The organism is Eubacterium ramulus ATCC 29099, from assembly GCF_000469345.1.
Classification (GTDB): domain Bacteria; phylum Bacillota; class Clostridia; order Lachnospirales; family Lachnospiraceae; genus Eubacterium_I; species Eubacterium_I ramulus.
In genome coordinates this window covers 1-57,671 of record NZ_KI271187.1, presented here as the reverse complement: position 1 = coordinate 57,671, position 57,671 = coordinate 1, and the positions used below count along the sequence as shown (strand labels likewise).

General features: G+C 37.2%; 54 protein-coding genes and 1 pseudogene (1 of these 55 running past the window's edge). All 55 read right to left on the bottom strand.

Translation table 11 applies throughout. The features are described from left to right. Positions 1-774: the 5' end (the start) of an SF1B family DNA helicase RecD2 gene (gene recD2, locus HMPREF0373_RS15005; protein WP_021740651.1), read on the bottom strand. It extends 1,431 nt beyond the left edge of the window; only the first 774 of its 2,205 coding nucleotides appear in the window; it begins with the start codon at positions 772-774; its stop codon lies off the left edge, out of view. Positions 775-827: 53 nt separating this feature from the next. Beyond that, entirely contained in the window at positions 828-1,823 is a 996-nt protein-coding gene (gene mreB / locus HMPREF0373_RS15000; RefSeq protein ID WP_021740650.1) for a rod shape-determining protein, read from the bottom strand. A 636-nt stretch (positions 1,824-2,459) separates the two neighbouring features. Next, positions 2,460-5,282, bottom strand: coding sequence for an excinuclease ABC subunit UvrA (uvrA, locus tag HMPREF0373_RS14995; protein ID WP_022035994.1), 2,823 nt, complete (start codon positions 5,280-5,282; stop codon positions 2,460-2,462). Positions 5,283-5,326: 44 nt separating this feature from the next. Next, on the bottom strand, positions 5,327-7,315 hold the full coding sequence (gene uvrB / locus HMPREF0373_RS14990) for an excinuclease ABC subunit UvrB (protein WP_044964844.1): 1,989 nt from the start codon (positions 7,313-7,315) through the stop codon (positions 5,327-5,329). A 457-nt stretch (positions 7,316-7,772) separates the two neighbouring features. Next, positions 7,773-9,068, bottom strand: a complete 1,296-nt coding sequence (locus HMPREF0373_RS14985; RefSeq protein ID WP_021740645.1) for a tyrosine-type recombinase/integrase — start codon at positions 9,066-9,068, stop codon at positions 7,773-7,775. Beyond that, positions 9,055-10,248 (bottom strand): site-specific integrase, encoded by a 1,194-nt coding sequence (locus HMPREF0373_RS14980; RefSeq protein ID WP_021740644.1) that lies wholly within the window; start codon positions 10,246-10,248, stop codon positions 9,055-9,057. Before HMPREF0373_RS14980 ends, HMPREF0373_RS14985 begins: the two co-directional genes overlap by 14 nt. A 15-nt stretch (positions 10,249-10,263) precedes the next feature. Further along, positions 10,264-10,464 carry a helix-turn-helix domain-containing protein gene (locus tag HMPREF0373_RS14975; protein WP_044964841.1) on the bottom strand — a complete coding sequence of 67 codons (201 nt, stop codon included), beginning with the start codon at positions 10,462-10,464 and terminating at the stop codon, positions 10,264-10,266. A 357-nt stretch (positions 10,465-10,821) separates the two neighbouring features. Continuing rightward, entirely contained in the window at positions 10,822-13,815 is a 2,994-nt protein-coding gene (locus HMPREF0373_RS14970; protein ID WP_021740642.1) for a DEAD/DEAH box helicase, read from the bottom strand. Further along, entirely contained in the window at positions 13,815-14,789 is a 975-nt protein-coding gene (locus tag HMPREF0373_RS16190) for a hypothetical protein (RefSeq protein WP_021740641.1), read from the bottom strand. Before HMPREF0373_RS16190 ends, HMPREF0373_RS14970 begins: the two co-directional genes overlap by 1 nt. Before the next feature lie 89 nt (positions 14,790-14,878). Next, positions 14,879-15,940: a PcfJ domain-containing protein gene (locus tag HMPREF0373_RS17100; RefSeq protein ID WP_207638152.1), complete on the bottom strand. Its 1,062-nt coding sequence runs from the start codon at positions 15,938-15,940 to the stop codon at positions 14,879-14,881. Positions 15,941-16,934: 994 nt separating this feature from the next. Further along, on the bottom strand, positions 16,935-17,183 hold the full coding sequence (locus HMPREF0373_RS14950) for a hypothetical protein (RefSeq protein ID WP_147344965.1): 249 nt from the start codon (positions 17,181-17,183) through the stop codon (positions 16,935-16,937). 89 nt (positions 17,184-17,272) lie between these two features. Next, entirely contained in the window at positions 17,273-17,596 is a 324-nt protein-coding gene (locus tag HMPREF0373_RS14945; RefSeq protein ID WP_021740638.1) for a hypothetical protein, read from the bottom strand. Positions 17,597-17,624: 28 nt separating this feature from the next. Beyond that, entirely contained in the window at positions 17,625-18,734 is a 1,110-nt protein-coding gene (gene dnaN, locus HMPREF0373_RS14940; RefSeq protein ID WP_021740637.1) for a DNA polymerase III subunit beta, read from the bottom strand. A 284-nt stretch (positions 18,735-19,018) separates the two neighbouring features. Further along, complete coding sequence (locus HMPREF0373_RS14935; protein ID WP_044964836.1) at positions 19,019-19,732, bottom strand: hypothetical protein; 714 nt, start codon at positions 19,730-19,732, stop codon at positions 19,019-19,021. A 151-nt stretch (positions 19,733-19,883) separates the two neighbouring features. Next, positions 19,884-20,387: a hypothetical protein gene (locus tag HMPREF0373_RS14930; RefSeq protein WP_021740634.1), complete on the bottom strand. Its 504-nt coding sequence runs from the start codon at positions 20,385-20,387 to the stop codon at positions 19,884-19,886. Positions 20,388-20,402: 15 nt separating this feature from the next. Beyond that, the gene (locus HMPREF0373_RS14925; RefSeq protein WP_021740633.1) at positions 20,403-22,559 is read right to left on the bottom strand and encodes a PcfJ domain-containing protein; all 2,157 of its coding nucleotides are present in this window, start codon (positions 22,557-22,559) and stop codon (positions 20,403-20,405) included. Next, positions 22,560-23,099: a DUF7666 domain-containing protein gene (locus HMPREF0373_RS14920; RefSeq protein WP_021740632.1), complete on the bottom strand. Its 540-nt coding sequence runs from the start codon at positions 23,097-23,099 to the stop codon at positions 22,560-22,562. Continuing rightward, positions 23,086-23,751, bottom strand: coding sequence for a Cas9 inhibitor AcrIIA9 family protein (locus HMPREF0373_RS14915; protein ID WP_021740631.1), 666 nt, complete (start codon positions 23,749-23,751; stop codon positions 23,086-23,088). The genes HMPREF0373_RS14920 and HMPREF0373_RS14915 overlap by 14 nt, the downstream gene beginning before the upstream one ends. A gap of 45 nt (positions 23,752-23,796) precedes the next feature. Continuing rightward, positions 23,797-24,183, bottom strand: a complete 387-nt coding sequence (locus tag HMPREF0373_RS14910) for a hypothetical protein (protein WP_044964833.1) — start codon at positions 24,181-24,183, stop codon at positions 23,797-23,799. Positions 24,184-24,201: 18 nt separating this feature from the next. Then, positions 24,202-25,683 carry a phosphoadenosine phosphosulfate reductase family protein gene (locus HMPREF0373_RS16590; RefSeq protein ID WP_021740629.1) on the bottom strand — a complete coding sequence of 494 codons (1,482 nt, stop codon included), beginning with the start codon at positions 25,681-25,683 and terminating at the stop codon, positions 24,202-24,204. 165 nt (positions 25,684-25,848) lie between these two features. Then, a complete protein-coding gene (locus HMPREF0373_RS14900; RefSeq protein ID WP_021740627.1) occupies positions 25,849-26,214 on the bottom strand; it encodes a hypothetical protein in 366 nt (121 codons plus the stop codon). Positions 26,215-26,218: 4 nt separating this feature from the next. After that, on the bottom strand, positions 26,219-26,461 hold the full coding sequence (locus HMPREF0373_RS14895; RefSeq protein WP_021740626.1) for a hypothetical protein: 243 nt from the start codon (positions 26,459-26,461) through the stop codon (positions 26,219-26,221). Between the two features lie 13 nt (positions 26,462-26,474). Beyond that, a complete protein-coding gene (locus HMPREF0373_RS14890; RefSeq protein ID WP_021740625.1) occupies positions 26,475-27,521 on the bottom strand; it encodes a DNA methyltransferase in 1,047 nt (348 codons plus the stop codon). A 341-nt stretch (positions 27,522-27,862) separates the two neighbouring features. After that, the gene (locus tag HMPREF0373_RS14885) at positions 27,863-28,177 is read right to left on the bottom strand and encodes an LPD28 domain-containing protein (RefSeq protein ID WP_021740624.1); all 315 of its coding nucleotides are present in this window, start codon (positions 28,175-28,177) and stop codon (positions 27,863-27,865) included. A gap of 27 nt (positions 28,178-28,204) precedes the next feature. Next, entirely contained in the window at positions 28,205-29,173 is a 969-nt protein-coding gene (locus HMPREF0373_RS14880; protein ID WP_021740623.1) for a hypothetical protein, read from the bottom strand. 33 nt (positions 29,174-29,206) lie between these two features. Then, positions 29,207-29,398, bottom strand: a complete 192-nt coding sequence (locus tag HMPREF0373_RS14875) for a hypothetical protein (protein WP_021740622.1) — start codon at positions 29,396-29,398, stop codon at positions 29,207-29,209. Beyond that, positions 29,395-29,565, bottom strand: coding sequence for a hypothetical protein (locus HMPREF0373_RS16860; RefSeq protein ID WP_021740621.1), 171 nt, complete (start codon positions 29,563-29,565; stop codon positions 29,395-29,397). Before HMPREF0373_RS16860 ends, HMPREF0373_RS14875 begins: the two co-directional genes overlap by 4 nt. A 97-nt stretch (positions 29,566-29,662) precedes the next feature. Further along, positions 29,663-30,583: an Rpn family recombination-promoting nuclease/putative transposase gene (locus tag HMPREF0373_RS17430; protein WP_021740620.1), complete on the bottom strand. Its 921-nt coding sequence runs from the start codon at positions 30,581-30,583 to the stop codon at positions 29,663-29,665. 85 nt (positions 30,584-30,668) lie between these two features. After that, a complete protein-coding gene (locus tag HMPREF0373_RS14865; protein WP_021740619.1) occupies positions 30,669-33,077 on the bottom strand; it encodes a hypothetical protein in 2,409 nt (802 codons plus the stop codon). After that, positions 33,064-35,229 carry a hypothetical protein gene (locus HMPREF0373_RS14860; protein ID WP_044964829.1) on the bottom strand — a complete coding sequence of 722 codons (2,166 nt, stop codon included), beginning with the start codon at positions 35,227-35,229 and terminating at the stop codon, positions 33,064-33,066. Before HMPREF0373_RS14860 ends, HMPREF0373_RS14865 begins: the two co-directional genes overlap by 14 nt. A gap of 58 nt (positions 35,230-35,287) precedes the next feature. Further along, the gene (locus HMPREF0373_RS17195) at positions 35,288-36,541 is read right to left on the bottom strand and encodes a hypothetical protein (protein ID WP_021740617.1); all 1,254 of its coding nucleotides are present in this window, start codon (positions 36,539-36,541) and stop codon (positions 35,288-35,290) included. A gap of 12 nt (positions 36,542-36,553) precedes the next feature. Next, positions 36,554-36,970 carry a hypothetical protein gene (locus HMPREF0373_RS14850; RefSeq protein WP_021740616.1) on the bottom strand — a complete coding sequence of 139 codons (417 nt, stop codon included), beginning with the start codon at positions 36,968-36,970 and terminating at the stop codon, positions 36,554-36,556. 50 nt (positions 36,971-37,020) lie between these two features. After that, complete coding sequence (locus HMPREF0373_RS14845) at positions 37,021-39,105, bottom strand: VWA domain-containing protein (protein ID WP_021740615.1); 2,085 nt, start codon at positions 39,103-39,105, stop codon at positions 37,021-37,023. Continuing rightward, positions 39,102-40,907: a hypothetical protein gene (locus HMPREF0373_RS14840; RefSeq protein WP_021740614.1), complete on the bottom strand. Its 1,806-nt coding sequence runs from the start codon at positions 40,905-40,907 to the stop codon at positions 39,102-39,104. Before HMPREF0373_RS14840 ends, HMPREF0373_RS14845 begins: the two co-directional genes overlap by 4 nt. Positions 40,908-41,326: 419 nt before the next feature. Continuing rightward, complete coding sequence (locus HMPREF0373_RS16855; RefSeq protein WP_154104341.1) at positions 41,327-41,497, bottom strand: hypothetical protein; 171 nt, start codon at positions 41,495-41,497, stop codon at positions 41,327-41,329. Between the two features lie 155 nt (positions 41,498-41,652). Next, positions 41,653-42,312: a hypothetical protein gene (locus HMPREF0373_RS14830; protein WP_021740611.1), complete on the bottom strand. Its 660-nt coding sequence runs from the start codon at positions 42,310-42,312 to the stop codon at positions 41,653-41,655. A gap of 6 nt (positions 42,313-42,318) precedes the next feature. Next, positions 42,319-43,257, bottom strand: coding sequence for an ImmA/IrrE family metallo-endopeptidase (locus tag HMPREF0373_RS14825; RefSeq protein WP_021740610.1), 939 nt, complete (start codon positions 43,255-43,257; stop codon positions 42,319-42,321). Then, a complete protein-coding gene (locus HMPREF0373_RS14820; protein WP_021740609.1) occupies positions 43,244-43,588 on the bottom strand; it encodes a helix-turn-helix transcriptional regulator in 345 nt (114 codons plus the stop codon). Before HMPREF0373_RS14820 ends, HMPREF0373_RS14825 begins: the two co-directional genes overlap by 14 nt. Positions 43,589-43,823: 235 nt before the next feature. Next, entirely contained in the window at positions 43,824-46,037 is a 2,214-nt protein-coding gene (gene recD2, locus HMPREF0373_RS14815) for an SF1B family DNA helicase RecD2 (protein WP_044964823.1), read from the bottom strand. 1 nt (position 46,038) lies between these two features. Beyond that, positions 46,039-46,680: a hypothetical protein gene (locus tag HMPREF0373_RS14810; protein WP_021740607.1), complete on the bottom strand. Its 642-nt coding sequence runs from the start codon at positions 46,678-46,680 to the stop codon at positions 46,039-46,041. 39 nt (positions 46,681-46,719) lie between these two features. Next, positions 46,720-47,475, bottom strand: a complete 756-nt coding sequence (locus tag HMPREF0373_RS14805; protein WP_021740606.1) for a single-stranded DNA-binding protein — start codon at positions 47,473-47,475, stop codon at positions 46,720-46,722. Between the two features lie 96 nt (positions 47,476-47,571). Then, on the bottom strand, positions 47,572-48,120 hold the full coding sequence (locus tag HMPREF0373_RS14800) for a hypothetical protein (RefSeq protein WP_021740605.1): 549 nt from the start codon (positions 48,118-48,120) through the stop codon (positions 47,572-47,574). 46 nt (positions 48,121-48,166) lie between these two features. Beyond that, a complete protein-coding gene (locus HMPREF0373_RS16185; RefSeq protein ID WP_021740604.1) occupies positions 48,167-48,922 on the bottom strand; it encodes a DUF4313 domain-containing protein in 756 nt (251 codons plus the stop codon). 318 nt (positions 48,923-49,240) lie between these two features. Then, positions 49,241-50,215: a DUF262 domain-containing protein gene (locus tag HMPREF0373_RS14790; RefSeq protein WP_021740603.1), complete on the bottom strand. Its 975-nt coding sequence runs from the start codon at positions 50,213-50,215 to the stop codon at positions 49,241-49,243. Between the two features lie 105 nt (positions 50,216-50,320). Continuing rightward, positions 50,321-51,310 carry an alpha/beta fold hydrolase gene (locus tag HMPREF0373_RS14785; protein ID WP_021740602.1) on the bottom strand — a complete coding sequence of 330 codons (990 nt, stop codon included), beginning with the start codon at positions 51,308-51,310 and terminating at the stop codon, positions 50,321-50,323. After that, positions 51,311-51,727, bottom strand: a complete 417-nt coding sequence (locus HMPREF0373_RS14780; protein WP_044964820.1) for a hypothetical protein — start codon at positions 51,725-51,727, stop codon at positions 51,311-51,313. After that, positions 51,669-52,436 carry a hypothetical protein gene (locus tag HMPREF0373_RS14775; protein WP_021740600.1) on the bottom strand — a complete coding sequence of 256 codons (768 nt, stop codon included), beginning with the start codon at positions 52,434-52,436 and terminating at the stop codon, positions 51,669-51,671. Before HMPREF0373_RS14775 ends, HMPREF0373_RS14780 begins: the two co-directional genes overlap by 59 nt. Further along, positions 52,420-53,046 carry an RNA polymerase sigma factor gene (locus HMPREF0373_RS14770; protein WP_242831222.1) on the bottom strand — a complete coding sequence of 209 codons (627 nt, stop codon included), beginning with the start codon at positions 53,044-53,046 and terminating at the stop codon, positions 52,420-52,422. The genes HMPREF0373_RS14775 and HMPREF0373_RS14770 overlap by 17 nt, the downstream gene beginning before the upstream one ends. A gap of 242 nt (positions 53,047-53,288) precedes the next feature. Continuing rightward, on the bottom strand, positions 53,289-53,480 hold the full coding sequence (locus HMPREF0373_RS14765) for a RumC family sactipeptide (RefSeq protein WP_021740598.1): 192 nt from the start codon (positions 53,478-53,480) through the stop codon (positions 53,289-53,291). A gap of 13 nt (positions 53,481-53,493) precedes the next feature. Next, positions 53,494-53,685 carry a RumC family sactipeptide gene (locus HMPREF0373_RS14760; RefSeq protein ID WP_021740597.1) on the bottom strand — a complete coding sequence of 64 codons (192 nt, stop codon included), beginning with the start codon at positions 53,683-53,685 and terminating at the stop codon, positions 53,494-53,496. A 143-nt stretch (positions 53,686-53,828) separates the two neighbouring features. Next, entirely contained in the window at positions 53,829-54,923 is a 1,095-nt protein-coding gene (locus tag HMPREF0373_RS14755) for an insulinase family protein (protein WP_021740596.1), read from the bottom strand. Positions 54,924-54,925: 2 nt separating this feature from the next. Then, positions 54,926-56,734 (bottom strand): ABC transporter ATP-binding protein, encoded by a 1,809-nt coding sequence (locus HMPREF0373_RS14750; RefSeq protein WP_021740595.1) that lies wholly within the window; start codon positions 56,732-56,734, stop codon positions 54,926-54,928. A 187-nt stretch (positions 56,735-56,921) separates the two neighbouring features. Next, a complete protein-coding gene (locus tag HMPREF0373_RS14745; RefSeq protein ID WP_021740594.1) occupies positions 56,922-57,113 on the bottom strand; it encodes a RumC family sactipeptide in 192 nt (63 codons plus the stop codon). Between the two features lie 16 nt (positions 57,114-57,129). After that, the gene (locus HMPREF0373_RS14740; protein WP_021740593.1) at positions 57,130-57,321 is read right to left on the bottom strand and encodes a RumC family sactipeptide; all 192 of its coding nucleotides are present in this window, start codon (positions 57,319-57,321) and stop codon (positions 57,130-57,132) included. A 67-nt stretch (positions 57,322-57,388) separates the two neighbouring features. Continuing rightward, positions 57,389-57,671, bottom strand: a pseudogene (locus tag HMPREF0373_RS17085) (RumMC family radical SAM sactipeptide maturase); the annotation flags it as partial.

Sequence of the window (57,671 nt, the reverse complement as noted above, 5' to 3'; positions counted from 1 at the left end):
GGCCATATCCATATAATGCTTTTCCACCCCGGAAGCATCCACTCCAAGGAGTTCACATGCCCTGCGGGTGAGCAATTCTTCCGGCAGATACGTGTGTCCTTCCAGCGAAGCCTGCTGAAGCACATACATGATCCCACTGCGAATACGGAAATCCGAGTCCAGATGGATCCCTACCCGATGGGCAATCTCATCCGCAATTTTAAAACCAACGCCAGTCACATCCTCCGCCATCCGGTAAGGATTTTCCTGAATGATCCGATACATATCCAACTGATATGTCTGGTATATTTTTACCGCCAGTGACAATGATATCCCGTAATTCTGTAAAAAGATCATTGCCTGACGTAATTCTCGCTTTTCTTCTGTCTGCTGTGCGATCTCCTGTGCTTTTCGTTCACTGATGCCCTTGATCTCTGCCAGACGCTCCGGCTCTTCCTCAATAATGCGGAACGTATCCTCTTTGAACTTCCGCACGATCCGTGCTGCCAGCGCTGCTCCGACACCTTTGATCGCTCCCGATCCCAGATATCGTTCAATCGAAGCAATATCCTCCGGTGCTTTGATACTGTATTGCTGCACTTTGAACTGCGGACCATAGGAAGGATGTACCGTATATTCCCCGGTCAACTCCAGACTTTCTCCTTCGCTGATCATCTGAAACACACCCACGCAGGTAACCTCATCCTCTTCATTGGATGCCAAATTTAAAACTGTATATCCATTCTCTTCATTCCGATATACGATATGTTCTACAAATCCGGTGATTGTTTCCATAATTCTCCCTGTTTAAGCAAAAGAGACAGCCTGATGACTGTCTCTCTCATTACTTACTGCTCATCTCTTTTTCCGGAAAGGAATTCTACATATTTTCCGGTTCCAATGGCAACACAGGTCATCGGATCCTCTGCTGTCATGGTATTGATTCCGGTATGTGACTCGATCAGTTCTTCCAGTCCACGAAGCAGTGCTCCGCCTCCGGTAAGAACGATTCCACGGTCTGCCACATCGGCTGCCAGCTCTGGCGGTGTCTTCTCCAGGACACTGTGTACGGCATCTACAATCTGCATGGTCGCCTCTCGCAGCGCTTCTTCTGTCTCCTCGGAAGAAACGGTCACGGTCTTCGGCAGTCCGGTTACCAGGTTTCGTCCTCTGACATCCAGTGTCATCGGCTCCGGCAACGGATAACATGTACCAATCTTAATCTTGATATCCTCTGCGGTACGCTCACCGATCAGAAGATTATGTTTCTTTCTCATGTAACGTACCAGTGCTTCATCAAAATCGTCTCCAGCAATTTTGATGGATGTACTTACTACGGTACCTCCCAGTGAAATAACAGCGATATCTGCCGTACCACCACCGATATCTACGATCATATTTCCACATGGTCTGGAAATATCAATACCAGCTCCGATTGCTGCTGCAATCGGCTCCTCGATGATTTTTACATCTCTGGCTCCAGCCTGGAATGTCGCATCTTCTACAGCTTTTTTTTCAACCTCTGTAACACCACTCGGCACACAGACACTGATCAGCGGTTTACGGAAGCTTTTTTTGCCAACGGCCTTCTGAATGAAATATTTCATCATTTTTTCAGTTACCGTATAATCAGAAATAACACCCTGACGCAGCGGTCGTACTGCCACGATATTTCCCGGTGTTCTTCCAAGCATCAGTCTTGCTTCCTCACCAATTGCTTTTATTTTATTTGTATCACGGTCAAATGCTACAACAGACGGCTCTTTTAATACAACGCCTTTGCCTTTGACATAAACAAGAATACTTGCTGTTCCTAAATCAATTCCAATATCAGTTGAAATCATCTCATTTTCTCCTTTCCTATCTTATGCTTCTATTTTTACTGCTCATGCTTCTAATACATGTAAAGCGGACACTCGCAATCCGATTTCGCTACTTGCTCATGAACGCAGTCGCTTTGCGACCTGCGTTCATATTGTACATTTATCAATCTTACTTAAAATTCATTTTCGCCGAACTCTTTTCAGAAGATGAATCGGCATACGCGTTTTTATTATATACAAATAATTGCATTTTTCAAAGTGTTTTTTTTCTTTTCAGAGAAATCGACGATGATTTAACCATTTCTTAATATTTTTTTAGGAAAAGTAATTCTTTTTTTCCAAAATGTTCGCATTTTTATCACAGAATGGACACATTCTCTTTTTATACTAACACTCGTAATCGATTATAAAAGGCTTACGCTTTTTATAATAAATTTTTCATAACTCAAGCTTCCCGGATCCCCCAAGTCCGGGAAGTACTCCCCGAATATTCAGGCACCGCGGATGCGGTGCCTTTTGTTATTAATACTTCTTCAGAGCCATTCGAAAAACATCTTTTCCATGCTCTATTCTTCTCATGCCTGGCTTCCCGCCAAACAGATTGGTATCCAAAAGTGTTCATTCCTGCAAGCATGATTCACACTTTTCCCGGAAGAATTACAGATATTTCTTCACATATTTTCCGGTATAGGAAATCGGATTCTCCGCCACCTGTTCGGGTGTACCTTCTGCGATCACCGTTCCGCCGCCATCGCCACCTTCCGGCCCCATATCAATGATATAATCCGCAGTCTTGATAACATCCAGATTGTGTTCGATAACAACCACCGTATTTCCACCATCTGCCAGTCGGTGCAGAATTTCGATCAGTTTATGCACATCCGCAAAATGCAGTCCCGTCGTAGGCTCATCCAGAATATAGATAGTTTTTCCGGTGCTCCGTTTACTCAGCTCGGTTGCCAGTTTGATACGCTGTGCTTCTCCGCCGGACAGTGTTGTGGAAGGCTGACCGAGCCGTACATAAGACAGTCCCACATCGTACAGTGTCTGAATCTTCCGTTGAACAGACGGCACATTTTCAAAAAAGGTCAATGCCTCCTCAACAGTCATGTCCAGCACATCATATATGCTTTTTCCTTTATATTTGATCTCCAGTGTTTCACGGTTATACCGTTTTCCCTGACATACTTCACAAGGTACATACACATCCGGCAGAAAATGCATTTCAATCTTCAGGATGCCATCACCGGAACATGCCTCGCAGCGTCCCCCTTTGACATTGAAGCTGAAACGCCCTTTTTTGTAGCCCCGTGCTTTCGCATCCGGCGTTGCTGCAAACAGATCACGGATCTGATCAAACACACCGGTATAAGTCGCAGGATTGGAACGCGGTGTTCTTCCGATTGGCGACTGATCAATACAGATGACTTTATCCAACTGCTCCAGGCCATCAATACCTCTGTGTTTACCCGGAATACAACGTGCACGGTTCAGTGTCCGCGCCAGATGCTTGTACAAAATCTCATTGACCAGAGAACTTTTTCCGGAGCCTGACACTCCTGTCACACAGGTCATGACTCCCAATGGGATCTTCACATCCACATTTTTCAGATTGTTCTCCTTAGCACCGCGGACGGTAATAAACCCGGTCGGCTCTTTTCGCTGCTCCGGTACCGGAATGATCCGTCTGCCACTCAGATATGCACCTGTCAGTGATTTTTCACATGCCATGATATCCTCGACGGTGCCGGCCGCCACGACTTCTCCACCATGTTCTCCGGCTCCCGGTCCGATATCCACGATATAATCCGCTGCACGCATAGTATCTTCATCATGTTCCACAACGATCAGTGTATTGCCCAGATCTTTCAGATTCTTTAATGCCGCAAGAAGCTTATCATTATCACGCTGGTGCAGACCGATGCTTGGCTCATCCAGAATATAGGCAACGCCCACCAGACCGGAACCGATCTGTGTCGCCAGGCGGATACGCTGGGCTTCTCCTCCGGACAATGTTCCCGTTGACCGGGACAACGTCAGATATTCCAGACCCACTTCTTTTAGAAAGCCCACACGGGCACGGATCTCTTTTAAAATCTGATCACCGATCAGATGTTGTTGTGGTGTCAGTTCCAGATCTTCCAGAAAGACACACAGATCCTTTACTGACATGGATGTGATCTCATGAATATTTTTATCCGCAATGGTAACCGCAAGAGATTCTTTTTTCAGTCGCTGCCCATGGCAGGCTTTACACGGCGTGATCCGCATAAATGTCTCATATTCCTGCTTCGTCATATCCGACCCTGTCTCACGATAACGACGCTCCACATTGCGGATCAGCCCCTCAAATGCTACGTCGTAAACACCGACACCACGCTGACCACGATAATGTACCACCACTTTTCTGCCATCTGTTCCATGAAGGATCACATCCCTCACTGCTTCCGGCAGTTCCTCATATGGTGTATTCAAATCGAAATCATACTCCTCTGCCAAAGCCTTCAAAATCGCATAAGTGTAGCTGGATGGATCACGGGAAGACTGCCAGCCCATAACCTGGATTGCTCCCTCTGCCAGAGACAGACGCTTATCCGGGATCATCAGATCCTCATCAAATTCCATTTTGTAACCAAGGCCGAAACACTCCGGACAGGCACCAAAAGGATTATTAAACGAAAAGCTTCTTGGCTCAATCTCATCAATGCTGATACCGCAGTCCGGACAGGAAAAACTCTGGGAAAACTGTATCTGTTCCCCGCCAATGACATCCACCGTCATCAGACCGTCTGCCAGTTCCAGAACATTTTCAATGGAATCCACCAGACGTTTTTCAATGCCTTCCTTTACCACCAGACGATCAACCACCACTTCAATGTTGTGTTTTTTATTTTTATCCAGGCTGATCTCCTCGGTCAGTTCATACACACTTCCATCAATCTGTACACGGACATAACCGCTGCGCTTGATGCTGTCCAGCAGCTTTTGATGGGTCCCCTTTCTGCCCCGCACCACCGGTGCCAGCAGCTGGATCTTCGTCCGTTCCGGAAGCTGCATGATCTGATCTGCCATCTGATCTACTGTCTGTTTTTTGATCTCTTTCCCACATTTCGGGCAATGCGGGATACCGATCCGGGCATACAGCAGACGGAAATAATCATAAATTTCTGTCACGGTTCCCACGGTAGAACGTGGGTTGCGGTTTGTGGATTTCTGGTCAATAGAAATCGCCGGAGACAGTCCCTCAATCTTCTCCACATTCGGTTTTTCCATCTGTCCAAGAAACTGCCGGGCATAGGATGATAAAGATTCCATATAACGGCGCTGTCCTTCCGCATAAATGGTATCAAAGGCCAATGAGGACTTTCCGGAACCGGACAGGCCGGTCAGCACGATAAATTTATCCCTTGGAAGGGTCACATCGATATTTTTCAGATTGTGCTCACTGGCTCCTTTAATTTTAATATATTGTTGTGCCATATCTGTTACTCTCTCTTCTTTCACTGTGTTAGTTCTGTTGCAGTCTATGAATCAATTTTTTGCAGCATTTTCTTCAGTTCCACCATCTGGTCACGCAGCTGGGCTGCTGCCTCGAAATTCAGTTCCGCCGCAGCTTTCTTCATCTTTTTCTCCACATCCTGAATAAGCTTCTCCAGTTCTTTCTTACTCATGGATTCCGGATCTTTCTTCAGCTGCATCTCCTCCCTCGCAACTTTCTTGGAAATACTGATCAGATCCCGGACAGATTTCCGGATCGTCTTCGGTGTAATACCATGTTCCTCATTATATGCCATCTGAATTGCACGGCGGCGCTCCGTTTCATCCAATGCCAGACGCATGGAATCCGTAATCGTATCTGCATACATGATAACATGACCTTCACTGTTTCGTGCCGCACGTCCGATGGTCTGAATCAGAGAAGTTTCAGAACGAAGAAATCCTTCCTTGTCCGCATCCAGAATCGCCACCAGCGTAATCTCCGGAATATCCAACCCCTCTCGCAGAAGATTGATTCCAACCAGTACATCAAACACATCCAGACGCAGGTCCCGGATAATTTCTGCACGCTCCAGCGTATCAATATCAGAATGCAGATATTTGACCCGAATACCGATCTCACGCATATAATCGGTCAGATCTTCTGCCATTTTCTTTGTCAGTGTCGTAATCAGAACTTTATGACCGCCAGATGTTTCTTTATTAACTTCGCCGATCAGGTCATCAATCTGCCCTTCCACCGGACGCACTTCCACATACGGATCCAACAGGCCTGTCGGACGGATGATCTGCTCTGCACGCAGTAGTTCATGCTCCTGCTCATACACATTCGGTGTCGCAGACACAAACAGCATCTGATCGATCTTGCTTTCAAATTCTTCAAAATTTAACGGTCGGTTATCCTTTGCAGAAGGCAGGCGGAAGCCATAATCAACCAGTGTCGATTTTCTTGACTGATCTCCGGCATACATCCCCCGCACCTGCGGAATGGTGATATGAGACTCATCCACAATGATCAGGAACTCATCCGGAAAATAGTCCATCAGCGTGTAAGGCGGAACCCCGGGTTCCAGTCCTGCCAGATGTCTCGAATAATTTTCAATACCGCTGCAAAAACCGGTTTCACGCAACATCTCAATATCAAAATTCGTGCGCTCTGCAATACGCTGTGCTTCGATCAGTTTATCTTCACTTTTAAAATAACGCACACGCTCTTCCATCTCTTTTTCGATCTCTTTCGTGGCCTCATTGATTTTTTCCTGCGGAACAACATAATGAGAAGCCGGAAAGATCGCACAATGCTCCAGACGGCTCTTGATCTCACCTGTCAGCACGTCAATCTCCGTAATCCGGTCAATCTCATCACCGAAAAACTCCACACGCACTGCCGTATCTGTATTATTTGCCGGAAAAATTTCCAGTACATCACCGCGCACCCGGAAAGTACCTCGATGAAAATCCATATCGTTTCTCATGTACTGGATATCAATAAGTTGCCGGATCACATCATCCCGGTCACGTTCCATGCCCGGTCGCAGAGAAACCATCATATTCTGATAATCCACCGGACTTCCCAGACCATAGATACAGGAAACACTGGATACAATGATAACATCACTGCGTTCTGTCAGTGCCGCAGTTGCGGAAAGACGCAGTTTGTCAATCTCCTCGTTGATGGCGGAATCCTTCGCAATGTAGGTGTCTGTCGACGGTACGTATGCTTCCGGTTGATAATAATCGTAATAGGAGACAAAATACTCAACTGCATTATTCGGAAAGAATTCTTTGAATTCGCTATAAAGCTGTGCAGCCAGCGTTTTATTATGTGCAATAATGAGTGTTGGCCTATTTAATTCCTTGATAACATTTGCCATTGTAAAAGTCTTGCCAGACCCCGTAACCCCTAGTAAAGTCTGGCATTGGTTGCCTTTCTGGAAACCTTTCACAAGCTGTTCGATAGCCTGCGGTTGATCTCCTGTAGGAGCATATTCTGATACCAGTTCGAAGTGATCCATAGTCAAAAACCTCCTTACTATTTTCATTATTAACCCGAAAATTCGTACATGTCAGGTGAAAAATACGTTCCAATTTTGCTGAAAAATAGGTAAAAAAACGCCAATGTACGAATTTGGTCACCCAAGTGGATATTTTCCGGTTCGCAACACCTCGTACTATCCTCCATGATTTGATACTACAGTATACCACAATTTATCCCTTTTCAAAACTATAAAGACCTATTAGTCAATCATAATACCTAAGCACACAGAACAGCATTACTGATATTTTTCTGCATTTTTATTCCATATATTGTATTCTTATGCACGAACATACGTTCAATTTTAGTATATCTGTTCTTGTGTATTTCGTCAATAAAAGAATTTTTCTACTATCTACTTTTCTCTTTCCCGTAAAAAAAAGAGCATACAGCAAATAACCTGCAGTATACCCTTTTCTATTGATTTCCCATATAGATTAAGCCAATCTATGCAGAACTTTCTTTCCATATTTTTCTTTTAGTATTTGAATATCTTCACTATCATATGGATGCACTTCATCTATAAATGCATCAATCTCCTCTACCCCTCCTTCTATTAATGCCTGCTTGTCTGTATAGACATCAAATGTAATAATCGATTTGGAATGTCCTAACGACGCTGCTATTGCCTTTTGATTGATATCATTCTTCATTAATAATGTGGTATACGTATGACGTAAATCATGAAATCGTATATATGGCAATCCTGCTTCTTCTATTAGTTTTTTATAATGGGTATATATGTATGTGGTAGATCTTGGTCTTCCATAACTAGAACAACAAATGTAATCCATATCTTGAAATACCCATCTTCCATGCTGTCTCCTGCTTCGGTTTTTCTCATATTTTTTCCTTTCTTCTAGTATTTCGCTAAATAAAAAATTAGGAATTTTCTCCACACGATTACTTGCAGGTGTCTTCACATCAATTTCCTGCTTTGTTCGTGTCTTTGGTGCTATTTCATTTTCGTCTACCTCTAAACTTCTTCCTAATTGCCGTTCTATTTTTAATGTGCGATTTTCATAATCTATATCTGTGTACTTTATTCCACTGATTTCACTTTTCCTTAATCCCATTAAGAGTGCAAATAATATATACAGATAAATACGTGTATCTTTTGCTACTTTTATTAAATGCTTTACCTGCTCCAACGCGTACGTTTTTGATTCATCAATTACGATTTCATGGTATGGAACCTTTTTCGCACCTTTAGGAAGATTTAATCCCTCCGCCGGATTATATGTAATCAAATTTTTAGAAAGTGCAAATTCTAATGAGGTATTCAAAATCGGCTTAGCTATTCTTGGAATGGAACTATATTTTTCAACCAACTTTTTATACAATTTTGAAATGTGCCCCTGATTTAACTTTACTAAAGTTAATTTTCCCAATTCTGGAATAATGTGCTTTTCAATACAATTTTTATAAGTATTGTAAGTACAAGCACTTACACCTTCCTTGCTTCTTATAATATTTTCCAACCAATACGTCAGTAGCTCTTCCACTTTTATATTTTTATAAACAACATATTTCTTATCGTGTAATTGAGCAATTACATGATTTCTTTCTTTTTCTGCCTCTTCTTTCTTTGCAAAACCAGAATGTTGGGATTCCTTTTCTTCCATATCATCAAATATCACAGTTACACGAAATCCAAACTTTCCTTTAATTTTTATCACATTGCCAACACGATAATCTACATACGCTCTGAGTTTTATTTTATTTAGATCCATACGCTGCCTCCTCTGCTAGAAATTCCTTATTCAAAAAATCTGTAATCTGATTTCCACCCTCAATTACTTCCAGGTAAAATTCAAATGTTGTATGTACGGAATGATGCCCCAGCAATGCTGATATTTTCGTTAAAGGCACTCCTCTCTCAGCTAGAATTGTAGCATACATATGTCTTAATCCATGCACTGTAATATGTGGCAATCCATTTCTTTCACATAGTCTCCTGATTTCTGTATTTAAAGAACACAACCCTCTTGGATTTCCATTTTTCTGACAAGAAATAAAATTCTGATCTTGAAAGTCTTCTCCCATTCTTTCCTTCAGTAATTGAATTCTATCTTTTCTGCGTTCGACTTCCACCAATATAATTTCGGGCACTTTTAATCTGCGTTTTCCACTTTCGCTTTTTGGATCACGTAAAATACTCTGATACTTTATAATTTCATAAGTTCCCTCCTTGGTTTCTATATCAGCTACCAACTGTCTTTGAACTGTGACCGTTCTTTCTTCAAAATCAAAATCGTCAAATTTCAGTCCTAATATTTCCCCTTTTCTCAGGCCACAATATAACCCCAAAATAATCTCTAAAAACCAATTTCTTTCTTTTGCGGCTGTCAAAAAGCATCTTGTCTGACTTTTATTTAAAACGGTAATCTTTCTTTTGGGTCTTGGATATGTTTTCGTTGCTTTTACTGGATTATTATCTATTAAACGAAGAAACTGTGCATCTTTCATTGCAATATATAATGTTTCCCTGCTTTTGAATCCTGCCGATTTGCAGTATTTTGCCACTTTATCCAATAACTCATTCAAATAATCTGTGCTGACAAACTTCAATTTTATTTTTTCATCTATATTAGGTAATAGCATTCCATATAGCACATAGGATACTAAATATCGGGTAGTTGACTGTACTCTTTCGGAAAAGATACTCACATACCAATAAAGTAAGAAGTTTTTTAATGTTACCTCTTTATCCACTTCTAAAAAGGTCATATTCATCTTCCTATCAAATTCTTTTATATGTTCCTGATACGCTTTTTCTGCTTCTTCAGCTGTTTCAAATCCACCCTTTTTCCCATATTTGATTGTATAATCCGGCAATAATTTTTTTGTTCTATGATTCCAGGTATTTCTCTCAAAAAATGCATGTGGATATTTTTTTACTTTCTTAACCATTCTTTCACCTCTGCTCTATATAGTTTCTCCATTCATCCATCTATCAAAAGAATCCTTAGGCACCCGATATATTCTTCCTATTTTTATAACCCGAAACGGTTCCTGCTTTTTATTTACAGAATCCAGAAATTCATATACCTTACTCCTTCCAATTCCTAAAATCACTTGTATTTCATCCGCGCTATATACTTTTTTGGTAACCTCCATATCTGCCATATTCCACCTCCTTCCCAATTTAAATGACATCTATGTATCCTGTTTCTAGTTTCTTAAACTCACTTCACAAAAGAGCACACAAAAGTTCGAAGCTTTGTATGCCATTCTATGAACTATAATTTCAGCTATTTAGGATTTGTTCTTGCAACTGTTGGATTCATTTTGAGAAAAATTTAAGAAAAAGACACCAAAACTAAATCTGTTTGATGTCTTTCTAAAGAATTATAGGAATAACAATTCCAAAATTATGATACTCTGTCATTAGCAGAGCAAATCTGTAATATATTTGAATTTCTTCAAATAAAAATTCTATTATAAAACTACGATTATCTATATCTGTTGTCAAATAAGAAAATACTAACTAATCTTCTGTTCGCCCCATTGAATCTGAAGTTTTCCTTCCTGGTCCACACTGGTTGTCATCAAAAGGGAAAATATCTGGGGATTGATGCCGAATCTTTCATATAGTTCTCCGTTTTCTAGCAATTGATTTTTCATAAACAGGTTAATTTTCTCCTTCGCCAGTATCATCTTTAGCAGGTTCACTTCAATGGAATTTTCATAAATTAAAAATACCACCTGCTTAAAATTTCTGGACGTATACCGGATAAACCGAAAATAATACTGTTCCATAGCCGCATGATTGTAATGAAGCTCTGGTAGGATAATTTTATCCACATCATCTATATTCATAGATTCTGACAAGCTTTGCTGCGTAGAAAGTAATATCCCATTTTCTGTCTTTCTTAGTTTTTCTACAATCCTCTGCCGCTGCTTGCATGGAACTTTATCCCCTGTGATATAAAAGATCTGCCTTTCTGGAAATGCCTGCTTTAAATATCGGTAATAGGAATCTGCCACTTCTATTCTGCGTACTCCAATCGCAACCTTCTCATACTTCCACATCTGCAAAAGACGGATTGCTTTTTTTACCTTCGTAGGTACTTCATTGCTATCGTATTCGTATGCAAGAGAAGGATCTGCACATATCTTCAGAAGGAGCAGCAGTTGCTGCAAAATCCGAAACATGGAATCCTTTCGTGCATTGCCGTAAGCTGCAAAATACTTCCTGCGGATTTTATCAAACTCTTTTACTGCTATTCGATACACTTCTTTTTCCCTTTCGCTAAAAGAACAGGTTCCCTGGTAAATCTTATAAATTTTCCTTCCTACCACTTCTTCAAAATTTTTTGTTATGACTGTTTTTTCTAATAATTCATCTAAAAATGATGCATTATAAATATCCTGATTTGCCTTCTCCAGACCAAACACTGTAATCTTCTTTGGTAAATAGGAATAAGAAAACAGTTCATACCCTCTTTTATAAGCTGGAAATGGCTGATTCAAAAAGAAGTTCCTATTTTTTTCCATCTGTCCGTTTTTGAATCGGTAGATCCATTCATTCTTTGCCAGATAATGAATAGAGTTGTTATAAAGCAGTTCTAATTGAGGTGCTGCTTCTACCACGTTATTTCTTGTCAGTGTTCCTGTTGCCAGCACTTTATATCTGCATTTTCGAAAAACAGAAAGCATTGCTTTTGTACGTTTTGAACTTCCGTTGGTAATTGCATCACTTTCATCAAAAATCAACATGACTTTCTGACAGCGGATACGTAACAGTTTTTTCATCTCCCTTTTTAATTCCGTAAGCAGATTGATAGTCAAGAGCACAATCTGTCCTCTCTGTACCCTTTTTATGTCCTCCCTCTTCCGAATACGGTAAAAATCAATCTGATAGTCTTCCAATATTTCTTCCCATGTATTATTGATTGCCAGGGCTGTGCCGACAATGAATATATTCCGGACAGGATTATATTTCATTCTGTACTGCGCCATTGCCAGTGTACAAAGGCTTTTTCCAGTTCCCATAGAAAACTGTAGGGCAACGTATCGTTTCTGCAGCAGTTTATTCACTTCTTTTTTCTGTACAGCATTCAGATATTTGACCTCCCCTGTCATTTGACTTGTTACATGCCAATTTTCCAGATATTCTGCAATTTTGTCATCCTGCTTCATTTTCTCAAAAGATGTTTCCTGCAATGCAAATTCTCGCCGTTTCTTCTTTAAGAACTGCTCAAATCCAGGAACTTCTCTTTTGGATAATACAAAAGAATTGATAGAACCCAAATTCATATCGGTCCCATTTTCCCGATAATCCTTTTCTTTAAATCCATAAGTTGTCTTTACAATCCGGATTTCATTCCTGTATGTCTTATTCGCAGAAGATAAAATCCCCTTTAATTTCCGTAAAACATCTTCCGGCTGTATTTTAATTTTTTCCCACTCCTGCCAGGAGAGTTCCTCCGGTTTCGTCTGCTTCAGGTATTTCTGCAAAATCGCTTCTGCCAGTCCAGCTTTATGAGCGATATTTCGATTTCTTTTGATATCAAACAAAAGTTTCACCGTTTTTTCCTGAAATACCTGTTTCTGCTTTGCCTCTAAATCTGTATTCTGACATTCAAAATAAATATTTGCAGCATTTTTTCTTCGTTCCTGAAGAACCGGTAACACATAAGTTTGATAAATTTCCTGTGGCCGCTTCAGAACTTCCAACTCTGTAGTGTATGGTCTTTCTGTTACATACTGACTCTTTTTCTGCAAAATCATTGCTTTTGTCCGAAAAGATGTCACACCATACTCTTTGAATGCATCTGCCGGCAAAGAAAATTGTACAATCAAATTAAACATGTGATTGATTTCTTCAATATCCCCTTTATTTGAAAAATCATCTGAAAGGAAACTTTCCGAGACCAGCAAAACCAAAAGACCCCCGTTTTTCAGTACCTGATATGCTTTTTTGCAGTAATACATCTGGGAAGATACCGGTGCTTCTTTTGTTCCCCATTCCAGATGAAAGGGCGGATTTCCAAACACAATATCCCCGCTTAAAACAGGGGAATACTGCCGGATATCGCCATATTGCAGGTTTGCCTTCGGGTAGAGGTACTGGGCAATCTTCACCGCTTTCATATCAATTTCTGTTCCATAGATATTACTTTCTGTAGGAAGATAATTAAAAAAATCTCCTTTACCATAAGTCAAATCATAAATTATATCCTTCGGTTCCGGTTTGACGCAGGCAACAAGAAATTCACATATTTCCGCTGGTGTAAAAAACTGTCCCTGCTCTATTTCTTTTTTCGCTTCTGTATAAGCATGAAAATTTTGAAAGTCTTTCCTGTCCAGTCCATGCAGCCCACCATTTCCCATATATACATTAAAAATATCCTCTGGTGTGATCCCATATAGTTCTGCTTCATGGTTTTCCACTAGATACAGAATTTTCGCATTCAATTTTTGCCTTTGCTCCATTGGTATTTGAAGTCCCTTATCTCTTTTGTATTTTCCCATTAGGCCGCCTCCTTATAGCCGAGATACTCTTTGGCAAAAGACAATGCATGTACACCACTGACAAAAACAATATCCCATCTGCCATTTTTAAAATACTTAAATTTAACAACTTTCTTTCCAAGCGCAGGGTGTTCATCAAAAATCCCTTCTTTCTCTTTTTTCCCGCTATATGAAAAACTTACAAATCTTTCCAGCCAGCCATCATAAATAGAAACTTGTTCTTTACTGGAGTCAAAAAAAGTCAATGCCCGTAAAAGTGCTTTATATTTTTCACTATCCAGACAGATTTCGTATTCTCCCCAAAGATCTGTTTTGCTGCATAACAGGTTTTGAATGGACAGTTTTTTACTTTGCAATTTATATTTTGCATAGGTCACTCCTGCTTTTGCATCTGTTTTAATCTCCTGCTCCACTTTCTCCTGAAAACTAAAACCGCCCAGATAAGAAAAAATATCATCCAAAATCAACGGATACTCAATTCTGGCAAACAAAACTTCATGAAGATTTTCTTCTTTCTGTTTACAGCATTTCTTCCTTTCTTCCCGATAAATTTGCTTCTCTTCTTCTGTTAAAGAAGAAATCCGCTTATGTAATACGGGTTCTGCAGAATCCTGCAGGGAAATATAGCGTTCATACGAATGTTTCTGTATGGCAAGACCATATTTCCGGTTAAAGAAGGAAATAATGGTTCTGATAAAATGATTATGTACCTTTTCCATCAGTTCTATTTGTTTCTTTTTATCCATACAAATCAGGTTCTGTTTGTACACCCTATCTGCATATTTCTGTACCTTTCCATAAAAGGTCAGTTCCTGCTGGTGCAGTGTTTCCATATCTACAAACATACTTAAAAAATGATTTCTGGTACTGTCATATAATTTTTGCTGTATCTGACAAAATTGCTGGTCTTCTTTGGACAGCCTGGTCTTATTTTGGATTTTGACACGTTGTAATTTTTCCAATACATCATTCATATCTCTGTTCCTTTCTCTTCATAAGAAAAGGCAGAAGAATGTTCTAATCCTTCTGCCTGTGTTTCTATTCTCTTAAAATTTTTATATTCCTATGCAGCCTTTTTTTCTTCTTCTCCTTTTAGAAGCCTTAATTTTTCTTCTGCATAATGAACAAATTCTACCATTTCCTGCGGATAACGAATCCGCCCTTTCCCCTGACATTGCACAATCTTCCCTCTTCTCCAGTCAACCGTAAAAAAGGGCTTATCCGGATCGGTCTTTTTCCGGATAAAATACACATCACATTCCCGATTGGCAATATGAGGGATATAACTTCCTACACAATGTCCTAACGCCTGTCCTTCTTTTTGGATTTCCTGATAATTTCCAGGAACTTTTAAGATATAGTCCTGATTCTGAATTTGTTTCCCCAGTAGTTTTATATCTTTCTTCAAAAGTTGGTTCACAGTTCTTCTTTCTTTTGCCTGTTTTTTTCTTTCCATCTTATCTTGTTGTTTTTGATACTCCCGGAAAGTCTTGTCGTGAACATCTTTAAAATTTTTTGGAAACAGAACGTATCGGCTTTTCAGATCATATTCCAATTTTTCTGCCCACTCAATATAATCTTTCCAGCTTCTTATATACGTCTGATAACATTTCATTTCTGCATGACTGATACCAGATACATCACCGGACAACTTATATGCCTTTCCTTTTTCTTCTTTTTCAATCTGCTTTGCCAGATAACTCACAATTTTCCGAATAGATGCATACTGGTTTAATTCCAAGAAATCTCTATTACTCTCAAAAATTTTACAATATGCAAAAATTTCCTGTTCCGACAAATGGATTTTTAGTTTTTCCATTTTCTGTAAAACGCCCCATTCTCTTATCCCCATATTATACTTACTTAGGATAGAGCAATATCGTGAATTTATTCCTAAGAAATGTCTTGTATTCGTTTCCTTTGTTTCTTCCCATTCGTTTGGAAGCTGATATAGGCATTCCAAAGCGATATAAAACATATTCTGCTTCACGAACTGTTCAAGCAATGGGAATTTTAAATATGTCTTCAGATAATATACAACCGGCAGCTCTACAAAACGATTATTTTTGACAAAATAATCTAAGGAGCAATATTCAAATGGTGTTCCTTTAAAAACATTTTTCAAATTATATGGATACACCATTCCAGGCATTTGGGTTATCGTCTGATATGCTTTTATCGTATAATTCAAATGATATCTGTAGTGAAAATACGGATCTATATATTTCTCTTTCCATACATTCTTATGAGCCAAACAGCTATAAACCGGGTAATAAAAATGGAATTTTTCCTGAAATACAGCCCGATAGTCTTCATGATAAGATAATGTATATTCTCCCGTACCATGCGCAGCATAAGATTTTCTAACTTCAAAATGACGTAGTATGATTCTATCTGATGCTTTTTCAATTTTAACTGCTTCTGAATAATCAGAAAAATATCCTGATTTTCCTTTTGCTTTAAAAATTGATTTCCGCTTGCAAATGGGACACACATATTCTTTGTTATGCCTTGGTATAGATCTCTCCAATTGATATTCCGATTTACAATGACTACATGTGCAATCTATCATCTTTCTTCTGGAATACTGATAGAAAATATATTGACTTTCTTTTAACACCTCGTATTCCAGCCATTTTTCAAATCTCCCAGTCACTGGTTTCACACTGCGAAATAGAGACTCTATATCTTTTATACTTCTTTTTTTTCTTTTTAACGACTTTTCTGCTTTTCTTTTCTGCTGTTCTATTTGTATCAGTTGTATACTGTCTACGGCATCATCTGTACAATGAAAAAACTGTTGAATACTCCTTTTTTCCTTATATGTTCGTATCGCAATCTGAGATATAAATTTCCCCTTTTCAGCTTCCAAGATATCCAAAGTTTTTATAGACCAACGGTTTTCTTTTATAAAATATGTAATAAAGTCTCTATTAGAAAAAAAGATGCGACAGAACGGCTGATATTGCTCCTTTATAATGTTTTCCGCGTCATAAAGATTTAGGATTAAAGTCCGTTTATGTGCTACCGTAGCCTTTTGTACCTTCATCAGATAGTTTTGTCTGCAAAGTTCCATATATTGTTTATCCTTAATACCGGCTTCCACAACAGGTATCTTTTTAAGTAGTGCTTTCTTCATTTTCCTTCTCTCCATTATTATGAAATATATCATCTTCCAAATCTTTTTTTACAGGAATTGCTTCTAAAAAACAGGCTGGTATCTTGAAATATTCTGCAATTTTCTGAAGTTCCCTTTTTAATTCTTCTTCTGCACAAGCCATCTGACATAAGTAAGCAGAAACTTCTGCATTTTTCCAGTATCTTTCAAACTCACAGGACTGAAAAATATCGATATCATCTAAGTTCAAAATTTCCTGTTCCGTCATGCTTTCCGGGCAAAACATCTCCGCATTACGTATATAAATGCTTTTTACCGTAATAATATAATTTTCTCTTTTCATCCTTTACTGTTCCTTCCTTTTTCTTCTACAAGTTCTGCTTTTTCTGCATCAAGAAACTTTTTCGCAGAATCGCGGATTGCCTCTTTTAGTGCCACATCATATTCCATATGATAATCCTCATAATATTTTTGGAATAAAGTGATGCTTCTTTCCTTGTAATCTTCATTTGCTTTCAATTTGCTATACATCTCTTTTGGAAGACAGTCTTCCATATTTTCCAGAACGCTTTCTTTTAAGTACAAATACTTCTGTTCTTCATACGCCTGAAATAATTCCCACTCTGTCAACAGAATTTTCTGCCCATTTCGAACAATTTCCATACCTTCTTATTCACCCTCTTCTCTCATTTTACGCTGCGGCACTAAGGTTGACCGGAAGAACCAGATATACATAACTGTCTTTTTCATCTCTTACAGTACATGGCGTTTTTGCACTCGTAAAATACATGAAGACTTCCTCATCATCAATCACTCGCAGCATCTCTAATAAAAATTTTGGATTAAACCCAATTCGTAATTTCTCTCCCTCTTTTACAACGAACATACTTTCATTCATAGAGCCCATGTTTGATGCTGCTTCCAATGACAAAATATTTTCTTCAATATTTAGAATAATTGGCTTTTTTGCATCGTCCTTCAATAACAAACTTGCTCTGTCAATACATTCCTGTAATTCCTTTTTTTGAACTTTGATTTTTGTTCCATAATCTTTTGATAATAACTGCTCCACTTTTAAATATTCTCCCTCAATCAACCGGGAGATTGCCCTGGTATTTTCTATCTCAAACTGAATATGGTTCTCTGTAAAGTAAACTGCAATTTCCTTCTCCGGATCTCCGCCAATAATCTTGATGATTTCTGCCAGTGTTTTTCCTGGAACAATGACCTTTCGCGGTTCATATTCTTTTTTCAGTTTGATTTTTCTAAGTGAAATACGGTGTCCGTCCAGCGCTACAATTTTCAGTTCTTTTCCATTAATTTCCCACAGTTCTCCTGTCATTGCCTTCTTTGAGGAAGTATCTGCTACTGAAAAAATCGTTTGCCGGATTGCCTCTTTTAAGTCAAACTCTGAAATCGTGACATGATTCTTCCGTTCCATATCGGGAATACAGGTGTACTCTTCTGCTGACTTTACAGAAAGATTATACTTCGTCTTCTTACAGCGTACAGTCGCCTGATCTTTTTCCCCTGTTTCCAGTACGACATCTCCCTCTGGAAGTTTTCTTACAATCTCCCCAAATACTTTTGCCTGGATTGCAATACTGCCTTCCTCTTCAATGTTTCCCGGCATTACTGTTTCAATCCCCAATTCCAGGTTATTCCCGGTAAGGGTAATCTCCTCTTTTTCTGCCCGGAGCAAAAGACACTCCAAAATAGAGGTGGTTGCTTTTGCAGGAACTGCCTTTGCTACAGTCTGAACTGCCTTTGCTAAATCTGTCTTTTTACAAATAATTTTCATAAAATAGTTCTCCTTTCATACAACGATAATGTCTGCTTTTAAAAACTGAATTTGTCCTCCTTTCCATTTCTGCATACAAAAAAAGACACAAAAAACCATACGATTCTTCATGTCTTTCTTTCTATTTCTCAGGATATTCCTTAAAATACTGCTTTTGGCTTCTGCCAAAATGAAATACTAACTACAAATTTTTCCATTTGTAAAAATATATTCAACAATATAATAACACAATATATAGTTTTTTACAATCCATTTTTCCTATATATTGTATGTATAATATTCCCTTATAAAAACTCTTTTTGTCCCATGTTCCAAAGGAACTCTTTAATCGTATCCATCTCCTTTTCTTTACATAAAATGCTTTTATTCTGATATAGGTAAATCATCTGCCCAGTCACATCTATTATAAAATCCTGATTGACAAGATATTCTCCGGAAACGTTTAGAAAAGAGGTCTTTTTTCGTATTGTTTCCAATACTTTCTCTGTCAGTATATAACCCGATTTTTTCTCTCCTTTTTCTGTACAAATATCCCCGGTTTTTAAATCAATATAAACAACTTCGGATAAACACATAGCCCATGCAGAATCCATGCTTTGATCAAACAGGAAAATCGTTTTCCTTGGAAAATACTTTTTGAAAAAGTGCTGATAGATATTTAAACTTTCCACTTGTTCTTTTTCCGTCAAATAATATGCCGTTCTATATTCATAACCGTAAAAAGCCCGATTAGCAGATTTCCCGAAAAAGTAGAGAGAAGTTTTTTGTCCTGTTTCCCGGATATATTTGGCGGCTGTCAGTCCACAATTATCTATCGTATCTTCCAAAAACACGATATCCATAGGACTTTGTTCATTTGCTTTGCGCAAAGCCTTTATCGTAGAATATTCATAAATCGCATATACGTTATCTGGCTGACACGCTTCCTTTCGGATCTTCTTTCGTATATCACCCAGAAGCTTGCTTTCTTTCTGGTAAAATATCGCAATTTTCATCATTTGTATTCCCTCCCCTTTTTCTTTTAGAATAGCATGCTCCGGTAAAACCACAAGGTTCTTTGTTTAAATTGCCTTTTTTATTGCGTAATTGGCTGTTCATGGTATTTTTTAGGGGGCATGTCACCGACACACCCCCGCCATCATCAAATTTCTATGCTACAAATGTGAAAAATTTTTCTTCCACATTCACACGACAGACTCTGTCATTTTCCAGTTCACGATACAGTATGGAAAATACTTCCACTACTTCCTGAATGCTCAATCCTTGAATTTCTATGTTTCGAAAAAGCTCTCCCAAACATACATCGGAATCTCTATATGCTTGCCGTACAAGGTTACAGGCATCTTCTATCGTCTTCACCGTAATACAGATTTCTTCCACTATATGCTCACCCTTTCTTTTTACTGCCAGCTCTGTTTTAGGGCCTTTTAGTAAAATGCCCATTTTCAGCATATCCTGTTTCCAGTCCTGATAGAAAGGATATTCCTGTTTATTAACATATTTGCGAAACAGTCTGTATACCCCTCTTTCTGTATACATTCCTTCCAGGTTCTCCTCATAACAACCATACTGGTTTCTCTGCCGGATATGTTTTAATTTCTGCAAATTCTTATCCGGTATATTTTTTGTCACTATTTGATATTCTTTTTCCATATTTCTCCTTTTCTTCTAAGCAGCTGCTTCCTGTTCTGCTTTCAGCACATCTGACAGATACTGGCCCTGATATTTTCCACCTTTCATCACCACATGATCCTTATAAGCAGCAGAAAGCTCCGCAGTCCATAGTGTAACCTGCGTTTTTGTAGGATCTTTTTCCTGGTTCCTTATCTTTTTCAATACATTCTTTTTCCATTTCTTTAAAAATGGTTCTGCCTCTTCATACTCCTCTCCCGTTCTGTTATAGTCCTTACTTTTTTGTACAATGTTTCCATCTGGTTCAATTTCCATCGTATAAAATTCCTTTTCCAATTCTTCCTGTCTGCGTAAGAAAACAATATAAGAGGTTTTTCTGCTGATCCGGTCAAAATAGCATTCCTGAGTACCTACACAATGATGCAATGCTTTTCCTTCTTTTATAATATCTTCAATCTTTTGCGGAACCAGCACTGCATATTTTTCATCTTTCAGTGACTGATAGATGGGCGTGATTTCCCTACAAACCTTTTCCAGATTTGGAAATTTCTCCCGTAGTTCCTCTGCTCTCTGCTTTGTGTCTATTTCCTGCAGGGCTATTACCGCCTCATCATGCCTTCTTTCTAACTCCCGTGGTCTATAAACGATGGAGTCCTTTAGATTTTCTCCTATTTTTTTTGCCATGGACAGATAATCTCTCCATATCGTCAAAATCTTCTCTACGGGCAGCCCGCTTTCCTTTTCCATTCTTCTTAAATAATGGTAAATCTGCTGTGGCGACATTTGATTTTCAATAAAGGCAACATCTATTGTGGAAATATTATGTTTTTCAAAATAACGAAGTATATCCTCTGAAATCCACTTTTGTGTATTCTTCATCTTTTGCAACCAGGATAAACCAGCTATTCCGCCGTCCATTTTCACCAACTGCTTTAGCAGGCAACTATTGATTCCCAAAATTTCCATCAGTTTTCTGTGATTTGGAAGTCGGCTCTTTTTATGGATGCTTTGGATCACAAACTTTTTCAATCCCGCCTTTGCAGCTTTCTCAATAGCCGGACAATGATAACGGTATAATAAATACGTTTCCGGTTCTACCATTTTCATGTTCTTTTGAAGTTCGTATAACCCGGAAGTCTTCAAAATTCCCTGGTTCAAAGAAAATAAGGTTCTCTGATATAGCGTGCCTTTATTCCCTTCAAAATCATAATGGTACTCTGCATATAAAGACTCTCTCCACCGATAGGAGCCATCCTTATATTGTCCATAATAATATGCTGTCTGGGAAAAATCTTTTTCTACGATTACCCTTCTGGTTTCAAACCAGCTTATTTCCGGAACAAAGTCACGCTTTTGATGAAATTTTGCATAGACGTTAAACTTCCGAATCACCATTTGATTAGTTCCGAACTTCTGCAACAAATAGGTGCACTCTGCTTTGTGAATAATCCTTTTTTGCATTTTCTTGGATTTATATTGTATTCGCTGTCTACACTTCGGGCAGATACCATATTGATTATGTTTTGGTAAAATACCCTGCACTCTCGTGTTGCATCTGCTGCAATAGCCTTCTCCTTTTCTTTCCGGTTTGTAGAAAATATAGTGCTGCGTAATGGCCGATTTTCTACACCACCTTTCCCAATCCTTTGGAAGTACCGGAATTTGGGACATTACCTGATCCCATTCATTGGTTTCTTGTCTGCGCCTTTCCTCTATCCTATCCCATAAAATATCCGTTTGAAACTCTTCTATAATACTTCTGATAGAACTAACTTTTAAAGATGTCCATCTGCTACATTCTGTGTCAAAATATTTCCTGAATAATGCCCAATCTCTTTTGGTACAGTGATAAAAACTCCCATAAAAATAGCCCATAATCTTTATAATTGTGGCTGTTCTCCACTTTGCTTCTCTTGGAAGGTACGAAAGATAGGTACGCTCCTTTTTATTTAAGAATACAACTATCTCCGGCTGCACTTGTCCGGCAAGCATTTCTTTTATCCTGAAAAATGAAACTGCCAAAATCTCCCCTTTTTTACAAATCTTTACAGATACTTCATATTCAAACTTCCTCATTTTCTTTTTCTTTTGTAATCTCTGTTTTCTGGATTTTTTTTCTTCCTTTTTGGAAAACTTTAACATCTTTTTTGTTGCCTCTAAACAGCCGATTTCCAATAATTCCGTTTTTCTCATTTATTCTTCTGCCTTTCTTCCATCAAAATCATAATAAACATTTGGAACATATTCTTTTCCGTCAATTATGATGACTGAAAAATTAACGATATTTCCCTTAATATCTTCCCTGATGAGAAGAAGGATTGTATCTTTCCTCCCTTTTCCGATGGGATGTTTCCCACGCACCACTGTAAATCCACCCATGGGACTTCCTTTTTCTATCTGTATGATTTTACTCAGCCTTCTGTGTGGATACTGGAGCATATATGCAACCCCTTCTATTAAAAGTTCCAATAACGTCAGTCTTCTAACAATCCGAAGCTGTGTGCAGGCAATTTTGCTGTCATCGCCCTCTTCCTGGCGTTCTCCGGCAACTTCAACCACACAATACTGCGCTAAATCCGGATTGCTATAGTAAATCAGACAGTCCAGCGGGTTTTCTGCACAATGAAACCCCGTTTTCCTGCAGGCAGCCTTTTCTGTATAATTCCATTCTGTTTCTTTATATTGAAACCCCAAACAACTCAAATTCTTCTGAAACGCTTTATACGCAATCATTTTTTTCCTCCGTTTTTTCTCTATCTTCCAGCATATCAAAAAGAGAAATCTGACTGTCTTTTTTGGTCTTGCTTTCCTTTACAGAAGTCTTCACGCCTTTTACAACAGTTTTTTCTTGTGCTTTTCTTTTTCTTTCCCGTTCTTCCTCTTTCTTTTTTCTTTCTTCCTCAGCATCATCTAACGCATAGTATTCTTCCAGCCAATGGTACACTTTTTGGGAACTGACTGCGACTCCTGCACCATTTTGCCCATTTCGATTCTGTTGCAGGTAGTCTTTTGATTCTTCATATACTCTTTGCAGAATGAAATTAATTGCTTTTTCCAAAGATTTATGAGGTAGCAGAATCTGTTCCCCTAAGGTTTTCTCTTCACAGCGTTCCATAAGATACTGCCCTAAAGCCACTGCCAGCCCTGGTCCTTCAAACTGATACATTTCTTCCGCAATCTTTTCAGAAGCAGTAGAAAAAATTTTTTCTTCCAACGGCACTTCTGCCAGCCGCAGCCTTTTTCCCTGCAAAAAATCCTGCATATCCTTTTCCGGTATCAGCCATTCTTTACAAAGCTCCTGCAAACGTGAAATTTCGCCTCTTGCTCTTAAACGGTCTGCAACCATATTCAAATCTTTTGTATTTTCTATCATTTTTCCAAGCATTCCTATTTCCTCCTATAAAAGCAGGAAGGGGGATTCCCCTTCCCATCATGCCGCTTTTTCTAATTCTTCTCTTTTTGCTCTGATTTCCGTGTCTTCTTCCTCAATAATGCTGATCATTTGGATCAGGAATTGCTTGCACCACGCATTTCCTTCATATTTTTTGCCAATCTTACTGGCTTCTTCAATGATCTGTTCCCATTCGCTGTCCTCTCTCTGCCCTTTTCCTCTATGTTTCTTATAGAAATCATAAATCTCATGCATCGCCTTATGCATATCAATTTCTACCGTTGTTTCCAAATTAGAAATCAAGGTAATAATAAATTTATGGTTATGATATTTTTTTAGAAGTCCCTGGATTCCCAACATGGATTTTCCAAGATAAACCCCATAAAAATCGCCTACCATACTTGCAATCATTTTTTGATCTGTCACCCTGTTTCCTCCTTTCAATTAACGAATAAATTCTTCTAATATCATCTGATTTTTCCAACTGGATTTTTTCTTATTTCCGGCGCTTTCTACACCCTCATTTATTCTGGGAAGTTCTTTTATTTTTTGATAAACCTCCGCCAGCATTTTGTCCAGTTCGTCTTCCTTTGAAAAGATACGCATTCCAAGAATGTCTTTTCTCTTTACGCAAACCTCTAATTTCTGAATTTTTCCGACCAAAAGATCAACTTGAAGTTTTCTCCGGTCTGTTTCCCTGATTTGAGGGCGCTTCACAAGCACATATCGAAACTGCTGGCTCTGCTTATATTTCTTTACCAGCCTTTGCGCAGTTTCAAAAATTTCTACTTCTCCTGCCATATAATCATCTTTGACAGCTTGTGGAATTTTCTTTTTATACCTGTCACAAGCAGTTGTACCAGAAAAATAATTCTCATAGACTTGCACCAGTTCCCTTCTGATTTGGTTTAATACTTCTCCGTCTGTGGTTAGGTTTTCTTCTGTTCCAAACTGGTATATCTTTTTCCAGTCATACAGTTTCTTTTGAAAAACATCTTCCCACTTTTTTGAAGGCTCTGGTTTCTTTTTCTCTATTTCTTTCACAATGTTTCCCAACTCCCTTTCGATGGATAATTCTATTTGTCCAGTAACCTGTATTTCTTTTGGGGGATTTCCATATAGCCACCACCTGTAAACATCTTCGGCATCTTTCCATGTAGCACTTCCATGTGTTCCTTCCTTATGGTAAGAAAGCATTCGGTCAAACGCCTTTAAATAAGCCTTTTTAAACATAGGATAGCGCGCCAGTTCTTTCTCCCGCTGCTTGGTGGAAGCCAGTGGACACCCAATACAGCCAATCCTTGTAAAGCCCTCATCATAAAGGCTGCAATAAGTTCGGATATGTGTATGGATAAACTGCCACACCTCATCATCTGTCCAATCCAAGATTGGATTTAACACCCGTTTTCCTTTTATCTGGCAATTTTCTATCTGCCTTCTTTTTTCGTCATTGTCGCTGTTTAAAATAACCTTTGGTTCAGACGGTCCTTGTATTTCTGCAAATCCTCTTTTTCTTCGTTTCCTGCTTTCTGCCCAACGCACACCAGTGACTACAAACCGTCCTTTTCCTCCTCTTTCTTTCAATTCAGAGCAGCAATAACGCATTCTTCGTGTGGGCGGATAATGCTTTTGGCTAATCAGTTCCCACATGGTTGTATCAGGCTGATTGATAATAACCGCAGGATACATTTTTCGGATAAAATAGACCAATTCCGGGGGATCTACGGTTGTAACATTATAATAAGCCTGAAACTTTACTTTTGCCTGTTTTGCCAGTTCATAAATTACCTGACTGTCTTTCCCACCGCTAAAACATAAATAGTATCCTTCCGGATGCATCTCTATGGCTTTTGCTTCAAACATTTTTAACAGGGTTATGGCGTTTTGGATTTTCTTTTCAATGCTAAAAAAACTTAACTGTTCCATTTTTTCTCCGTTCTTTACAAAAAGTTTGCTCTAAACGGAAAAGCCATGCTTGTAGGTGTGTCTTTTTACACTGCCTGACCTTCACTTTCGAAAAACAAGCCCGCAATGGCCGGTTTTCCTAAGCAGCAACCTGAATTTCTCAGGATAAGAAAAAGTGGAACACTTTTACGACCGGATATCCAGTATCCCATACGCAATTTTTTGAATTTCCAGAATTTGTACATTGGAAATTTTGCGGTAAGGTTTTCTGGCATTCTGTTCCGCAATCCAGTCCTTTAATAAAAGTTCTGCCTCAAAATCTACTTCGCTGTACTCTGCCAGGAAAGCATATTTTTTCGCCTGCCTGTAATTTCCCCTTACTGTCATATAAGAAAAAGAAATTTCATATAGTGGCAGCAGTATGTTCGACGAAAGCATCTGCATAGGATGCAGTCTTTTCAGCTTTTCACGATAATACTCTGTCTGGGGAAGGGTTCCTCCAACTGCCACCTCATGAAATGACAAAAGATCTGTCAGTTTATGAAGGTGCATATTTTCACGCTCCTTTCTTTTCTCTGTAAAAACATCCATTCTTTTCCAACTGATCCAGCCTTTCTAAAATTTCTTCCTCTGAAAGACATTCTCCTTGTTTTTGATGCTTTAATTTTCTATACATCATTCTTCTGCAGACTGGGTGAGCCGGTCCATAATCATAAAGATATCTTGCTTCTCTTGCATTCAGATTACAAAAGATTGCAATCAGCAGCTGATAATATCCTGCCATTGTTTCATCTTTCATACACACCTCTTTCCTATCGGTATTTTAGCCGAAACGTTCCTCTTGCTAAAGGCAGAAAACAATCGGCATGTTCATATAAAGTTGCCCGAATTCTCGCCTCATAATTTTTATTCTTTTTGGCTTTCGGGTGCTCTCTTAATTCCTGATATAGCTGCTTTAACGTTGCATGTCCATTTAACTGTTCCAGTGTCATCCGCAATAAATGAAACCACGTCAGTGCAATGGAGTCCTGTTCTTGTATCTGGAATATTCCTTCCCTTCTAATTGAAAATGGTACAAGAAGAATTTCTTCTTTTTGAAAAAGCACCAGTGTTTCCGTCACAATAGGAATAAAGGGTTTTCCGGAATACTGTGTCTTACTGGAAGTGCAATGAAACTGCCCCTTAACAATCCAGGACTTCATATTTCCAATATGAAGCATATCTGCTGCAATAGAATGAAAGACGCCTTTCTGCCGGATATCTCCTACCAGAATTGCCAGATACCCATTCTGTCTTAGGCTGAAATACAGTTTTTTGATCACATAGTTCAGTTTTTCAATATAATCTTCATAATTTTCACATCTGCTCAAATCATCTTCATGCGGCCTGCCCCACATATTTCCGGAATACTGGATAATATCATGGTAAGGTGGGTGGAAAAAAATCAGGTCTGCACTATGCGCAACTTCATCCTTTAATGCATTCCAGTTTCCAATCCCCTTTGGCGGATGTGGGTTTAAATCGTATAAGACAGAGGGAATATGCAATTCCTCTGCCACATCTTGACTGGTCCCAGAACCACTCATGGGATCCAAAAATAAAAAATCCTTATTCTTTTCATATCGCCTGCATTTTTTTACAAACTGAATGAGTTTCGCTACAACCTGCGGGGAACAATTTCCTCTCCACTGATTGCTGCCTCCTTCTGCCCGTTCTGGAAATGCCATAAAAGAAGTCAGGTCTTGTCCTACGCAATGCGTAAGCTCTCTTGTTCCTAACGTCTGTACAATCTGTTTCCAGTCGGAACCAAATTCTGTGCGCAAAATTTTACTTGCACGCTGTAAATCACTTTCCTGCACATTGTCACACTCCTTTCTGCATATACAAAAAAACGATACAAAAATCCCTTCTGATTTTCATATCGTTCTCTCTGCTTTTTATTTTTCTTTCTTCTCCTTTCCAAAAGGCAATAAAAAAAGCACTCAAAGAATTTCTTCCTGAATGCTTTTGATATACGCGCTTTTTAATTAAGTATCAAAACTTCAAAACTTCATTCTAACCTTATGGTCAGAAAAAAATTACCATTCTTCTTTATGAAGAATAAAACTGAACTACAAGTTTATGGTAACACAATATAGTGGTCAAGTCAACAAAATAACACTATATCCTGTTAGCCTGACTGCTATTTTTATTTTATGTATTATGCCTCAATCCACGATTCCAGTTGTATTTCTGCATTTCCAGTATACCCCCAGTCTTCATCTTCTATATATCTCCTACATTCTTTCTCCTTTATAAGTGGAACTCTAGATATTACTGTCCTCCAAAAGTTTACCAAAATATGAGAACTTAATTCACACGGAATCCTTATACACTCATCATCATGACGAACTTCATAACAATAAAAACCTTCTGGGAGACTATCTTTTTGAATTCTTCCTGCTGAAAAAAGTGCCCGAGTATCAAAAATCTCTATTTCTTCATAAGTTTCTTTTCGTGCATCATATCTCACCATATTATTTCCCTCTTCTTTCTACTGTCTTTACCTATTACGTCTATATTGTTCATTTCGCAAATCCATTTTTAAGTAATTTATAATATTACTAATGGAAAGAGCACCTTTACAAAGATACCAAGGTGTTCTTTGCTGTTCTTCCTGTAAGTATTGTTGTACCTCCTCTAAATTAATTTTCTGACTGAACAATTCTTTTGCTATTTTACTAACATAAGCAGTTATCTTTGCATACTGTTCAAATTTAAGGCTTTCTTTTCTAAGTTCTAATCGTATCATGTCACACATTTTTTTCTCACTGGAACATTGTTGAAATACTGCAATCCGACTATACGGACCTTGTATGTATGCTCTCCAGATACGCTCCTGCTTTGTCACAATAAATAAGATTTCCCGGTTCCCTTTTTTCCATATTTTTTGATACGCAGGTCTATCATATCTATCCCATACATCCACCAGATGTTCATCTCTGAAAAAAGCAAGATTTTTCCCTTCTTTCCGCATATACTGCTGAAACTCTTGCTGGCAGAACCCTTCTTCTATTTTTTTCTGCAAAAATTGGAACATGGAAAAATATTTTTCCCACTGATACTCCAATCGTTCATCTGAATATAAAAAATAATCTACCAATTGCTGCATATTTTCTAATAAGTATAGCCATATTTCTGCATCTTCTCGTTTCAGACAAAAAAGCAATTTTCCATAGTGATACACACGCAATTTCTCTTTTCGAACTACATAAGCATATTCTGAAAAAATATCTCCTTTATTGGAATGAGTTGTTTTTCGATACCACTCTGGTTGTAATGATTGTATATTTCTTTTATCAGTCAGATCCAATTTTTGATATGTTTGCTCCAAAAATTCCAGCTCTCGCTTTTCTGCAAATGCCCGGATAATCTGTTCTCCATATCCATTGTCCAGATATGCATCTGACACTAAATAAGTAGCTTTTCTAATCTTTCCATTTCCCTCTATTACAAAATATCCTTTTGTCATACTTTCTCCTTTCTCCTAAATCGTATTATTTTTCTAATCTTGGTACAGATATGTATCCAAATATTGTTTCACCCTATTCAATCCAGCCTGGTTTTCAGACGGTATTTTGCTTTCCGTTTCCAACCATGCAAGAAACAGTCTTCTTTCTTCTTCATACTCCCGGACCACACTCCGAAGTCTTCGGATCTCACGCTGGCAGGATAATACTCTTTCTTCATCTGTCATATCAGTTCCTTCCTTTTCTGTGCTTTATTCTCTTCTACTCTCATACACTCAAATCTATATTTGTTCTCATCACAAAAACTGCAATAATATGGATATTCCTTTTTTAATGCTTTATCTTTTTCAGGTAAAACTTCGTTTCCACATTTTTTACATATCAGTTTCTTCAATTTTTTCTCCTTTCATTTTAGGGTACAAAAAAGACACCAAAAATTTTTTTGATGCCTTTCAGTAAATCTAATATTCCTTTTGTTCTGAAAAATGGTATTATTTTCTATCTTTTATTTTTAACACCTCTTCTTCGGGGATATTCAAAAGTTTACAAATCTCAGAAATCGGATAATTATTCTGCAGCATTGTAAGAATGACTGCTTCTCGCTCTTTTTCTCTACCCATTTGTTCGCCTTCTTCTTTCAACTTTTCTAATGCCTCACACATACTGTTTACCTCCATATTTCTACTCATACGAATCAGTTCCTTTGATCCTGTCATCTGACCGACAACTGTTAATAGATCTGAACCCATCTCCTTGTTTCCATACTTCTCCTGAATTTTTTCAAAATGGCCGGCAAAGATTTCCCTGGTAATTTCAAAAACACTTTGAACATCTGTATTATTGAACACATATCGGTCTGAATCCCGTACTTCCAAGAGGTTCATTTTGTAATCTGAGAAAATAGCGGCAATTTCTTCCGGCATTTCTACAATCATATCTTTCAGACAATACGGTCCGTCCCACTGTTTTTCTCCATAATACACTGTCAATGTGATAACCGGATGAAGCCGGTCATCTTTTTTCATCTTTGATAAAAATTCATCTTCTGTCTTTTTCCCGGTATCTTTTTTATATTTGCGTGTAATTTCCTGATATTCCTTCAGGTAACTCATTGCATCATACACCATATGACGTAGCGGCATGGCATAATGAATATGCTGCTGGCTTTCAATTCCAAGAACAACAAATTCTACTCCATAAGCGGTCTTTTTAATGACATCTCTTGTTCTGGATAACGTTTCCTTATAATCTTTTAATTGAATGACACCGGAAACATCCGTATCCATTTCATGCAATGCCTCTGGCTTAATAACCTCTTTTCCTCCAAACACAACTACATTGAAAAGATCGGCAAACCGTTCATTATTCCGCCAAAAATCTTTAAATATAATATCTGCTTTTGTATGTTCCACGTAAATTCCTCTCTTTTCTACAACCAGTCACTCTCTTGTTACGATTATTATATCAAACTTCATAGGACCTGACAAATTGAATTTTCTATGATATTTCAGAGAATTCCTCTCCCTCCATTCTTTCATAAGCACACTTTTCCGGGGATATTGGACGGAAGACCGATGCTTGCAGGTATTTTCCTTCAGAAGCAATTCCATGATTTCCACCTAGGGAGTCCAAATACTGCTCTTTTCCTTTGGTAGCCGAGATATAGATGTATCTACTCTCTTTTTGAAACCATCCACTTGGAATGTTCCCAAAGTAATCACGACTGATCAACAATGAGATGCTGAGTCTTCCTGCTTTTTCCTTTACCATACGAAAAAGAAGCTTAAACATCTCCTGTTCCAATCTGTCTGAAATCCCTTTTACATAGGCTTTTTCCAAAAACAGAACCAGTTGCTCTGGTTTCTCTTTCTTTCCCGTATCCTTTGTAAAATCTACAAATTGAAATTCTTTGTTCTCCCTTTCCATTTTTTCTTCAGATGCTTTTGTAAGCCGAAGGATTGCCCTAAGGACAATCTTACCTTGATAAGAAATATATATAATTTTCTTATTACTGTCAAAGCAGGATAGCAGACACTTTCGATACATTCCTGTCTTGTAACTCAAACAGGTTTTATCCGGCAGCTCCCCAATCTGCATCACCGGAAGAAAACGGTCTTCTTCCCAGATCTTCCATTCCTTTCTCTGAAGTTGCAGATTTTCTGCCCACAGTTTCATCTGTTTTTCTGAAATCGGAAAAGCAAGTTCCTTTTCCAGATCTGCATCATGGTATTTTAAGTCTTTAAATTTCCCCATAAGCTCTGCGACCAACAATCTACGCAACATTTCTGTCTGTCCGGTATCTCCTTTATAAAATTCATACAAAATTTCAGAACCGCCTTGTTCCAGAAATGTCTGGATATTTGCTTCATGTTCTCTGATAAACGAATCGGAGAAAGCAAAAGTGTTCTTCATCCATTCCCAGTGAGGATCATTTTTTACTAGTTCAGCATAGACAGACTGAAAATTTGGGTATCCACTTAATTTTTCTTTATTTGCTATCAAATACCGCAGTTGGAAACCATTTTTCACTTCTGGAAGAAAACGTACAACTTCTTCCCAGGAAAGAAACAAATCTAGTATATCCATCCCTACTAGGCCGGAAATATTTCCCAATTCTTCTTTCACCCACTTAGATAATGGTTTGTGGGATAAAAAAGCCGCAACTCTTTCCAGCGTTTCTTCGCTGGTTACCTTGTCCAAGAGTCTCTTTTTCACCACTTCCTGCATAACTCTCAACCGATCGTCTACCCTTCTATAATTTAGTTTGTGGTACAAACGGATATACGCTCTGTCAGGACAGACAGCAAATAATTTTATTTCCGCAAAAGTATACTCTTTTTGTAGCATATCTGTCTTTTCTATAGCAGAACATTCCTTTATTTTTCTGCATTCCTTTAAATTTTGAAAATTTAATGTATTTAGATTGACATACTCCTCATAAAATGCTTTTTGAAATAAAATAGAATTCCATGGAAGTTCAAGAAACAGTTCTGTATTTTCTTCATACAACTTCAAAAAGTGTTTTTTCTGATGTTTGACTGCATAAAGAAGTACTGACTCCTGATAATATTTCAATCGGTCCACCGCTTTTATGGCATACCGGTAAACCTCCTGTATATACCCTGCTCTTGTATAGAAATTCCCTTGCGAAATCCATCCTTGTCTTACAAATCTGTTTAAATCAAACAATAACTGTTCATTCTCCAGCCACCTTGTCAAAAAACAAGACAGCACGTCTTTATGCAAGCGGTCTGCGATTTTTCTTAATAACGGATAAAGTTCTTCTGCATTTTTTATAATCTGCCTATATGCCTCTTTACTTAACATTGGCAGTTGAAACTTTGACAAATACTTCAAAAGTTCCAATACATTCACTTTTCCTAAATCCTGAAAGAAGTGTTCTTCTCCAATCACTTCTCCTAAAAAGTCCCCTGTAAAAATCGGTTCTTTCAAAAACATTCGTTCTGAAAAGCTTAAATCTTGTAGCTTTTTATCACAATATGTTTCGAGAAACTCCAGATTTCCATTTAATGTACTGCACTCTTTTTCGGACAAATGGCTGGAAAAATAATATTGGAGATATACAGCTACGTATCTGTCCGAAATTGCTTCTGTTTTCAAAGCTGCTTCCAATTCCTCATAGGAACGGTCAAATAGTTTTTCATCGGCACTGCCGATAAACATTTCTATTCTATAGGCTGAAATTCCTGCTTCCAGTAGACTTATAATCTTTGAAAGAATTTTCGGATAGGCAACCAATTTCTTTCCATACTCGATTGGAAGCTGTTTTAATATTCTTCTCTTTTTCTCTGTATCAATTTCTTTTGTAAAAAGAAGGAGCTGCTGATTTGAAAATCCTAAAATCTCCTGCCAGCCAAGTCCTTCCAACCCCTTAATAATTTCCATGTGTTCCTTCACCGTCGTAAGCATCTTCTACCTCCGTTTTTATCAACCACTCTTTTATAGTTGCAATCTCTATCCCTTCTTTTTTCCCTAAGTTTAATAGCAGTTTTAAATATTCCCAAATTGCTGCTTTTGGTAATTTCCACCCCACTTTTTCTAAATATTTTTTTAGGAACTGAACCGTTGCTTTTATATAGGCTTCTTTTTGATAAGAATAGAAAAGTGAATCGATTTTCCAAAAAATCTCTTCTGCTGTTTTCTCCTGCTGCAGTTTCCAAAAATGCTGGTATGCTTCTTTTGTCTGCTTTTCCAGTTCAGCCACTTTTTTCTGTTTTGCGGCTTCTTCCTGTTCTTTATAAAACTTCTCCCGTTCCTCTTTCTCCATGTATAGCATTCTAAATTTCTTACTTCCAGCTTCTTCTATCCCAAGCTCCATTAGTTTTTTCCAAAATTCCTGTGCCTGTTCTTTCGGAAGCCAAATAAGATTTTCCTCTTTTTCCAAGACTTTTAAAAGAAAAGCAAAATATTTTTGTGGCTGAAACCGATAAACAGATTCTTCTATCCAGAAAAACAACTGCAGGACCTGGTTTGGTTGCAAATGAAGTTTCAAAAAATTCATCTTATCATATTCCCGTCTGTAATAAAATTCCTGAATTCCGACACTCTTCCATAAGAAATTCCGTTTTCCTTCTTTTCTGATTTCTTCCATGGATCGGTTATCCAAAAGAAGTTTTGCAGTCTGAAATTTTAAATCCGTATCCAAATCTTCGATATAGGAAAGAATATAGCCATACTTCTTTTTTTCCGGTTCTTCCCATTCAGAAATCGCTTTTCCTTCTCCCTTTGTAAGCAATTCTTTTATAATCTGTCGGGGATCTAAGAAATTCTTTTCTGCAAATGTTTCAAAAATTTTATGATTTTGATAATTCTCTTCTTGCAGCATCTGTTGAATATAATCTACATCTGTCAATTCCTGATAAATCTTCAGATACTCCTGAAGTTCCTGTTCCGTAAAAGACTGATTATATAAAGTCTCCCGTATTTTTTTATCAAAATCCTTTTTCCCCAACAGGGAAAAGATTTTCTTTGCCTGTGTTTTACATGATGGAATAAAAAACCAGCTAGGATTTGCCTGTCGCTCTCCTGCATAAGTATGAAGCAGTGCATATATCTTGGAATTTTTAACAGTTACCTGACATTTCATGGCGCCTAAAATCCCATCATATCCGCCGATTTTGATTTCATAAGAACGATGCTTTTGTATTAGTTCTCTGCAAAGCTGATAAAGCTCCTCCGAATATTCCTTTTCCTGGTTACATATAAAAATGCAAAAACTTTCTGAAGCACGCTCCCATGTTATCTGGCTTACTGTTTCTAACTTGTCTTCCTTTGCAGCCTGCAGCATCCGCAGGTTTAAATAAAAAATTTCTTCTTTTTGGTAACCTGCCTTTCGCATCTGCTGAAATAGATCTGAACGTTCTTTTACGTAGGTATGCTGCATCTTCACCAAAAGTTTTAATCTCGAAAATATCTGTTTTCTTTCTTTTTTAATTTCCTTTTCATAAGTTCTGAAAAACCAGATATACATTTCAGCATTTTGGAAGATATTTACTGCTCTTTCATTTTCAAAGAAAGAGCATACATTTTCTTTTAGCATTTCCCAGATTTCTTTTTTCCCTTTGAATAAAAACAGGATACACATACATTCTGCAAGTTCTTTGTATGAATAACTTTTAATCCGTTCATAATAAAACTTTTGTTTCTTTTCAGACGGAGTTAAAAAACACATAGCCCCTGCCAGATAAATATCGGTTTTCGCTTCTCGTTCTATCCGTTTCAGAAAGTTTTCATATTGTGTTCCCACATACATTTGTGCTTCATGAAAATCAGACATAGTTACAAGGGCAAATGCCAGTGCCCTGCGGATTTGAACAGTATCCCCTATCTTTTCTTCATACCTCTCCAGCATCTCACCCGGATACTGAAAGGTATAAGCGTCTTCCTCCTTTTGTTCTTTCCCTATTGGAAGAAAACGTTTATCTGCCTCTTCTTTTTCAAAATACCGTATCTTATCATTCTTTGTTGAGGTAAGGAAAATGATATGCTTCATAGTCTGAAAACTGTTTGCATCTATTTTTTCTTTTAATATATCCATTTGTTCTCCTTTCTGGAAAGGGCTGTCTTGCACAGCCCTTTATTTCTTTCTTTTGTGGTTAATCTGTTATGTAATTACAGTCCCGAACAATTGGGATTTTACCTTTACGAATTTCATCAAAGGCTGCTCGATACCCACTTTTTTCGGGTTCTGTAAAATTCACTTCCCATTCTTTAATCACCTCTTCTAATGCGAGTTTTTTCGGGTTTAAAATCACAAGACCATGCAAAATTCCAGATACAATCCTTTGATATTCTTCTGCATATTCCCTACGATCCAAATCGGTATCTGCATACCAGCAATCCAACTTTCGGATCATTTGCAGACTTTTCCATGGTGGCAGCTGCATCGGATAGTAAAATCTTGATGTTTTGGAATCGCTCTCATATTCTTCTGAAAGCCAGATAACCGTTCCCTTTGAAAAGATGGGAGGCAGATAACCATTCTTGGAATATTCCTCCATTATTCCAAGAATATCCTCCCAAGTAACTTGACGGAAGGAATAAGGTTCCTGGGTATCTGCTAAATAATAATCGTCATCTGATAAAGAAATTTCTCCTCTTTTTATCCCAGAAATTCTTCCATCTCCATCTTTTAAAATCTCCGTTACAACATCATTTGGATAGAAAAAGTCCATACCTCTGGCAATCTTTTCTGCATCTTCTGTCCTTCCCTGTTCTGCCAGTCTACTTTCATGTTCTTTTATTCCTTCAATGATCCTCCACCATTCCTCTTTGGAACTTTTCAAACCGTTTTCTTTGCTGCTGTCTTCTGGAATTTCTTCCGAATCGGCAGCTACCAGCTCACAATTCTCCTGATCGAGTACATCACTGTTTTCGATATAATTCATTTCTCCTAATGGAATTTCATCTAAATGGTCCTTCGCGTATTCCAGTGCCTCCGGGAAGGTTTTTATTGCTTCTGGCAGCAATAATTCCCCATGATAATAAGCATTACAGAGAATGGAGCAGGAAAGTTTTTGTGGGATATTCTTTTTATCCTTGCAAAATTCAATCGTCCAAATCAGGTTTTCAGGTATATGCTCCATTTCTGGCAAATACATACTGCATGTCTCCTCCTGAAATTCCCACTGAGTTGCTTTCCCAAAATCAATCCAGCTTCCTTTTCCATGATTTGCACAACTGACCTCATGCTCCGGCTGTCCGGATATGACAGAATAAAATCCATTACTTTGTACCACGTTAGGTATTCTCTTCTGTCCTAAAAATTTTTCCTGTCGGTGTACTCTGATAATAAATTCTCTTTTCTCTTGTATAACCCGTTTTAATTGTGCTAAATTTTTAATTTCCATCCTGTTTCCTCCTTACGCTGCATTTTTCATCTGTTTTTTCTCTACCGGCAATAATTCCGGATAAGTCTGTCTGGATAGTCCCAAACGTTTTACATAAGTCTGCATTTCCTGCGAACTGGAAAAAAGTTTTGCCTTCCCAAGTTCCGGGACAAACTGCTTTCCATTCCAAAACAACTCCTGTTCTTCTTCACTTTCAATAGATACCAGTACCCAAGCACGGTAGCAAATCTGCGGATCCATTCCCGTATACCAAAGATGTTTTTGAGCAAATATCTCAGCTTCTCTTAAGCTTTGAAAGAAAGCGGCTTTCCAAATTTTTGCGGTTACAATACGTTTGTTTCTGATTTCCTGAAAATACTGGTCTTTTCCCAGACGGATTGCATACCCTGTACGCCAGAAATCCTCAATCCATTCTTTTTTCTGCTCCATAATTCCTCCAATCAAAAAAGAGACCTGAAAAAGTCCCTTGTCCTGTTTCTCTATCCCATGTATTCTAAAAGTTTCTTTACAATCTGATGCGGAAGCTGTTCCAGATTCTCCGCATTGATACAGGCATTCCCGTAAATATTTTGAATATCCTCCTGATCCCTTCCAATCGCTGCCACAAACAAAGTAATCTGTTTCTGCTTCAGCTGCCTTTGTACCTTCTGTAAATCTTCCCTTGCTACTTTTCCGCCATAGCCTTGTGCATTTGGAAGTCCATCACAGAAAAAAATCAGGATTTTCATCTTTTCCTTTCTTTTTACCATTTTTTCTGCCATGTAAAGAAGAGCCGCCCCATCTCTGTTGGCTCCGCCTGTCTCCATATCCAAAATCCGGTACTTGCCTTCCTCTTTCTCACCAAACTCTAAATAGGAATGCAAACACACAATTTCCTCTCGTTTCCTGCCTATATGCTCTCTCCCTGTGCAGTGTCCGTTCACACATACCGGTATCCCAAATACCTGTGCAAATTCCACCACACAAAGGGCTGTCAGCACAGAGGTTTCCCACCGTTTCCTGTCAATGGAACCAGACTGATCCAATAAAAATCCAATCGCTGTATCCATGTTTTGAGAAGGAATTTTGGTCTGAAAAATTCTTTTTTCAGGATTCCAAAGATGTGCCATATCCAATCTTTTTCCTATATACTGGTAACGTAAAATATGGGTTTTCTTCCTTTTTAAAACCGGTAGTAAATCCTGCTTCATTTTCATTAAAGTATGTTTTATCTGCGGTTGAAAAATTCTATATTTTTGATATGCGGTTTGTGAAATGACTTCTTTTCGGAAAACACGCTTTTTAATTTCCCGGTTCACAGGTGTAAACTCCGTATTTTCTAAAATCTCTTTCAAACGCTCCCGCATCCATTCCTCATATCCCTTTTCCCTTGCTTCTCTTTTTAATTCCAGACAAATATTGTGCAGTTCTCTTCCAATATCAATTGTCTTTACAGTTTCTTGCTCCAATTCAGAAAGCAAAGGCTCTGTCTTTCCTTCTGTCAGCCTTTCCTTCTCTTTTACTACACTTTCTCTTTCCATTTGAATGGATTGCATTTCTTCTGAAAAAGTACGTTTCAGTTCTCCTCCATTCCAAAGAACATCCGAAGCTTCCTTTCGCTCCATGCGGATTTCCCTGCAGAAAGGTTCTTCCGAGTATTGTGGCAGATCTTTTTTCCACTCATCAAAAGCCTGTTTCAATACGCTCTCTTTGTTTTCTCCTGTCGATTTTATTTTTCTTTCCATACCTTCCGCTTCTTCTAAAAGCAAAGGCCACAACTTCAATAAAATCTGGTTTGTTGCAAGATACCTTGCGCTTTCCCCCATATCAACAGTCGTTTTCAAAAGAACCGGAATACAGTTTCTAAGCAGTTCCATATATTCTGCAACTTCTCCGTCCCATGTGTTGACCTTATGGGTAAACATATATTGCACCAACAGAAGTAACATAATCTTCAGCTTTGATTTCTTCTGTACAATCTGGCTTTTCAGACTAGAAATCTGCTCCATATTCCTTTTACGGTTCTGCAAAATCCCCTGCCGGATACTTCCTGGAAACCTTCTGCACATCTGTTCTTCGATAAAGGCATCTTCCAGATATCCATGCAGCCTTCCGGCTGTTTGCAGATAGAGTCCTAATAGAACCGCATCTTTCTTTTGAAAACCCTCTTTCATACTTTGTAAAAATCCAGTTTCTCGCTCCGTCTCCGGCAGCGGCCAGGCTGGATATAAAATCCCACTTGCAATTCCATCTATATATTTCCGTCTCAGATAGATACTGCTGTAATTCTGATGTCCGCATTCATGTCCTTCCACGCCTATCAGGCTTTTGCTTCTCAAATCCAAAGTCGGAAAACTTTGTGTAAGCATATTCATGGTATTGATATAAATATAGCGCCCCTCAAAATAACCGGCCCTGTGATCCGTTGCATCGGAATAAAACCGGATCTGTGCATCATGCTTATCTGTAATTTCTTTTCCAATCCGTTGCACTAACCTTAAAAACTGAGGAGAAGAAAATACTTCCATATCCCGCAGCAAGCGCTTCTCTGTCTGGCTGCTATTTCCTATTTCTTTACTTCTCATACAGATCCCTTCCCTTGCTCTACATAAATCTCCATACATACCTGCCGGAGCATATCCCTATCTTCTTCATCGGATGCAAGCTTGGATAATACCGTATCTTCTGCAGCCTTTACAAGATTTTGGGTGCGCATATATTCATATACCCAGTTTTCATATTCCCGGTAGCCGCAAAGTCCGGCTTTTCCAAATTCTTCTTTTACGACTGCATCCAGTCGTTTCATTACCTTTGCCATCTGTTTTAAAACTTCCATATCTTTGCAGCCTGTCCGAAACATTGCACGTTCTGCCAACTGCTGTTCTGTTAAATCTTTGCGATGCTGTACCTTATTCATTCTGGATACCACGGAAAAATCAAATTCCCTATTTGCAACATAATTCAGATTGGTAGTGATGATGATAATTGCATTTGGATGTCGTTCTACGACTTCCCCGTACAGAAGGTCCAGTTTCCTGGAGTCATCTAATAACCGGTTAAGTTTTCCAAGTGTCCCCGGCTCTACAATAAGGGAAGCCTCCATAATTTCAATCACTGAAGGCATTCGGCAGCCTTTTATGATTTCCGATTCCTGCATTACAAAATCCCCTTCATTTTTTGCTTTCTGGTAACCGGACTGATACACTGCATCTAACAGTTCCCGAAAGGCTTCGCTTTTGGTAATCCCTTCTTTTCTTGTATGGGCTACTTCTTCTAATACCTGCATCGGATCTGTAACAAATTCCTGTAAAGAAGGAAACTTCATGCTATCTTCGGTCTTTTTCCTGAAATTTGGATAAATCCCTGCCACCAGTGTACTTTCATCGGTTTCCGGTCCACAGTTCAAAGCAAAATAAGGCACTCCTAAAATCTGGGCAATCATCTGTGCGTCTGTTGTCTTTCCTGTTCCTGCATTTCCGGTGATCATAAATTTCCGGAAAGGAGACTCTACAATTGCAGAAAGGATATCCTGCGCATATTCCCCAACTTTCATATCCTCTGGAAGCCGTGGAATACGGTCTTGATAATCTTTAGAAACCTGCCAGTGCTGTCTGTAAATTTTCTGTAATTCTTTTAACGTCCATTCTCTTACTTTCTTCGTTTCTCCAAAAATCCGAAATGTACCTTTTATCGCATCGTTTGGTGCATACAGTTCACTTTCGATTGCAAGTGTGGAAAGTTGTTCCATACCATTCTTTCCAAGCTGGCTTTTCTCCAACGGAATTCCTTCATTGCTGAAATCCTGTACATTTTCGACTCTCCGGTACAGGTTATCACAACAAAGAAAAGCTGCTTTTAATGCAAGTTTTGCATTTTTCCATCCTTCTTTCATCTGCTGCATGAATAAAATAAAATTCTGAGCAAACTCCAGGTTATATAATGCTTCTTTCTTTTCCAGACTGACATAAATAAGCATTGCCAAAAGCTCCTCTCCATCACTGATGTTTCTTTCAACGGAATCCAGAGCTGCATATGTTTGCTTCTCTGTTTTACAGACACCACGTATCTTTGCACTGATCGGATTATAAACCAATGCGTAGCGTCGTTTTCCTTTTACATATTCCATGCAATAGAAATTTAACAAATCATAATTTCCTTTTTGAAACCCAAGAGCTCCTTCTATTTGTTTCAAATAAATCCCTGCAATATTGAGCATTGCCCTCAATGTAGGGGGATGCAGTGTTGCCTGTCTTCCCTGATTATACTGGGAAAGACATTCCACCATGGTAGTGGTTTTTCGTAATCCTTCTTTTTGTAAAAACCGGCTGAATGGTTCCGGCATTTCTTCCTGAAATGTCCATGTGTCAAATAATTTTATCTCTGCCATTTTCTCTCCTTTCTGTCTGCAATTTTTAGGTATGTTCCTCCTTCCTACACGCAAAAAAAGACAAGGTATTTGTCTTTCTATACCTTGTCTTAAACTTATTCCTATATTTTATTGCAGACTATGCCAAAGTAACTCTTCTGCTACCATGCAGAATAAAAATTCATTGCACAAATTGATTGTACATAAATGAATACAACCTTATCCTAACATTAGATAGAGAAACTGTCAACAATCGTTTTACAAGATCTCTCTCATATTATTTATCCGTATTCTGAATATATTGGATTTTGGGACGTTTTAAATGGATAAATCGGGTATTTGGTGTTTCTAATGGATTGCATTCTTTTCCATTTTTATCCACATAAGCCTGTGTTTTTATAATAACTGAAACACCATCTCCACGACCACTTTGCATTTTTTTAGGCTTTTTTTAATTCATCTAAATATTTCCTTTTTTCTTCTTCAGGAATTTTCAGTCCTTCCATTGCCTGTTCTGCCAGCCACCCCATTGTTTCCATAAGGTTTCTAATTGAAAGAAGAATTCCTTTTTGAATTCCTTTTTCTTCAACGCCTTTACTCAGATTACACATAATAGACACCTCACTTTCTAATGTCTTTGTCATTTCAATTGAAAAATCATTCTGTAATATCTCTTTCTTTTCCTTTACTTCACGATCCGAAGATAGCAAAACTTCTAGTAATTTTAAAATACCTGAAGCATATCATTCTTTTGTCAAAGTCTGCTTTATAAATACTCTAATGATGCCTTAATATATTCGTTTAATGTTTTCGGCAATCCGTGCCTTTTGATAACATCTGCACAATACCTTTTATAAATAGATTTTAATCCTTTAGTATTTGAAAAATCGTTTTTATGTACATAATAAATATACGCTGCTAAAACAATAATATCAAATGTAATAATATCAATATCCTGTAAATCCTTCAGTTCGTGTGCAATATTATCCACCATAATTTCCTTGGAACAAAAATAGTTCATCTTATGGTATGCAGCATAAGCTAAACTGTATACTTCCCCTCTGTCTTTTGAATTTCCCCGTTTATAATTCACAAGTTCATGCCCTGCAATATGGTTAAAAATCGTCGTATACAATGGATCTGTTCCATACACTCCATCTTCTTTTACGATTGTAACATTTTTCCCTATATATGTATCAACCATCTTTTTTGCATTCTCATCTAATTCTTTATATACTTCATTATGGATATAAATATCTGTGAAACTCTCAAAAAGTGGCTGTATATACAGTTGTTTCATATTTTCAAAAGAGCAATTCTTATTAGATATTCTATCTTCAATTCCCACCATGAAAATATTAGCATCGAATAAAACGGGTTTATTCAACAAATCATGCAAAGGAGTTTTTTTCAATGGTGTTATCATCTGTAGTTACCCCCTTTTTGCACGAATCAAGGCAAAGAGTTCCTCATCATCTGTTTCTTCGTCATCTTCTTCCGTATCTTGCGCAAGAATATCATCAATTAATTTCATATCCAATTCAAGTTTTTTAGCATCTTCCAGAATTTCTTCCCTTGATGCATTCCCTGTAGAAAAGGCCCTTTCCATATCTACATATGTGGAACTATACGGAAGAACATAATTATTTTCTTTTTTATAAAGTTCTTCAACACGTTTTTTAAATATCTCAATCTCCCTTAACACATTTTTTATGAATTCATAATTTTTAATATATTCTTCGATATTTTTAATGTATCCTTCCTCTGCCAATCTGTAAATCACAGCTTTCAATGGCATTTGATATTTTACTGTTAAAAAAATCATCAAAGTCGCATACTGATGAAAGGTCATTTTACTGGTATCTGGAATTTTCATATTCACCAAATAATCTTTGATTTCTCTTAGCAGTGCTTCTTCTGGCAATAATAGTTCTGCCGCAAACCGGCTTGCACACATCTCATTTATATCTTTCAGCTTATTAAAATCACAGATATACGGCGTTTCTCTAAATTTTTTATAATCTTTGATATAATGATAAAATTCATGAGCAGCCGTAAAAATCTGATTAATCAATGGCTTATTTACATTCAATATGATATATGCACAATCCTTTCCAGTTGTTGGCACATAAAGCATACCATCAATATTTTCAGAATCAAATGGCACCAATTCAAATCTTATGTTACTATTCTGGTTTAATATCCAGTTGAAGATACTAGTTCCCATTGGCGCTAATGCATAGTCCACCCTCATCTGCCGTGCTGTCTGCTTAATATCTTTAATTTGCTCCGCTGACAAAGAAGATGTATTGAAATCATAATCCTTCTGGTAATAGTGTTCAAATAATTCTTTATAATTAATATCCGACATAACTACTCCTTTTCGCTAACCTCTCATATTTCTCCTTAATGCGAATGCGTTCAGACATCTCTTCAATTTTCACCTTATCAGCCTCATCAAGACTTCCCATTAAATATACTAAGGAATCCTTTGTTGTTTCTTTAAAATATTCCTCCGTACTTTTTGACGCCAAAGTACACAATTTGTTAAAAAGTTCAAGTGTTGGAATCTGTTTCCCGTTTTCCAACAAAGACAATGTTGATCTATTAATCCCTAGTTTCTCTGCAAATGCTGATTGTGAATCTGTTCCTCTTAATTCAATAATATCCTTGCAAAACTTTTCTCCATTAAATTCTTTCATGCTTACCCTCCTAAATATCTGTTTATAATTTTAACAAACCAACCATTGCATGTCAACAATATTGTTGCTATTCTTAACACTATTATACATGAATATTTTCTTTTTATTCAAGAATTTTGACATTTTTCTCACTGTATCATTCTTCCATATAATCAGTATAATAAGGAAGGACTGTTTATTTTTCCTTCCCTATCATAACTATTCTTAATTTTACAAATAGTTTCCTGTTATTTTCTTACGCCGCTTCATTCTTATCCAAAAATTCCGCAAATGCTTTTTTTAACCGATAGGATAATAACGTATTTCTTTTTTTCGATCTTCCTGCCCGTATTGCCTGGGAAAATGCCTGTTTGCTTCCAACAAGAATGACTCTTCTTTTTGCCCTTGTAATCGCAGTATAATATAGATTTCTCTTCAAAGTATGCCGCCGAAAGCATGACAAAACTGGAATGATGACTACTGGATATTCTGATCCTTGTCCCTTATGGGCAGTAATTGCATACGCATGAACAAGGTTCCAAGATTCTCCTTCCTGGTATCGCATAACCCTTTCTTCTCCAAAATCCACTTCCATGTATTTCTTGCCATTCATCTTTCCTATTTTTCGTACAATCCCGATATCTCCATTGGAAATTTCATCTTCATTTTTCGTTTGCATCACTTTATCCTGTATCCGAAAAATTTTGTTTCCACTTTTGATTTCCTGCTGTCCTCTCTGGTATGGATTGATCCTGTCTTTGATTTTTATATTCAAGGCATTGGCACTTACCTTTGTATCCTCCCTTAAAGGTGTTAATACCTGAACTGCATTTACATTTTTCCCTTGTTGATTCCACTCCGTATCAAAAATTTTCACAATCTTTTTCGCAGCTTCTTCATCATCATGTGCTGTTACAAAAGAAAAACTGTCATCATATACCAGATTTTGTTTCCCACAGTTGATTTTTATCGCATTCTCCAAAATAGTAGGGTTTTCCTGCCGGAAACATTGCTCTAAAACAGTAACCGGAATGACTCCGGAATCAATGAGTTCTTTAAACACATTGCCAGGACCTACTGATTCCAGTTGATCTTTATCTCCTACAAAAACGATCCGGCTTCCAGCCTTTATTTTCATCATCAGGCTGGTAAACAGATGCATATCTACCATACTGCACTCGTCAATGATAATCAAATCATCACAAAGCATCTCTCCAGCATTCCATGCCTCTTCCCCTTCTGCTCCTGTAAACCCGATACTTTTATGTATCGTCAGTGCCGGATACCCCGTTGCCTCATACATTCTCTGTCTTGCCCTTCCGGTAGGGGCCGCCAGTAAAATCATACTATCCATATTCAATTTTTCCTGTATCATAACAATAAAACGCAGCAGGGTTGTTTTACCACTTCCAGGTCCTCCTGTTATAATGGAAACTGGATTTTGAAAAACCATTTCAATCCCTTTTCTTTGCTTTTCCGCTAATTGTATGTTTTCTTTCGATTCCAAACCGGAAATCCATTTTTCTACATCATATCTTTTTATCGGATATCGGCTGAGCGCCGCAAGTTGTATAACAGCTTTTTGTTCCGACTCATAATTTTTCTTAGAATAAATTTTCGTATAGCTGCAGACAAGTTCCTTGTCATCTTTAATAAGCGAATTCCCTGCATCACGTATTTTCCGTTCTGTGACATGACCTCTTTTATCTCCTCGAAACAATAATGATTTTGTTCTTGTCAAAATTTCAGGCACCTCTAAATAGAGATGCCCTTCCCCTTCTGCTTCTTTTAAAACATATAATATAGCTGCTTTTATCCGTAAAGGATTATCTGCCTGAAAATGTTTGACCTTCCTGGCTATCGGATCAACCGTTTTAAATCCAAAACCTTCCATTTCACACAAACGAAAGGGATCTTTTTTGATAATGCTGACTGCCTTGTGTCCAAAATGTTCCTGAATTTTTTCTATTTTCTTTGGTGTTACACCCGCAGAAGATAAAAAAAGAGAAAGCTGACGGATATTTTCGCTTTTATGGTACCCCTCTAAAATACTATCCAGCTTTCTTTGTGTAATTCCTGGAATTTCAAGCAAACGTTCTGGACATTGTTCAAAGACATAGAAGGTATTTTTCCCGAACCGGTCTACAATCCTTTCTGCGATAATAGGTCCAACCCCTTTGATCAATCCGGAAGAAAGGTACGCTTTCACCCCTTCTCCCGTTGTTGGCATCTGAATCTCAAAAGAAGCCACATGGTACTGTTTTCCATACCGTTCTGATTCTTTCCATTGTCCTTTTAAGGATATATCCAACCCTTCATTTCTTGGCAGTTCGCAGCCAACTGCTATAAACTGCTGTTTCCCAATCTCCTTCTTCCCTTCTGGAATTTCATCTTCTGTTTCATATACCGCCACAGTATATCCGTTTTCCTGATTATAATAGATGGAAGAAGCGTATCTACACTCTAACAAGCTATTCCCTCCTTGTAACCCACATATAGCGTCCAGAAAGTTTTACATAGTAAATCCCTTCTTTTTCCAGTTCTTTTTTGATGACCAACATTTTTTGAGCTGGAAAATCCCGAATTGCTGCAACTCTGCGAAACCCTTTTTCGGTTCGGATACTGCACAACCCGTCTTTTCCTATGGAAAAAGAATTGACTCCTTCTGATGCCAGCTTCATGGAAATATGATGAAATTTTTCTCTTCCTTCCATGATATACCAGTTTCTTGCTACTTTCTCTGCTTCATTCAATTCTTCGGAAACACTTGGGCTCCGTTCTTTTTCCATTTTCTTTTTCACCGTCTGTTCCTGTTTGGGCGCTTTCACAACCGGAGCCGCCCTTTTCAAAGACTGTTCTTCAGGTACCTCTGCTTTTTCTTTCCTATTTTCAGCTACCTCTTTAAATGTTTCTTTTTCTGCTCCTTCTGGCCTCTTTTTCAGCTGGCGAATCACCAAGTACACCAGCAGAACTGGTACTGTCAGGGACAAGGTATTCACCAGAATTGCGAGGAAAAACGGCCATAAAAATGGGGCTAACAGAAATCCTACAATCCCCGAAGCAATACAAAAATTTTGATACTTTTTGACAAAGTATTTCCATTTACTACTCATAACAGTACAAGTTCCTTTCTGTTAAAAATGCTTCTATTTTTAGTCAAATCCATAATTGTTATACTCTGATTCCTGTACACGCTCAAATTCTTCATCTACCAGGTTACGTTTTCTACTATCACCGCGTTTTCGCTCCGGTGCACTTCTCTTTCCTTGTCGCTTCCTTCTTTCTAAATTTTCTTTCGCTCTTTTTCTCTGCTCAGATCTTTTTTTAGGCGCTGTTTTCTTTTGCCTGCTGCTTCTCTTATACGAGGTTGTCGTATTTCTATTGGGTTTTCTTACACTTCTACGATATCCTTTTTCTTCCTCTTCGTACTCTTCTTCCTCCAATTCCTCTTCTTCATACTCATCATCTTCATAGTCATTCTCGTAGTCGTCTTCTTCATATTCTTCATCATCATAATCGTTGTCCTCTGACTCTTCCTCGTAATCATATCCTTCCTCTTCGTCATTTCGTTTTCTAAGCAGTTCAATCCGGAGCACTGTAATCTTATCCTTATACACCATATCTCCATCGTCATTTTCGTAATTGTCATTTAAAAGTGTTCCATGTATTCCAATATAATCGCCTTCTTCAATGTACTCTTCAATATATTCAGCGGATTTATCAAAAGCTGAACAGGAAAAATAGTCATATTTTTTCCCATCTTTTTTCTTAAAAGAACGCTTTACAGAAATACGAAAATTCGCAGCCAGACCATATTGAGGTGTTTTCTTATTCCTGCGCCGTTTTCTCTTAAATTCATTGATTTCAGGCTCTGTAGCAACATATCCTGTCATAATAAGTTCGTTCATAATTGGTCTCCTTCTTTAAATTCTGGCAGGAAAATTCTTTCCTGCCAAATAGGTACAAAAAAAGACACTTGGAATTTTCATTCTAAATGTCACATCCTAAATCCGCATTGTTTCCAAATCATACTGAAAATCAGAACCAATGCATTTCACAATTCTTTTTAAAATTTCATATAAGTTCAGGCTGTTCTCTTGTGCCGGTCTTTTGCCTCTTATGTAATTTGGCCAGAAACAATATTCATAAAACCGTTTCACCTGCATACGCGGTGAAATATAAAGCCCCTGAAACTCATCTTGCTGTACCTTTTCATTTCCTTCTTTTGAAAGCAGTTTTAAATGCAGTGCCTCGCTGTTACCTTTCTTGTCCATCTGAAGCCAGACAGTATGATCTGCCAGACGGATACTGCTGTGCAGCATATAAACATCTTCTCCACTTCGGCACCAGATAATCTCTCCGCAAAGCCCATTTTCAAATTGTGACGTAATACACACTCCATTTTCCGGAATATCTGCAAAGCAAATCTCATCATCAACTATTGGCATGGTTCTTCTCGCTTTTTTAGAATCGCCTACATCGTTTCGACACGCTTCAAACATTTGTTTTGTATTCTCATAATTTTTATTCTGTTCATCTTGATAGTTTCTCATCCTGATTCCTCCTGTTCTCTGATAACATCTCTACTATGCAGCCTTTTTATGTTTCTTCAAATTTTATTTTATATCTCTGGTAACCTTCGGGATCACAATCCTTTAATTTTTCCGGATAAAAACGTATTTTCTCATAAGTACAGTATCCACTCCTATTTCTTTGTCCTGTCAGTTCCCCTAATCCATTTTCTATAATCCATGACAATATTTTTCTTCCATGATGGTTTGTATCAACATAAGAACAATCTTTTTCACACACCTCATTCAAATCAACTGTCAAAGCAGCCCATGATGACGGATACCTGTGTTTCCAGTTCACCATCTCAATCGCCAGATTTCCAGTAATTGAATACTTATCCACCTTTAACTGTATTGGAAATTTCTCTCCGAAAGCCTCATACATAACTGTTTTTGGTTTCTGCTGCTTTCTGAAGTTCTCGTATTCTTCATCACTGCACCCTAGCCAGAAAAAATAGTTCCAATCCGGTATCGGCGGACGATATCCTTCTAATTGTTCTACCTTGATCTGTTTTAATGGAAGTAGCATTTTTCGCCCTTCCTTCACAGCTAAAATCAGCGGTTTTAACTTTTCTTCCAGATAAATTCTATCAGGACAGATATCGATCCATTTTCCTTTTATCGTCGTTAAAAACCGTTTTCCGTCCAGTGTCCTGATTTCAGAACGTTCTGCAAATAAACTGTTCTTCAGGAAACTGATAATGTTATTTTCCGTAGCCTGAAAAATAATTGCCTCTCTGCTGCACATCTCACTGTGGATTCCTTTTAAATACTCTTGGTTCATGATTTTCCTCCTATTCTTCTTTCTTTTGTGGCGTAATACTATCCTCCTTTTTATTTAATTGAAATAAAAAAAGGCACCTAGAATATCTTCATTCTAAATGCCTGATAACTCTTTATTTCTTGCCGAAACAGCCACCTGTTTCAAAACTTGCTTCCGATTCTGTATCGGAAAAAAATTTTGTACTCATCTTTCACTTACATGAGTATAAATGTTAATTCATTTTCACTTTACCACAATATATAGCATGTGTCAATATTTGCGTACTATATTTAGATATATGAATTTTAATAAAAGAAATCTCATGGGGCATGATCATTCTTACTCTGTTACTGCCTGTGAAAAAATTTCCCAACGTCCTCTTACATTTTCGCCTTTATCTGTACTTCTTCCGCAATATTCCAGGTATTTTTCCTGTTTATCATAATTATCAAAAAACTCTTTCACCCATAACAGATACGCATCTTCTTTTGCTTCGTCTCCGTACACCATATCCATTGCTGCAACTACCATTGGAATGGACAGCTTTTTCATCTTATCAATTTTATCTGTAACCTTTTCGTCTAACTTATCAAGTACGTCTAATGCATGTCCAATGAGATGTATGCTTTCCTTTGAATCGCTATTCAATACTTCAACATATTTTTCAATATTTTTCTGATCAAAAGCAGTATATTCATATCCGGAAATAAGCATCAAAATCTGGCAGGCCACTTTGCGCATATTATCTGACTTAATATCACCTTTTGTAATTCCTGTCTTTGCCCAAAATGGATGCTCCATAATTTTATAAAGTTCTGTACTCACATCAATATTTAAAAGACCTGTCAGGATCTGGGCTCCATTTAAACGCTTTCCACTGTTCAGACGCACAAACATATCTCTTACTTCTTTTTCCGTACAATCCCACATTTCAAAAATCAGAACTTCTGAATTCAACAGTTTATCTTGTACAACTTCATCTAATTGAGAAAATCTTTTCCCTGCAATTTCATATGTTTCTCCATCAACTATAACCGGATCAAGTTTTTTAGAAAGTGGGAATTTATCCCCTTTATATTTCTGCAATGTAGTAATTCTCTGCTTGCCCTCTATCACATAGTTTTTGTTGTCTTTCTTCCAAACATATACCAAATTAATAGAATATCCTCTTAGCAGAGAATCCACTTCCAATGATTCCATATATCTGGTCCATTGTCCTTCTTTTCGCTGAAAGGGATGTGAAAAATCAAGTTTTCCCTTTCCGGACTCTCTCAATAACGATGAAACAATTTTAGGCTTACACGTAGATTCCATTTTCAAACACCACTCCTTTATTTTTTTATTATTCTATCACGATATACAGTGCATTGCAAACATACGGAACCATTTGAACAATTATTTCTATAAAAATCGGAATATTTACCTATTTTCTATCCACTGTATCGTTTTTTGGACAATAGCCGATCTTTGTTCAAAATGTAAATAATGAGATCCTTCTAGTAAAATCACTTCTCCATTTTCTTTATCTGCTATAATATCCCTATGTAGCTGTTCCCACTGCGGCATAGTTCTGCAATTCTCTTTTGAAACAAACTGCAATATTGGTATTTCTTTTGGAATCTTCATATTTTCTACTGCTTCCATACTCTTTTCAAGATTTTTCATTTCTGCCATAACTGTTGAGTTATAACCTTTATCTAATGTTAACATACTGAAAACTTCCCATTCCTTCTCTGAATATGGATACTGAAAATCTGCATACACAACTTTCTTTGGATCATTCATGGAAAGCAGCCTTGTAATTCCGCTTATATTGGCTATCTTCTGAGTATATGCAGATATTTGATTGAGTAACTGCACACTGATTGGGAAAGGATTGTTTTCTTTACTTGTCATTTTGGGAACGGATGGATCAATTCCTATGATTCCTTTGATTTCGTCCGGGTATATCTGGCTCCAATATAAAGTATATAACCCAGATATGGAATGCCCCATAAGATAATATTCCTCTTCGCCTAAGTTCTTTACGCATTCATGAAGTTCTTCTACAATATTCTCAATCGTCCGCTTACGCTTTGTGCTATCGGATAATCCATATCCAAACGGCTCAATCGTAATCACTTCATATTTTTTAGATAACTCACTTGCTAATGGTCTAAATTCTAAAATAGGAGACGGTTCTCCTAAACCTGGCAACAATATGATTGGTGGTCCATCATGATTTTCTCCCACAATCTCTACAACCATATTTTTACCATTTACTTGTACACTGTCACCATATGCATTCTGCATTTTTCGTTCATCTACTTTCTTACAAATTGCATTCCATACAACTCCCAGTAAAAAAATCAAAATTATAACGAATAAAATCCATTTTATGATCATCCATATTTTTTTCTTTATTCTCATTTAAAAATTTAAGCTCCCTCCTGTAATGGTAATTGTACCAGAAGATTTATTGGTTATATAAAATTTGTAATATCCCGTGCTTCCAATTGTGAAAGTAGTGCTATGGCTTTTTCCAGATCCACTATACTTCTTTGTCCTGACACCATTTGAATTTTTATATCCCATTTCAACATTTCCTGATGTTTTCAGACTAATGGAAAAACTTATCTTAGCCCCACCCGGAACATAAAATGCCATTCCATCGTTATCAATAATATTGATGGTTTCTCCTGCACTCAATGTTGTACTTGAAATCCCCATTCTTTCATTTTGCTGATACGTATTGTTTGATTGCGATTCCGCCGCCTGTGCAGAAATACTACTTGTTGTCATACCCAAAAGAGCCAACATCACTACCACTTTTTTTATTTTCTTCATTTTCTCCACTCTCCTTTGCTATTTGATAATTAAGAATAATTCGATCACTAGATATATTTTTAAAATACGGAAAATATTCTTTTTGATCTCCTCCTTCCACCCAAACTTCATACTGTTCTACCGCAACGGTGTCCAATTTAAACGGCTTTCCGTTTTCAATATATCCTATTTCAAATGTATGGCTAGGTTGTTTCTCCATATTTTCCTGACTAACACTTATTTTAGCTTTTTCATCCTCCTCCAAAAAAATCCCCTTACCGTGATCCTGTAAAATCAGCATTGTACCATTTTCTACATATATTTGCTGATTATTTCCATAAAAATCAGTCTGTATTTCTAAAATATGTTTCGCAATAGGAATATCATTTTGATATAGATAAGCTTTATCAAGCAATTCTGTTTGAATATCAACTACTATCTTCCCTTCTTCTGTATCTGATTCATAAAGTGTATGTTCCTTTTCCAAGTTTTCTGCTTTTTCAACTTTCCCACCTGGAGCCAAAAGGGTTTTTGCCAGAACAATGCTGCCTGTTACCAAACAGATTGTACCAACTGCTGCCACTGGTTTTAAAAAATATGAATGTTTTTTTTGACGAATGATCTTTTTATATACCATATCCTGAATATCTTTAAGATTATCTATGTCCGCTTTTTCCTTTGTTAAAATTTCAACTGAATTATCCAGCATCTCACTAATCTTTATTTTCATAAACAGTATATCCCTCCTCACGCAAAGCATTACGTAAAGTTTTCCTGCCTCTTCGAAGTCTTGTCTTTATGGTCTGCGGATTCATATTAAGTTGTACTGCGATTTCTTCTATTTTAAAATATCTGTAATAATATAAAAGAAAGATTTCCCGATCCATCGGCTTCAATTGCTGAAGAAGTTTCTGAATGATCCTCTGCTGCTCCTTTTGCTCCATGAGTCTTTCTGCCTGGTTATCAATTAGAAGCACATCATCATAAAGTTCCAGATTCCAACTTTTAATTGCACGTATCTTATCTTTTGCCTTATTCCTTGCAATCATACCTATATAGGCCTTAATACTGGTGTATTTTTCATAATCAATTCTTTCAGCAGTATTCCATAAAGAAATAAACACATCTGATACTACTTCTTCCACATCTTCTTTCGTACCTTTTCCGGCAAGTATTTCTTTTGAAATCGTAGTAACATATGCACCATATTTCTTCATAATCTCTTCTAAAGCCTTTTCGTTTTTTCTCTGTAGTTGTTTTAATAACGTTCTTTCCTTCATTCGTAAGAATCCTGATTTTGTTTTTGTATCAATACGTAAGTTGTACAATTCAGGTTTCAAAAAAAGAGGATTTATTATATTTTTTTATTGTTTTTTCAAAAATTATTTCTTTTCTCAATCTTCTCTTTCCGTTTATCTAAACAACTCTTTTTGAGTAAAAAAATAAGAAGACTTGACAGCCTCCTTATTTTCTATTATTCTGTTTCTAGTGAATTTAATCATTCATATTTAGGTTCTATTCTGTATACTTCCATTAAATACATAGAATAGGACCTTTTTGACAGTAGTATGTAAAGACATCTCTACGCTGTTCGTGCCAGATTAGCATTTGCATTGCGGGTTACTGCTCCATTATTGCCACAATACCCAACACAATATGCTGGTCCTGCATTATGAGAATTTGCCACTGCCACAGAGCCACTGCAGATACATCCTGCTTTGTTTCCTTCAAAATTAGTTCCTGTTTTCATTGTTTTTGATGTTACTAATTTCATAATCTATTCCTCCTTAAGATTTTCTTGCAATATTATAATTTGCATTTCTGGTTACTTCACCATTGTTTCCACAATACCCAACACAATATGCTGGTCCTGCATTATGAGAGTTTGCAACTGCTACAGTTCCGCTGCAAACACAGCCTGCTTTACTTCCTTCAAAGTTGAAGCCTGTTGCAATTCTTTTAGACTGTACTAATCTCATGTTTTGTTCCTCCTTTCTATGCTACTATTTATTTTAAATCTTAAAAAAAATGATTTAAAATACTTATTTCTTTCTACAATGTATAGTATATAAATTTTTCGTATGGTTTTTCCGTCTTTTCTGTGTATTTTTTGTGTAGATACCTATTTCATTAGAATTTTTATCGAATTCTCCTTGGCAAACAATTTCTTAATCTCACAAATATCTTTTTGAATGTTTCTTTCTTCTTTTACAATCATATCCCCAAAAGTAAAAGCATTTATAAAATATTCTCTTAGAGAATTACAATTGTAACCTATCGGTTCTTCCTTCAAAAATTCCCAATATCTCTTTTCTATCTCCGTTACTGCTAAATTTTCTATTTCTCTACAAATATCTTTCCATTCTAATATATCTTCTATCGTTATTTTAATAAATTCTTGCTTAGCAGATAAAAATATCTTTTCCACATCAACCTTACCCATATTCGCTTTTAAAAATTCTTGTATTACATAAAGTAAATCTTCATTTATCGACTCACTGTCCGAATTTCTTTCCCTATATAAATAGTATGATGTACCATTATCCTGTCGATTTTTGATAGCATAGCCATCTGTTTCTGTATAAGGCAAAATATTTTCTTCAATCTTTCCGTGCTCTCCCTTAAGATTTGCAATCCACTCGTCTCCGATGGTCTCCAACGTTTGCGTTGATGTAATCCAAATAATACACATATTTTCTAGAAAATAGAATTTTTTGAAAAATGCTTTGATTTCATTTTCTGATATAGAACAAATAGTCTTTTGATTTCCTATGGATAAATGACTTTCATAATCGGTTCCATTTAATAATATACGGAAATCTGAATTTCTATTTTTCACTTCATACGCTTTATATTCATCCAGAATATCTGCTCGTACCTCCTCAATATCTTTCATTTCTAAATACTTCCCTTTTAAAATATTCTGTATAATGTCTATTACGCACTCTAATGCTGTATCCTTTACATCAAAATAATAGGTTGTTGAATAAAAATCTGTATAGGCTGAACAAAGATATCTCTCCTCATTTTTATCAAAAAAATTCATTTGCATATGTTCTAAGAAATGTGCAATTCCTGCATTTTTTGCATTTTCTGAAGAAGAACCCACATTTATTGTTAATGCTATATAATTCATTCCTTGAAGATTTTCCAGTGGACACACGCATTTCGTTATTTGATTTTTACATTTTGAAAAAAAACTATTCTCTTGTGGCATAATTACTCCTCTCTATAGGCCTCTGCTTGCATACTATAAAGTTTTGCATATTCCCCATCTAATTTTATCAATTCTGTATGATTTCCTTTCTCTATGATTTTTCCATCCTGTAAGACTAATATTTCATCTGCCAATTTTACTGTAGAAAACCTATGCGCAATTAATATACTCGTCCTTCCTTCCATTAACTCCCTAAACTGTTTATAAATCTCATATTCCGCATTAGGATCCAATGAAGCTGTTGGTTCATCTAATACTACAAGTGGAAAATCTTTCATAAAAATTCTGCTGATTGCAATTTTTTGCCATTGTCCAAGAGATAATTGAATTCCTCCACTCCATTCTCTATGTAACTGTGTGTCATACTGTTCCGGTAATGATGGAATAAATTTTACTGCTCCTGATTTTTCTGCTGCACAGTAAATCCGATTAAGATTTTCCATTTCTTCTATATTTCCGCATCCGATATTCTCTCTAACTGTCAATGGATATTTCACAAAATCTTGAAATACTGCCCCAACCATCGTTTGATATGATTCTGTATCAATATCACATATATTAATTCCATCAATTCTAATTTCGCCCTTATCTGGAACATATAATTTTAACAACAACTTAATAATGGTAGTCTTACCAGATCCATTTAATCCTACAATAGAATAGCAGTGTTTAGCATCTATCGTGAAAGAAACACCTTTTAATATATATTTCTCTGATTCAGGATATCTGAACCACACATTTTTAAATTCAATCTTTTGAAAATCTTTGTTGAATGATAATAACTCTCTTTTCTTTTCTGTTGTTTTCATATCTAAAAATTCAAATAGATTTTGTATATAAAGACCATCTTCAAAAATTGTAACTATTGTATTTAGTATTGTCGTAGCTGACCCCCTAAAATTATCAATTGAATTTATGTAAAGAGAAAAGTCTCCAATAGTTCTTTTCTCTAAAATAACCTTTAAAGTAATGTATATTTTAAAAATTAAGATTGCAGCCTCTTCTACCAAATCTGTCAGAGACAGTTTTTTGCAGAAACTACTTCTAATTTTTTTATCTTCTTTAATATATCCATCATATTGTTTAATAATATGTCCCCGAAAGAAGTCATGTACATGATAAATTTTCATCTCTTTTATGTTTTCATAAGCAGTCACAATATCCTTCAAGTATGCTATAAAACGTAATCCCTCGAACCGCTTTGTATAAATTTCATATTGTGTAACTGCCATCTTCATACTAACAATTAGCGTTGGTATGCAGATAAAAATACACAAAAACATAATTCCAATATTAAGACTGGCTAAAACTGTAATGGTTCCAATTAAACTGCTAAAACTTTGAATAAAACTTGTTAATGTGGCTAATAGACTGATAGATCTCCCTGTCGATTCTTCATTGACTTTTCTAATTTTGTCATAAATTGTTGAACTGTCAAAATACTTTAAATCTGTATCTTTTACCTTTTTCAAAATCAAATCGCTTGTATAACGATTTAAGTAACTTGATAAAATGTTCTGTTGATAATCTTTTATTCTCATCAGCACACTCTGCAAATAATTTAATATAAAATAAAGGATTAACCAAAATAAAACTGGTGCAATGCTTCCTGAAACAATGGAGCGACTCATATCGTCAATAAGATATTTCCAAATAACCAAAGTAAATGGAATCGTAATACCTGAAATAACACTTACTATGATTGTTTTAATAAAATTGGACTTCGAGCTATTCCATAATAATCGAACTACTCTGCTTATTATCAAAAAGAATTCTTTACTTTTTTTGATTAACATCATTAATCTTTTCATAAACTTCACTCCACTTGCTTTTGTAAAAGGAGACCGCACCTACTGGACAATCTCCTTCTATTCTTATAACATAGTATTAAGCCTTTTAACTCTGTTCACATGTCTGTTTTTCCAGAATTTATTTAGGCATTAAACAGATTATTTTGTCTATTATCCAGACTAATAAATTCTGTTTAAAATACAATCTTTATGCTGTTTTTGCGACATTTGCATTCGCATTTCTTGTTACTACTCCACTATTTCCGCAATACCCAACACAATATGCTGGTCCTGCATTATGAGAATTTGCTACTGCTACAGTGCCATTGCAAATACATCCAGCTCTATTCCCTTCAAAGTTCGTTCCTGTTTTTGTTGTTTTTGTTTCTACTAATTTCATAGTCCAATACCTCCTATTATTTTGTTCTTGCAAGATTCGCATTCGCATTTCTTGTTACCACTCCGTTGTTTCCACAGTATCCCACGCAATACGCCGGTCCTGCATTATGAGAGTTTTCTACTACTGCACCGCCACTGCATTTACATCCACCTTTGCTGCCTTCAAAGTTTGCTCTTGTCTGTAACTTTCCTGCTACGATTTTTCTCATACCAGCCGCCTCCTTTCCGTCTGATTTTTTCTATTTTAAATTATCTTTGATAATCTAAAACCTTTCCTTAATAATACGGTACCGCATCTATCTCTTCGATCACTTCCGGCTTTTCTTCCAAAATGCTGTAATACGAAATCAGTTCTCCTTTTGTGGCATACCTGTGAGCACCGCAGACTTTTTCTTTCCTCTCCATATCAATTCCTTCTGCTTCATAACATGCTGCATAACAAAGTCCGCACAGGTTTCTCGCCCAACATTCATTGCATCTCGTGATGGATTTCTCATCGTATTCTTCGATATAATATTTCTTTATCCTTTCCAGATCTGCCCCTTCAAACACATTTCCT

Coding starts and splice junctions, on each gene's coding strand:
- mreB (WP_021740650.1), bottom strand. CDS start 1,823: ATGATTTCAACTGATATTGGAATTGATTTAGGAACAGCAAGTATTCTT.
- uvrA (WP_022035994.1), bottom strand. CDS start 5,282: ATGGCACAACAATATATTAAAATTAAAGGAGCCAGTGAGCACAATCTG.
- uvrB (WP_044964844.1), bottom strand. CDS start 7,315: ATGGATCACTTCGAACTGGTATCAGAATATGCTCCTACAGGAGATCAA.
- HMPREF0373_RS14985 (WP_021740645.1), bottom strand. CDS start 9,068: ATGGATCTAAATAAAATAAAACTCAGAGCGTATGTAGATTATCGTGTT.
- HMPREF0373_RS14980 (WP_021740644.1), bottom strand. CDS start 10,248: ATGGTTAAGAAAGTAAAAAAATATCCACATGCATTTTTTGAGAGAAAT.
- HMPREF0373_RS14975 (WP_044964841.1), bottom strand. CDS start 10,464: ATGGCAGATATGGAGGTTACCAAAAAAGTATATAGCGCGGATGAAATA.
- HMPREF0373_RS14970 (WP_021740642.1), bottom strand. CDS start 13,815: ATGGGAAAATACAAAAGAGATAAGGGACTTCAAATACCAATGGAGCAA.
- HMPREF0373_RS16190 (WP_021740641.1), bottom strand. CDS start 14,789: ATGAATGATGTATTGGAAAAATTACAACGTGTCAAAATCCAAAATAAG.
- HMPREF0373_RS14945 (WP_021740638.1), bottom strand. CDS start 17,596: ATGGAAATTGTTCGAAATGGGCAGAAAATTCTGTTGACAGAGTGGGAA.
- dnaN (WP_021740637.1), bottom strand. CDS start 18,734: ATGAAAATTATTTGTAAAAAGACAGATTTAGCAAAGGCAGTTCAGACT.
- HMPREF0373_RS14935 (WP_044964836.1), bottom strand. CDS start 19,732: ATGATGAAAATTGCGATATTTTACCAGAAAGAAAGCAAGCTTCTGGGT.
- HMPREF0373_RS14930 (WP_021740634.1), bottom strand. CDS start 20,387: ATGGAAAAAGAATATCAAATAGTGACAAAAAATATACCGGATAAGAAT.
- HMPREF0373_RS14925 (WP_021740633.1), bottom strand. CDS start 22,559: ATGAGAAAAACGGAATTATTGGAAATCGGCTGTTTAGAGGCAACAAAA.
- HMPREF0373_RS14920 (WP_021740632.1), bottom strand. CDS start 23,099: ATGATTGCGTATAAAGCGTTTCAGAAGAATTTGAGTTGTTTGGGGTTT.
- HMPREF0373_RS14915 (WP_021740631.1), bottom strand. CDS start 23,751: ATGCTTGGAAAAATGATAGAAAATACAAAAGATTTGAATATGGTTGCA.
- HMPREF0373_RS16590 (WP_021740629.1), bottom strand. CDS start 25,683: ATGGAACAGTTAAGTTTTTTTAGCATTGAAAAGAAAATCCAAAACGCC.
- HMPREF0373_RS14900 (WP_021740627.1), bottom strand. CDS start 26,214: ATGCACCTTCATAAACTGACAGATCTTTTGTCATTTCATGAGGTGGCA.
- HMPREF0373_RS14895 (WP_021740626.1), bottom strand. CDS start 26,461: ATGAAAGATGAAACAATGGCAGGATATTATCAGCTGCTGATTGCAATC.
- HMPREF0373_RS14885 (WP_021740624.1), bottom strand. CDS start 28,177: ATGGTGAGATATGATGCACGAAAAGAAACTTATGAAGAAATAGAGATT.
- HMPREF0373_RS14880 (WP_021740623.1), bottom strand. CDS start 29,173: ATGACAAAAGGATATTTTGTAATAGAGGGAAATGGAAAGATTAGAAAA.
- HMPREF0373_RS14875 (WP_021740622.1), bottom strand. CDS start 29,398: ATGACAGATGAAGAAAGAGTATTATCCTGCCAGCGTGAGATCCGAAGA.
- HMPREF0373_RS14865 (WP_021740619.1), bottom strand. CDS start 33,077: ATGGAAATTATTAAGGGGTTGGAAGGACTTGGCTGGCAGGAGATTTTA.
- HMPREF0373_RS14860 (WP_044964829.1), bottom strand. CDS start 35,229: ATGGATATATTAAAAGAAAAAATAGATGCAAACAGTTTTCAGACTATG.
- HMPREF0373_RS17195 (WP_021740617.1), bottom strand. CDS start 36,541: ATGGAAATTAAAAATTTAGCACAATTAAAACGGGTTATACAAGAGAAA.
- HMPREF0373_RS14850 (WP_021740616.1), bottom strand. CDS start 36,970: ATGGAGCAGAAAAAAGAATGGATTGAGGATTTCTGGCGTACAGGGTAT.
- HMPREF0373_RS14845 (WP_021740615.1), bottom strand. CDS start 39,105: ATGAGAAGTAAAGAAATAGGAAATAGCAGCCAGACAGAGAAGCGCTTG.
- HMPREF0373_RS14840 (WP_021740614.1), bottom strand. CDS start 40,907: ATGGCAGAGATAAAATTATTTGACACATGGACATTTCAGGAAGAAATG.
- HMPREF0373_RS16855 (WP_154104341.1), bottom strand. CDS start 41,497: ATGTGTAATCTGAGTAAAGGCGTTGAAGAAAAAGGAATTCAAAAAGGA.
- HMPREF0373_RS14830 (WP_021740611.1), bottom strand. CDS start 42,312: ATGATAACACCATTGAAAAAAACTCCTTTGCATGATTTGTTGAATAAA.
- HMPREF0373_RS14825 (WP_021740610.1), bottom strand. CDS start 43,257: ATGTCGGATATTAATTATAAAGAATTATTTGAACACTATTACCAGAAG.
- HMPREF0373_RS14820 (WP_021740609.1), bottom strand. CDS start 43,588: ATGAAAGAATTTAATGGAGAAAAGTTTTGCAAGGATATTATTGAATTA.
- HMPREF0373_RS14810 (WP_021740607.1), bottom strand. CDS start 46,680: ATGAGTAGTAAATGGAAATACTTTGTCAAAAAGTATCAAAATTTTTGT.
- HMPREF0373_RS14805 (WP_021740606.1), bottom strand. CDS start 47,475: ATGAACGAACTTATTATGACAGGATATGTTGCTACAGAGCCTGAAATC.
- HMPREF0373_RS14800 (WP_021740605.1), bottom strand. CDS start 48,120: ATGAGAAACTATCAAGATGAACAGAATAAAAATTATGAGAATACAAAA.
- HMPREF0373_RS16185 (WP_021740604.1), bottom strand. CDS start 48,922: ATGAACCAAGAGTATTTAAAAGGAATCCACAGTGAGATGTGCAGCAGA.
- HMPREF0373_RS14790 (WP_021740603.1), bottom strand. CDS start 50,215: ATGGAATCTACGTGTAAGCCTAAAATTGTTTCATCGTTATTGAGAGAG.
- HMPREF0373_RS14785 (WP_021740602.1), bottom strand. CDS start 51,310: ATGAGAATAAAGAAAAAAATATGGATGATCATAAAATGGATTTTATTC.
- HMPREF0373_RS14780 (WP_044964820.1), bottom strand. CDS start 51,727: ATGAAGAAAATAAAAAAAGTGGTAGTGATGTTGGCTCTTTTGGGTATG.
- HMPREF0373_RS14775 (WP_021740600.1), bottom strand. CDS start 52,436: ATGAAAATAAAGATTAGTGAGATGCTGGATAATTCAGTTGAAATTTTA.
- HMPREF0373_RS14765 (WP_021740598.1), bottom strand. CDS start 53,480: ATGAAATTAGTAACATCAAAAACAATGAAAACAGGAACTAATTTTGAA.
- HMPREF0373_RS14760 (WP_021740597.1), bottom strand. CDS start 53,685: ATGAGATTAGTACAGTCTAAAAGAATTGCAACAGGCTTCAACTTTGAA.
- HMPREF0373_RS14755 (WP_021740596.1), bottom strand. CDS start 54,923: ATGCCACAAGAGAATAGTTTTTTTTCAAAATGTAAAAATCAAATAACG.
- HMPREF0373_RS14750 (WP_021740595.1), bottom strand. CDS start 56,734: ATGAAAAGATTAATGATGTTAATCAAAAAAAGTAAAGAATTCTTTTTG.
- HMPREF0373_RS14745 (WP_021740594.1), bottom strand. CDS start 57,113: ATGAAATTAGTAGAAACAAAAACAACAAAAACAGGAACGAACTTTGAA.
- HMPREF0373_RS14740 (WP_021740593.1), bottom strand. CDS start 57,321: ATGAGAAAAATCGTAGCAGGAAAGTTACAGACAAGAGCAAACTTTGAA.